Genomic DNA, 53,052 nt, shown 5'->3' on the forward strand with positions numbered 1-53,052 from the left:
TTTTTCACCCCCCCCCCCCCCCCGGTCGGGGCCCGCGCCCGCGCCCCCCCCCCCCCGGGGCGCCGGGGGGGGGGGGGGGGGTGGGTTTCTGTTCCCCCCCCCCCCCCGGGGGGGGGGGGGGGGGGGGGGGGGGCCCCCCCCCCCCCCGCGGCGGGAAATTTTGTCAGTGCGGCCGCGAATCGTAGATCTGGACCAGGCGGTCCTTGGCGGCGAGCTTCTCTCGCTTCATCTGTCCGAGGGTGATGTCATCGATCGGCAACACGCCGAGTTCGGCATCCATCACCTTCTTGTCGAGATCCTTGTGGCGCTGGTAGAGCTGTTTGAACTCCGGGTTGGACTTCATCAGCGCGTCGATCTCGGGCTGCGGACGTTCTTCGAACATGAAAGCCTCCTTCAGGACAAATGCAAACGCCCCGGCCAAGGCCGAGGCGTCGCGTGGGAAGTCATCAGGGGCGCCGAGGTCTGCAGGCCTGCTTCACGCAGGCCCGCGGCGATCCAGCGATCGGCATCGGGGTCCTGCGGAATCTGGTTCTGCGTCATCGACCTGGCTCATCGCCAAGCGGAAAACAGGCCGCTTGGGTATCCGACCCTACTCTTCCTGTTTGGGGCCGGCAAGGCCGCCACCTGACGCGGCGACGAGCGGCAGCGGCGCAGGCGCAAGCGCGGCGGCGCCTGCAGCGGACCGCCGCCAAATGTCAGATTTTATTGACTATTTTGAAGTGACGATCGCTTCGACGCGATCGCTCTTGCCACTGCGCCCTGCCACCTGAATGCGCGAACGAGCGACGCCGGCAGCAACCATCGCGTCGCGTACGGCTTCGGCCCGGCGCTGGGCGAGCTTGGCGTCGCCGGCTTGAGCTTCGACTTTGACCGTTCCGGTCTGCGACGCCTGCACATAGGCGGCGAGCGTGTTCACCGTAGTGGTGGCGCCGCTGCTGAGACCGGCCTTGCCTGCGGCAAAGCTGTCCTTGGCGAGCGTGAACACTTCACCGCGGCTGTCGCGCTTGGACGCAGGCAACTTGCCGCCCGTCATCAGCTCGGCTTCCTGCCGCGCCAAGGCGGCTTCGCGCTCACGGGCGGCGTTCAGACGCGCACTCTGCGCACCGGCCACACCCTTCAGTGCTGTTTCGACGTCGGCCATGGCCGCGGCATCGGCTTCGGCCTGCACGCGCAGGCGCTCGGCTTCCTCGGCCTGCATCTGCGCCTGCAGGCGCAGGCGTTCGTTCTCGGCCCGTGCCAGCTCCGCGTCGCGACGGCTGGCCTCGATCAGCAGTTCGCTGCGCTCGCGATCGAGCCGGTCCACTTCGCGTTGCGCGGCCTGGCTGCGCGTACTGATCTCGGCGATCTGCACGCGACGCTCGGCCAGGTACAGCGCCGGGCCGCGGTTACGGTTGCTGGCTTCCGCCAGCGCCGTGATCGCCTGGTGCGCCTGCAGGCGTTCGTAGGCGGCGAAGGTGTTGAACTGCGGGTCCGTCTCGACGGCCGCCAGCCGCTGCGTCAGCCGGGTCACGTCGACATCGTCGGCGGCGGGAGCCGAGAACGCGGTGGCCAGCAGCAGCGCCGGCAGGATCTTGCGGAAGCTCATCGGCCGTCTCCGGTCTGCAGGCGCTGGCGCAGCTCGGCAACCTCACTGCGGCGCTGGTTGAGTTCGGCACTGACCAGCGCGTCCCGGCTCTTGGCATAGGCCAGGTCGGCATCCGCGGCCGCAGCCAGCGCCAGGCGGCGGGCATCGTCCTCGCGGCCGTCCGACATGGCCGCCTGCGCCTGCTCAAGTTCGCTGCGGGCGGCGCCGATGTCCTGGGCAGCATACTGGTCCGCATCGGCGCCCTCGGCGCGAATGACGGCCTGTCTTGCCCCCGAAAGTTCGTTGGTAGGGGGAGGCAGGGAGGAACAACCTGTCGAGGCCAAAGCGAGAACCAGGGCCAGCAGCGGCAAACGGAATTGTGCGAAGCTTGTACGCATAGGGGTGCCGTGACGTTCGGGTAGCGCGCGGCCATTGTCGGAAGCCGGCGGCAAGCTTGCAATGGCAAGCCGCCGCCAAAGAGGGGACGGAAGCATGGACATCGGCTATTTCTTGAAGCTGATGACGGAAAAGAACGCCTCGGACATGTTCCTGACCACCGGCGCGCCGGTCTACATCAAGGTCGAAGGCAAGCTTTACCCGCTCGGCAATACCGGCCTGCCACCCGGCATGGTCAAGAAGATCGCCTACTCGCTGATGGATGAGGGCCAGGTCCCGATCTTCGAGCGCGAGCTGGAATTGAACATGGCACTCGCGCTGCAGGACGCCGGCCGGTTCCGCATCAACGTCTTCAAGCAGCGCGGCGAGGTCGGCATGGTGATCCGTGCGATCCGCAGCGTCATTCCTTCGATCGAGGAACTGCAGCTGCCGCAGGTGCTGAAGGACATCATCATGGCCCCGCGCGGCCTGGTGCTGATCGTCGGCTCGACCGGTTCGGGCAAGTCGACGACCCTGGCGTCGATGATCGACCACCGCAACAGCAACACGTCGGGTCACATCCTCACCATCGAGGACCCGATCGAATACCTGCACAAGCACAAGAAGTCGATCGTCAACCAGCGCGAGGTCGGCCTCGACACGCATGCCTTCCATAACGCGTTGAAGAACGCGATGCGAGAAGCGCCGGACGTCATCCTGATCGGCGAGATCCTCGACGCGACGACGATGGAAGCGGCGATCGCCTTCGCCGAAACCGGCCACCTGTGCCTGGCGACGCTGCACTCCAACAATGCCGACCAGACGCTGGAGCGCATCCTCAACTTCTTCAACGAGTCCGCGCACAAGAACGTGCTGATGAACCTCGCGCTGAACCTGCGCGCCGTGGTGTCGCAGCGCCTCGTCGTGGGCACGGATGGCCGTCGCTTGCCGGCGACGGAAGTGCTGATCAATACGCCGATGATGCGCGACCTGATGCGCCGCGGTCAGGTGCACGAGATGAAGCAGGCGATGGAGGAGTCGCTCGAAGAAGGCATGGAGAGCTTCGACCAGTGCCTGTTCCGCCTGCACAAGACCGGCAAGATCGAGATGGAGGAGGCGCTGCGCGCCGCCGACTCGCGCGATGGCCTGGCCTTGAAGTTCCGCCTGTCGGAAGGCAGCAGCGGCGCGCACGATCCCTACGCCGACGTCTTCACCGAAGACGCGCACGCGCACTGACCGCGCACCACTGGCGCTACCGGCTTATGCCGGTGGCGCGTCGGGCTGGCGCTCCGGGCGCGCCGCTTCGAAGGCCGGAAGCGCCTGGCAGGCCTCGTCGATGCGAAGCAGCGTCGGGTACGGCGCCATGTCCACATGGAAGCGGCGCGCGTTGTAGACCTGCGGCACCAGGCAGCAATCGGCCAGGCCCGGCGTGTCGCCGATGCAGAAGCGCCCCGTCATCGGGTCATCCGCCAGCATGGACTCCAGTGCGGCAAACCCCTGTTCGATCCAGTGGCGCACCCAGGCCTCGCGCCGCGGCTGCGGCACCTCCCAGGTGTGCTCGAAGTACTGCAGGACGCGCAGGTTGTTCAACGGATGGATGTCGCAGGCGATCGCCAGGGCGATGGAACGTGCGCGGCCGCGCTCATCGGCTGACTTCGGCAGCAGCGGCTGCTCCGGCCAGACTTCGTCGACGTATTCGAGGATGGCCAGCGACTGGCTCAGCACACGGTCTCCGTGACGCAGCGCCGGCACCAGCCCCTGCGGATTGGCCTTGCGGAACGCTTCGCCGTGCTGCTCGCCGCCATCGCGCAGCAGATGGATCGGCAAGGTCTCGTAGGCCAGCCCCTTGAGGCCGAGGCCGATGCGCACGCGATATGCCGCGCTTGAGCGCCAGTACGAATACAGCTGCAGTTGCTCGCCCATGCCCGCACTCCCTGTCCGCGATGGATCGCGGGCAGCAGGCGCTGCCCGCGCAGGCAGCCGTCAGGCCGCCGGATTGCGCTCGATGCGCTGCTCGATGGCACCGAAGACGCTGCGACCCTCGCGATCCAGCATCTCGATGCGCACGGTGTCGCCGAACTTCATGAAGGGCGTCAGCGGCTTGCCGTGTTCCAGCGTCTCGACCGTGCGCTTCTCGGCGAAGCAGGACGCGCCGAGGGACGTGTCCTCGTTGGCCACGGTGCCCGACCCCACGATCGTGCCGGCCGACAGCGGCCGCGTCTTGGCGGCATGCGCGACCAGTTGCGCGAAGCTGAAATGCATGTCGACACCCGCTTCCGGCGCACCGAACCATTCACCGTTGATGTGCGTCAGCAGCGGCAGGTGCACCTTGCTGTCGCGCCACACGTCGCCGAGTTCGTCCGGCGTGACGAACACCGGGCTCAGCGCCGAATGCGGCTTGGACTGCAGGAAGCCAAAGCCCTTGGCCAGTTCGTTCGGAATCAGGTTGCGCAGCGAGACGTCGTTGACCAGGCCCACCAGCTGGATGTGCGAAGCCGCCTGTTCCGGCGTGGCGGCCATCGGCACGTCGTCGGTCACGATCACGACCTCAGCTTCCAGGTCGATGCCGTATTCCTCGCTCGGAACGCGCACTGCATCGCGCGGACCGTAGAAGCCGGCGCTGACCGCCTGGTACATCAGCGGGTCGACGTAGAAACTCTCCGGCACTTCCGCACCGCGTGCACGGCGCACGCGTTCCACATGCGGCAGGTAGGCCGAACCATCGACGAACTCGTAGGCGCGCGGAAGCGGTGCGGCCAGCGCTGTGACCTCCAGGTCGAACGCGCCCTCGGCCGTACCGGCATTGAGCGCATCGGACAGCGAGTTCAGGCGCGGCGCGATGTTCGACCAGTCTTCCAGCGCACGCTGCAGGGTGTCGGCGATGCCGGTGGCGCGCACGGCGCGGGAGAGGTCGCGCGAGACGACGATCAGCGTGCCGTCGCGGCCGCCTTCCTTCAACGATCCAAGCTTCATCGGTGATCCGTGGCTCTAGCCGGGTTAGATGGTTGCAATTGTAACTGCTTGCGCGGCAGCCTTGCCCGCGCTCCGTGCGCGCCTAGCGGACACGCGCCGGTGTGCACGATATAGCGGCCGACGTGGTTGCGTGATGGTGACGGCTGCAACGAGCCATGCTGGGCTCAGCAACGCTCGCTGAGCGACCGGCGAGCATGCTGTCCCTGCAACTCGTTGCGTCCTTCCAGCCGCGGGCGCGGCATCGACCAGACCGGCTCTTCTGTGCTGCGGCGGGCCCAACAAAAAACCCGCCTTGCGGCGGGTTTTTTGTTTGGATCTGGCAGCCCCGGATGGATTCGAACCACCGAATGCCTGAGTCAGAGTCAGGTGCCTTACCGCTTGGCGACGGGGCTATGAAGCTGATTGTAACCCGAAATCGAGAAAATCGATTAGCGCTTCGAGAACTGCGTAGCGCGACGGGCCTTGTGCAGACCGACCTTCTTACGCTCGACTTCACGTGCGTCGCGGGTCATGAAGCCGGCCTTGCGCAGGTCGGACTTCAGCGACTCGTCGTACTCGACCAGCGCGCGGGCGATGCCGAGGCGGATCGCACCGGCCTGACCGGTGATGCCGCCACCGGCGACGGTGACGACGACGTCGAACTTGTCGGTCGACTGCGTCAGTTCGAGCGGCTGGCGCACGATCATGCGCGCAGTCTCGCGACCGAAGAAGTCTTCGATCGAACGCTGGTTGATGGTGATCTTGCCCTCGCCCTTGCGCAGGAACACGCGGGCGGTGGAGGACTTGCGGCGGCCGGTGCCGTAATTCTGCTGGATAGCCATGTTCTTACCTTAGAGGTCCAGGGGCTGCGGCTGCTGGGCGGCGTGCGGATGCTCCGAGCCCTTGTAGACCTTCAGCTTGCGGTACATGGCACGGCCGAGCGTGTTCTTCGGCAACATGCCCTTCACAGCGATCTCGATCACGCGCTCCGGGTGGCGCTCGAGTGCCTGGGCGAGGTTCTCGCTCTTCAGGTTGCCGACGTAACCGGTGAACCGGTGGTACATCTTGTCCTGGAGCTTGTTGCCCGTGACGACGATCTTCTCGGCGTTGATCACCACGAGGTAATCGCCGGTATCGACGTGGGGGGTGTAGACGGGCTTGTGCTTGCCGCGCAGGCGACGCGCGAGTTCGGAGCACAAACGGCCGAGCGTCTTGCCAGACGCATCGACGAGGTACCAGTCGCGCTGGACGGTCTCGTTCTTGGCGGTAAAGGTCTTCATGACGGTTCTGCTATGGGGTGACTGGTCGGACTGATTCCGCGTGGGCTTGAGCCCTCGTGGAACTTCGCCTCGCGTTGTTGGAACGAAAGAGGCGGAATGATAGCGGGCCAGCAGGGGCGCCGCAAGTCGCCTGGACACGCATGCTAGCATCCGGCCCATGCCCGCCGCCCCTCCGCCCTCCGCCGACCCGTTGGTGGCGCTGGCCGATCGCTGCGTGCAATGCGGGCTCTGCCTGCCCGCGTGCCCGACCTATGGCCTCGACCGGCTCGAAGCTGAATCGCCTCGTGGCCGCATTGCCCTGGCCCGGGCCTGGGCGCTGGATACCGTCGAAGTGACGGAAGCCGGCGAAACCCACCTTGACCAATGCCTGGGTTGCCGGAGCTGCGAGGCGGTATGCCCGGCCGGCGTCCAGTACGGGCAGTTACTGGTTGCGGCCCGGGAGCGGCAGCAGGGCCGTCGGACTGACAGCTGGCGCGCTCGCGCGATCCGGCACCTGGTCACCCGCACGCGTCTGCTTTCTTTCGGGCTGGCCCTGTATCGCCAATGGTACGACTGGCTGCCTCCTGGCTGGCGCCCCCTTCCCCGCCCCGCTGACCGGCGCTTTCCAGCACCCGCAACCCAGTCCGGCAAGCGCACGCAGGTATCGGTCTTCGTTGGCTGTGTCGCTGAGGCCTATGAGACCGGACTGCGCGCCGCCCTCGCCCGCCTTTGCGATGCGATTGGCTTCCAGGTCATCGAGACGCCGGGGCAGTCCTGCTGTGGAAGTCTGCACGCGCATGCCGGCGATGTCGCCCGGGCGCAGCAACTGGCCAGCCGGAATCGCGCTGCGTTCGCCGGAGCCCGCACGGTGCTGACATTGGCCAGCGGTTGCCACGAATCCGTGGCCCAGGCGCTGGACACCCGAACCGTCGACGCGATCGCCTTCCTCGCGCAACACGCCGCGTCATTGCCGCTGCGTCGCTGCGACGAGCGCATCGCGCTGCACCTGCCCTGCACCCAGCGCAATGTGGTCAGGTCGGTGCCGGCACTGCGGCAGTTGCTCGCGCAGGTGCCCGGTCTGAGCGTGATCGAACTCGATGCGGGCTACGGCTGCTGCGGTGCGGCCGGAGTCCAGATGCTCGAGGATCCGGCGCGCGCGGCGCGATTCCGAGAACCGCTGCTGCAGCAATTGATCCAGAGCAAGGCGACGCGGCTGCTCAGTGCCAATATCGGCTGCCGCCTGCACCTGGCCCAGGGTACTTCGGTGCCTGTACAGCACCCACTCGAGTTCCTCGCCGGGCTGCTGGAACCTTCACCGGCCAACCGCGACCCCAACATTTAAACTGCCGACCATGACGACAGCCCGCGAACTGACTCCGCTGGACCGATTCCTCGCCGACACACAGCGCGCGCTCGATACCGTGTTCGGCGCTCCGGCCGCGGAGCGGGGCAACCCTGCCGCTGGCATCGCCCAGATCGAGTTGGATGAGAACGAACGCCGCCACGCCGCCGGCCTGATGCGCATCAACCACGTCGGCGAGGTCTGCGCGCAGGCGCTTTACTGCGGCCAGGCAGCGGTCGCCCGCGACGAGGCGACTCGCGCGCACCTGCTCGAAGCGGCACAGGAGGAAACCGACCACCTCGCATGGTGCGCCGACCGCCTGCGCGAACTCGACAGCCGCCCCAGCCTGCTCAACCCGCTGTGGTATGCCGGCAGCTTCGCGATCGGCGCGCTGGCCGGGCTGCGCGGCGATGGCTGGAACCTCGGCTTCGTGGTCGAGACCGAGCGCCAGGTCGAGGCGCACATCGACGAACACCTGGACTCGCTGCCCAATGCCGATGCACGCAGCCGCGCGATCCTGGAAGTGATGAAAGCCGACGAATCCCGTCATGCCGACAACGCCGAAGCCGCGGGCGCACGCATCCTGCCGCCGCCGGTGCCGAGCCTGATGGCGGCCGCGTCGAAACTGATGAAGACCGTGGCTTACAGGATCTAGGGCTCCCTTCCCCGGCCTGGGCTCACACGAGCGGGACGGGGAAGATGAGCAACAAAAAAGGCCGGCGATTGCCGGCCTTTTTCATGACGCCAGGACTACTCAGTCGGCCAGGTTGCGGCCGTGGTAGAGCTCCTCGATCTCGCGCTTCAGGCGCGCTTCGATCTTCATGCGCTCCTTGAACGACAGGTTCTTGGCCTTTTCCTCGAACAGGTAGGTGTCGAGCTCGAACTCCTTCAGGTGCATCTTCGTGTGGAAGATGTTTTCCTGATAGACGTTCACGTCGAGCATCTCGTAGCGCGACTTGATGTTCTTGGCCAGGTAATCCTGGATCGAGTTGATCTTGTGGTCGATGTAGTGCTTCTTGCCCTTGATGTCGCGGGTGAAGCCGCGCACGCGGTAGTCCATCACCACGATGTCGGACTCGAAGCTCTCGATCAGGTAGTTCAGGGCCTTCAGCGGCGAGATCACGCCGCAGGTCGCCACGTCGATGTCGGCACGGAACGTCGCGATGCCACTGTCCGGATGGGTTTCCGGATAGGTGTGGACGGTGATGTGCGACTTGTCCATGTGCGCGACCACGGCGTCGGAGATGATCTCCTTGCCGGCGGCCTTCTTGTCGATGACCGGTTCCTCGGAAATGAGGATGGTCACCGACGCGCCCTGCGGATCGTAATCCTGGCGCGCGATGTTCAGGATGTTGGCGCCGATGATCTCCGCCACATCGGTCAGGATCTGGGTCAGGCGGTCGGCGTTGTAAGCCTCGTCGATGTATTCGATATAACGACGACGCTCGTCCTCCGACGCGGCGAAGCAGACGTCGTAGATATTGAACGAGAGGGCCTTGGTGAGGTTGTTGAAACCTTGCAACCTCAGGCGAGGCAACGGCTTGACCACGGCAGTGAGATCCCGGTAGGGCGGCGAGGGACGCGATTATGAGGCAATTGTCCCCCCGGGGGAACGCAGCCCGTCGCGAGGCCGGCAGGCGCCTTCGGACTGAACAGGAACGGGCACTCCGTCACAGCCCGGCACCTGCCATGTGACGCTGAGGGTCGGGTATTTGCCCAATACGTTAGTTCGCCCTAAGCTCCACGAATCACACATTCTTCACGCCCATGTCCGTCAATCCGGTTAATCCCCTGCCTGCAATGCGCCGTGCCGCCAGCCCGCTGATGCCGGATGGCGCCACCATTGAGCGCTTCCTCGCCCACTGCCATCGCCGTCGCTACCCGTCGCGCACCGACGTGTTCCGCCCGGGCGACCCGGCCAGCACGCTCTACTACGTGATCTCCGGCTCGGTCAGCATCATTGCCGAGGAGGAAGACGGACGGGAGCTGGTGCTGGGCTACTTCGGCCCCGGCGAGTTCGTCGGTGAACTCGGCCTGTTCATCAATAGCGACCACCGCGAGGTGATCCTGCGTACGCGCAGCGCATGCGAGCTGGCCGAGATCGGCCATGAGCGCCTCTACGACCTGCTGCTGACCCGCCTGTCGCTGGACGCGCCGAAGCTCCTGTACGCCATCGGCGCACAGATCTCGCGCCGCCTGCTCGACACCAGCCGCAAGGCGGGCCGCCTGGCCTTCCTCGACGTTACCGACCGCATCGTCCGTGCCCTGCATGACCTGTCGAAGGAGCCCGAGGCGATGAGCCATCCCCAGGGCACCCAACTGCGCGTGTCGCGCCAGGAACTGTCGCGACTGGTCGGCTGCTCGCGCGAGATGGCCGGCCGCGTGCTCAAGAAGCTCCAGGCCGACGGCAAGCTGCACGCCCGCGGCAAGACCGTCGTCCTGTACGGCACCCGCGGCTGATCGGCTGATGGGAAGCGCCGCCGGCTCCGTCGACACCACGCTGCGCGTGCGGACGGCGGAGCTGGGGGACGCCAGCGACGTCGCCCGCCTGCTCTGCGACCTGGGCTATCCGAGCAACCGCGAGGAAGCCTCCGAACGCATCTCCATCGTCCGCCACGATCCGCGCCAGCAACTGCTGCTGGCCGAGATCGGCGGCGCGGTCTGCGGCCTGATCGCGACCTACACCCGCTACGCCTTCAGCCGTGGCGCGGAAGTGACTCAGATCACCGCGCTCGTGGTCTCGTCCGGAAACCAGCGCCAGGGCGTTGGCCGCCGCCTGCTGCGCGAGGTCGAAAGCCGCGCCCGGCGCTCGGGCGTGACCTGCCTGGACGTCACCAGCAACGCGCGTCGCACCGACGCCCACGAGTTCTATCGTCATTGCGGCTATGACGACAGCTCGCTGCGATTTGTCAAAATGCTCGGCGACTGAACACCGCCCGAGGATTCGCATGGACTGCCCCAAGTGTCACGCCCCGATGGAACGCATCGACCACCTGGTCTCGCACGCGCACCGCTGCACGCAGTGCCGGGGTCTGTGGATGGGCATGGGCGAACACCGCCTGCTCGAGGATGCCGCCGAGCTGATCGATACCGGTGACGCCGCGATCGGCGAGCACTACAACCGCATCGACCGCATCAAGTGCCCGAGCTGCTTCGACAGCCAGCTGGTGCGCATGGTCGACCCTCAGCAGACCCACATCTGGTTCGAAAGCTGCAAGCTCTGCTACGGCCGCTTCTACGATGCCGGCGAGTTCCGCGACCTCGCCGACCACAGCCTGTCCGACTTCTTCCGCGACCTGGAAACGCCCGAGCGCGTCTGACCGCGCCGGACGCCGGCATCAGGTGTCGGCGAGCACCGGTTCGCCGCCACGCCCCTTCACGCCCCAGTTGAGGATCGGCGTGCCTTCGGGCAGCACTCTCTCGAACATCGCCACGCGGCTGCGCTTGGGATTGACCACCACCGGATGACGCGCCGCTTTCAATAGCGGCAGGTCGGCGCTGCTGTCGGAGTACGCCACCTCGATCTGGTCGTAGCCGGCGTCCCAGATCATCCGCATCTTGTTCTGGTGGTGGCAGTGCTCGGTCGTGATCATGCCCCCCAGGAACGGCCCGCCCAGGCTGCCGATGACCGGCAGGTCCTGGTGCGCGACGAAGTCGAGGATGGCGCGGGCCAGTTCGGGCGAAGCACCGGTGGCGATGATCACGCGGTCGCCGGCATCGCGGTGGCGCTGCAGCACCTTCAGGGCCACCGGCAACAGGCGCCTGCGGATCTGGTCGGCATGCAGCTGCACGTACCGGTCGATGAGCCGGTCCATGTCGCGGCGCCGGTGCGTGCCGACCGTGCCGATCCACAGATAGCCAGAAATCGCGTACCTGCGCGTCGGCAGCCACGCGATCATCGGCAGCAGCAGCGGCGACAGCAGCAACGCGGCCGCCTGGCGCGCCCAGTGGCGCTGGATCAGCCACAGCACCAGATGACTGCCCGAGTCGCCGTTGTAGAGCGTGTGGTCGAAGTCGAAGACCACCAGCGGCCTGTAGGGCCTGGAGCCGTCGAGAGGCGCCACCCAGGTCCTCTTGCTCATGCAGAAAACATCCGTCGCAGCGCCGCGCCGGGATCGGCCTCGCGCATGAAGGACTCGCCGATCAGGAAGGTCTCGACGCCGGCGGCACGCATCGTCGCGACGTCTGCGCGTGTGGCGATGCCGCTTTCGGTGACCAGGGTGCGATCGCGCGGCACCGCATCCTTCAGTGTCAACGTAGTGTCCAGCGACACCTCGAAACTGCGCAGGTTGCGGTTATTGACGCCGATCAGCTCGCAGTCGGTCTGCAGCGCCCGTTCCAGTTCGTCGATGTCGTGCACCTCGACCAGCACGTCCATGCCCAACTCCATCGCCAGGTTGGCCATCTCCACCAGCGGGCCGTCCTCCAGCGCGGCGACGATCAGCAGGATGCAGTCGGCGCCGATCACGCGCGCCTCGTAGACCTGGTAAGGATCGATCGTGAAGTCCTTGCGCAGCACCGGCAACGAGCAGGCACCACGCGCCTCGCCCAGGTACAGGTTGCTGCCCTGGAAAAAGTCGACGTCGGTCAGTACCGACAGGCAGGCGGCGCCGCCGGCTTCGTAGCTGCGGGCGATCTCCGCGGGATTGAAGTCCTTGCGGATCAGGCCCTTCGACGGGCTCGCCTTCTTCACTTCCGCGATGACGGCAGGGCCTCCTTCGGCGTGCTTGCGGCGGATCGCTTCGACGAAGCCGCGCGCTGGCGGCTGCTGCGTCGCGCGGGAGCGCAGGTCGGCCAGCGTTCGTACGCGGCTGCGCTGTTCGATCTCCTCGGCCTTGCGGGCGAGGATGCGGTTGAGGATGTCGCTCATGCTCAGGTGCTGGTTTGTTTGCTGTTCGCGGGCTTGCCATAAGCCCGTTCGACCTTGGCTACGCGCAATTCGTAGTGCTGGTACCAATGGGCGCGCCCGTAGGCGCGGGTGGCGGCATGCTCGGCATGCTGGCGCCAGGCGGCGATCGCCTCCTCGCTTTCCCAGTACGACACGGTGATGCCGAAGCCATCCGCGCCGCGCGTGGATTCCACGCCGAGGAAGCCCGGCTGTTGCGACGCAAGTTCGACCATGTGATCGGCGGCCTGCGCGTAACCGGCATCGTCCTCGCCATTGCGCTGCGAAGCGAAGATCACCGCGTAGTAGGGAGGCTGCGGCGTGCGGGCGAAGGCATCGTTCACTTCATGCCTCCACCACGGCCAGCTGGCGCGTCATCGCGACGAACTCTTCCAGCTTCGCCAGGGCGGCACCGGACGCCAGCGCGGCACGCGCGCGGTCGATGCCCTCGGCAATGCTGTCAGCGACGCCTGCCACGTAGATCGCCGCGCCGGCGTTCATCGCCACGATCTCGCGCGGCAGGCCGGGCTCGTTGCGCAGCGCCTGCAACACCAGCGCCTTCGACTCGATCGCGTCGTTGACGCGCAGGTTGCGGCTGGCGGCCATGGCGATGCCGAAATCCTCCGGGTGCACTTCGTACTCGCGCACCGTGCCATCTCGCAATTCGCCCACCAGGCTGCCGGCACCGAGCGACAGCTCGTCCATGCCATCGCGGCCCCACACGACCAGCGCGCGTTCGGCGCCGAGCTCCTGCAGCACGCGCACCTGGATGCCGACCAGGTCGGGATGGAACACGCCCATCAGGATGCTCGATGCGCCCGCGGGGTTGGTCAGCGGGCCGAGGATGTTGAAGATCGTGCGCACGGCCATCTCGCGGCGCACCGGTGCGACCACCTTCATCGCCGGGTGATGCACCGGCGCGAACATGAAGCCGATGCCGCAGCCGTCGATGCAGCGTGCGACCTGCTCCGGCGCCAGGTCGATCTGCGCGCCGAGCGCCTCGAGCACGTCGGCGCTGCCGGACTTCGACGACACGCTGCGGTTGCCATGCTTGGCGACTTTGGCGCCCGCAGCGGCCACCACGAACATGCTGGCGGTGGAGATGTTGAACGTATGCGCGCCGTCGCCACCGGTGCCGACGATATCGACCAGGTGCGTGCGGTCGGCAACCTCGACCGGGCGCGCGAACTCGCGCAGCACCGTCGCCGCGCCGGCGATCTCGCCGACGGTCTCCTTCTTCACACGCAGGCCGGTGAGGATCGCCGCGGTCATCGTCGGCGACACCTCGCCGCGCATCACCATGCGCATCAGGTCGACCATTTCGTCGTGGAATATCTCGCGATGCTCGATCGTGCGCTGCAACGCTTCTTGCGGAGTGATGGGCATGGCCGTGTCAACGCTCCAGGAAGTTCTTCAACAGCGCGTGGCCGTGCTCGGTGAGGATCGATTCGGGATGGAACTGCACGCCCTCGACCGGGTGCTCGCGGTGGCGCAGGCCCATGATCTCATCGAACGAACCATCCTCGTGGTCGGTCCACGCGGTGATCTCCAGGCATTCCGGCAGTGTCTCGCGCGAGACCACCAGCGAGTGGTAGCGGGTGGCCTCGTAGCCGTCGGGCAATCCGGCGAACACGCCTTTGCCTTCATGGCGGATGCGCGAGGTCTTGCCGTGCATGATGGTCTTCGCGCGCACGACGTCGCCGCCGTAGGCCTGTCCCAGGCTCTGGTGGCCCAGGCACACGCCGAACATCGGAATGCGCTGGCCCAGTTGCCGGATCGCCTCGACCGAAACGCCGGCCTCGTTCGGCGTACACGGCCCCGGCGAGATGACGATGCGCTCCGGCGCCAGCGCTTCGATCTGCGCCAGCGTCAGTTCGTCGTTGCGCACGACCTTCACTTCCGCGCCCAGTGCCTGCAGGTACTGCACGAGGTTGTAGGTGAAGGAGTCGTAGTTGTCGATCATCAACAGCATGGGAGCGGACTCGCTGGATGGCGCCGGACGGCTGCGCGCGGCACGGGCGGCATCGTGGAGGCGTGATTATCCCGCCTCGGACCGTGCCGGGGGGAGGATGGAGATCGTGTTTCGAGGATCAGGTGCCGCGGGATGCGGCCGTGGACGGCCGGAACGGGACCAGGACGAGCGGGATCAGTGGGGCACGCAGGGTTCACGCAGGGATTCCTTGGAGGACGACGAGGCAGGACGGACGGCGGCCAGCGGCCACCATCGCCAACCCAGGTCGGCTGCAAGGAATTGCGGGGTCGTACGCACGATCATGGCCCTACTTTAGCGGCTCGGCGGCGGCGGCGCGACCGTTGCGGACGCAACGGGGCGGAGCGATCGTTCACGCCAACGGAAGGATCACCCGCACGCGCAGGCCCGGCGCGCGGTCCAGCAGCAGCACGCGCCCGCCGTGGCGATGGACGATGGCGCGCACCAGGCTCAGCCCGAGGCCGATGCCGGGCGAACCGCGGTGGCGCTCCAGTCGCTGGAAGCGATCGAACACGCGTTCCCGGTCCTCCTCCGGAATCCCGGGACCGCTGTCGTCGATCTGCAGGACCGCGCCGTCGGCCGTGGCATGCAGGGCGACGGCGACCTCGCCCCGCTCCGGCGAGTACTTGAGCGCGTTGTCGAGCAGATTGACCAGCATCTGGAACAGCTGGTCGCGATCACCGCGTACGTGCGCCGGGTTGAGGTCGCTTCGCAGGACGATGCCCCGCTCGGCACCGATCGGGGTGTAGAGCTCGATCGCATCACCCGCCAAGGCCGCCAGGTCCATCGCCGGCTCGTCGTGCGCCGCCGGTTGCGCCTCGATCCGCGCCAGGCGCAGCAACGCGCCGAACGACTGCAGCAGCTGGTCGGTCTCGGCGACGGCGGCGTCGAGCGCATCGCCGCGCACCGCCATGGCGGGCTGCCGGCGCAGATCCTCCAGGCGGTTGCGCAGGCGCGTGAGTGGCGTGCGCAGGTCGTGGGCGATGTGGTCGGTGGCATGGCGCACCCCGCCCAGCAGTTCTTCGATGCGGTCGAGCATGCCATTGAAACGCCGGGCGAGCCGGTCGAAGGCGTCGTCGCTGCCATCGAGCGGCACGCGCAGGCCCAGCTCGCCCCCGCCGACGCGCTCGGCCGTGGCGTCGAGGCTGCGCAGGCGCCGGGAAACCCAGCGCGAGGTCAGCCAGCCGACCAGGGCGCCCAGCGTCGCCGCCACCAGCAATGCGACCAGCGCGGTGCGCAGCATCAGACCCAGGAAGCGGTCCTGCGAACGCAGGCGCAGGCCGGTCAGCAGCGTGCCGCCATCGGGCAGCGCCTGCAGGTGCGCGACCACGTGGCGGTGGCCATCGTCTTCGCCGCGCGCGGGCGCCCGTTCGGTGAACTCGATCCAGCGTGCACCGGGGCGATGCTGCGGCAGCGCGGGATAGGTGCCGACCGTGACGGCGCCGTCCATTGCCGTCAGCGCATACACCGCGTCAGGATCCTCGGGCGCATCGATGCGTCGGTGCAGTTCATCGGCCAGCGCCGCGCGGCCATCCTCGCGGTAGAGGTCGAGCAATCCGGCCGAGTCGGTGCGCACCAGTTCGCGCGCGTCCTGCATCAGCAACGCCGACACCGCGAGGTAGATGCCCGCACCGAGCAGCACGAACGCCAGCAGGAACGAGGCCATCACCGCCAGGGCCAGCCGCGTGCTGGTCGAGCGCGGCGCGATGCTCATTCGCCCAGCCGGTACCCGGCGCCGCGCACGGTATGCAGCAGCGGGCGGGCGAAGCCGTGGTCGATCTTCTGCCGCAGCCGGCTGACGTGCACGTCGATGACGTTGGTCTGCGGATCGAAGTGGTAGTCCCACACGGCCTCGAGCAGCATGGTCCGCGTCACCACGCGTTCGGCCTGGCGCATCAGGTACTCGAGCAGGCGGAACTCGCGCGGCTGCAGTTCGATGCGCTTGCCGGCGCGGCGAGCCTCGCGGCTGAGCAGGTCCAGTTCGAGGTCGGCCACGCGCAGCCGCGTGGGCTCGCGCTCGTCGCCGCCGCTCGCACGGCGCACGATGCTGTCCACTCGCGCGCTCAGTTCGGAATAGGCAAATGGCTTGACCAGATAGTCGTCGGCGCCGGCACGCAGGCCTTCGACGCGATGGTCGACCTCGCCCAGTGCCGTGAGCAGCAGCAACGGCGTGCGGTTGCCGGCACCGCGCAGGGTCTGCAGCACGGTCATGCCATCCAGGCCGGGCAGCATGCGATCGAGCACGATCGCGTCGTAGCCCTCGGTGGTCGCCAGGAACAGGCCCTGCTTGCCGTCGCCGGCATGATCCACGGCATGGCCGTCCTCACGCAGGCCCTTCACGATGAAGGCCGCGGTGTGGGGATCGTCTTCGACCAGCAGGACGCGCATGTATGGGCCTGTCCACCCCAATGCTCAAAAAAGGATACCCCGCCGGGGGTCGTCGACGGGGTATCCACCCGCTCCTCAAGCGGGCCCGGGGGAGCGGATCACTTCTTGATTTCGTTGTTCATGGCCTTGCTGTCGGCCTTCTTGGCTTCCGCCTTCTTGGTCTTGGCTTCGTGCTTGTGCTTGGCGACCGTGGTCTTGGCGGGAGCCTGCTCAGCCGGCGCGGCAGCGGGCGGTGCGGCCAGCGCCGAACCGGCCAGGGCCGTCAGGGCAACGGCGAACAGGGACTTGCGGACGTTCATGGTGGGCTCCTGGTGACGAGGGAACTTCGATTGCCGGTGGGGAGCATCCCCATCGCCAGGACAGATTGGGCTCCCGCGCCTCACCAGGGTCTTTCCTGCGCATGAACGATCCGTAATGTTTCGCGGCCCACGAAAAAGGGCTGCCCGCGGGCAGCCCTTCTGGTCGATGCGTCGTTCGCCGGGACTCAGGCCACGCCCGAGCCTCCGCGGCGAAGCGGCACCGGCGCGGTGGCGATGCGGGCCTTGAGATCGGCCATCGTGCCGGGCAGCACCACCAGGTAGGTGATCAGCTGCTCCGCGAGCTCCAGCATCAGCTCGGCGGTGACCTTGTCGATCGCCGCCTCGTCCTCGAACTGCCGCCCGAACGTGCCGCCCGGCGACAACAGCTGCGCGAGGTCCTGCAACGGCTTGGCGAGGTCGACGTCCTGGCCCAATGCCTCGAGCCGGCGCGGCAGCGGCATGTCGCGCTTGTCGTCGCCGAGCATGCGGTTGGCCAGTCCCGCGATCACGTGGCGTACCGTCAGTGCGGCGGCGCCCCACTCGGCCCGGTTGTAGAGCTTCAGCGCCGAGTCGTAGCTGCGCGCCAGCGGCGCGGACAGCGGCGACAGGTATTCGATCCCGGGCATCGCCTCGCGACCGCCCGATTTCGGGTAGCAGTACAGCCCGCCTTCCTTGCGGGTGCCGTCGGCCTGCAGCAGTTGCATGAACAACACATCGCCTTCGCAGCGTGCGCAGGTCAGCTCGCTGGCGGCGACCTGGCGCCCGTGCTCCTGCCAGGTGCCGGTCTCGAACACCGCCTCCTTCAGGCAGTACGGACACACCATTTCCACCGTGCGCGGAAAGGTGTTCGAGAAGCGCGACTGGACGTAGTCGTCGTGGACGAGTTGCATCGCCGTTTCCTCCCCAAAGAGCTGGTTACTGCATTCCCACCTTGGATCCCACGTGACCAGTGGAACCTCTGACTTGTGAATAAAACGTTGTGGCCCTCAAGCCCAGGACAACCAGCATCGCCGGTCGGCAAGGCGACCGTGCTGATGCACGCACGAAATCGTGACGCCCTTCACCGTTCGTCGATGATGGCGTTCGCTGGTCGGCCCTGATGGCACGCCGGTCGGCCATTCCGGCCCGGCGCGTCCGTTCGAACCAGGCCTCAGAGGCCCTTCGCCGCTTCCGCGACGGCGCGGAACAGCGCGCGGCCCTTGTTCATCGTTTCGTCCCATTCCTTGACCGGATCGGAGTCGTAGACCACGCCGGCGCCGGCCTGGACGTACAGCCGGCCGTCCTGGATGACAGCAGTGCGGATGGCGATGGCGGTGTCCGCGTCCCCGTTCCAGCCCAGGTAGCCGATGCTGCCGGCGTAGACGTTGCGGCGGATCGGTTCGAGTTCGCGGATCACTTCCAGCGCGCGGATCTTCGGTGCGCCACTGACGGTACCTGCGGGGAACGTGGCGCGCAGCACGTCGGCATAGCTCAGCCCGGGCTTCAGCGTGCCGGTGACCTCGCTGACGATGTGCATGACGTGGCTGTAGCGCTCGATGACGAACTGCTCGCCGACTTCGACCGTGCCAGGCTCGGACACGCGGCCGACGTCGTTGCGCCCGAGGTCGATCAGCATCAGGTGCTCGGCGCGCTCCTTGGGATCGGCCAGCAGTTCGGCTTCCAGCGCGGCGTCCTCTTCGGGCGTGGCGCCGCGTGGACGGGTGCCGGCGATCGGGCGCACGGTGACGTGGCCGTCCTCCAGTCGCACCAGGATTTCCGGCGAACTGCCGACCACCTGCGTATCGCCGACGTCGAGGAAGTACATGTAGGGCGACGGATTCAACGCGCGCAATGCGCGGTAGACGTCGACCGGCCGCGCCTTGAACGGCACCGACAGGCGCTGGCTCAGCACCACCTGGAAGATGTCGCCGGCGCGGATGTAGTCCTTCGACTTCTCCACCGCAGCGATGAAGCCCTCGCGGGTGAAGCCGGAAACGAAGTCGGTTTCGTCCAGCACGCGCCCTTCCAGCGTCTCCGGATAGCCCGGCCCGCCCTGGCGCAGGCGGTGCACCAGTTCGTCGAGGCGGCGGTTGGCGCGGGCCAGGGCGCGCGGCTCGCTCGGGTCGGCATGGACGATCAGGTACAGGCGGCCCTTGAGGTTGTCGAACACCGCCAGCTCGTCGCTCTGCATCAGCAGGATGTCGGGCGTGCCCAGTTCGTCGGGCTTGTGCGTGCCGTCCGGCTGCGGACCGGCCAGGCGCGGCTCGATGTACTGGATGCATTCGAAGCCGAACCAGCCGACCAGGCCACCGGTGAACCCCGGCAGGCCGGGGATCTTCGGCACGCTGTGCTCGGCGCGCAGGCGCTCGACCTCGGCGAACGGATCCTCGACCGTGCGGGTCTCGACCAGTTCGCCTTCCTCGGCAACGAACAGCGTGTGCCCGGCGAAGGCGTACACGCGCCGCGCCGGCAGGCCGATGATCGAGTAACGGCCGAAACGCTCGCCGCCTTCGACCGATTCGAACAGATAGGTGTGCGGGCCGTCGGCAAGCTTCAGGTAAACCGACAGCGGCGTGTCGAGATCGGACAGCACCTCGCGTACGACGGGAATGCGGGTGTGGCCGTCAGCGGCCTGCTGCTGGAACTGTTCGGGAGAGGTCACGCAAAGATTCCTTGGAAGACGGATGGGAACGGACGATGGCGGCCGAGGGTCGCCATCGCCGGTTCGTGCCAGCAGCAAGGAAGCGCGGATGTGCGGGGCGTGTCATGGGCCTACTTTAGCGGCTGCCGCGCAGCGGGCGAAGCCAGGCGTCACACGGGCGTCATGATCGGTCCGGATCATGGAAGGCCATTGCAGGGACGATTGGCGGAGGCGGGATTGCCTCCAATATTCCGCGGCAAGCCAGCGATGGCTTGCCGCTTCGCTTTCCGGCCGCAGCCTCCAGCCGGTGGCGCCGTTAGCGCAGATCGGTATCCGCCAACACCACGCCATCCTCGTCGGCGCACAGCCAGTCTCCGGGGCGGATGCGCACGCCCCCGAACTCGACATCGACGTCGCGCTCGCCCAGGCCGAGCTTGTCGGTCTTGCGCGGGCATGTGCCCAGCGCCTTGACGCCGAAGTCGAGCGCGCCGATCGCGCCGCAGTCGCGGATCGCGCCGAACACCACCACGCCGCACCAGCCGTTCTCCACGGCCTGCGCGGCGAGCATGTCGCCGAGCATCGCGCGCCGCATCGAGCCGCCGCCGTCGATCACCAGCACGCGGCCCTGGCCGGGTTCGGCCACCGCTTCGCGCACCAGCGAGTTGTCCTCGAACGCGCGGATCGTGCTGACCATGCCGTTGAACGCCAGGCGCCCGCCGAAGTCGACCAGCGGCAGGTCGAGCACACGGACCTGTGCATCATGCAGATCGCACAGGTCGCAGGTCCTCATCCCCGCACCGCGCTCACGGCCGCCTTCATGCTGCCGATGACTTCGGCGTAGTCGGAGGCGTTGAAGATCGCCGAACCGGCGACGAAGGTGTCGGCGCCCGCGGCGGCGATCTCGGCGATGTTGTCGGCCTTGACGCCGCCGTCGATCTCCAGCCGGATCGGCTTGCCGCTGCGGTCGATCATCTGGCGCACGCGGCGCAGCTTCTCCAGCGTCGACGGGATGAAACTCTGCCCGCCGAAGCCGGGGTTGACCGACATCAGCAGCACCATGTCGAGGTCTTCCAGCACCCAGTCCAGCACCTCGATCGGCGTGGCGGGGTTGAGCACGAGACCGGCCTGGCAGCCATGCGACTTGATCAGCTGCACGGTGCGGTGCACATGGGCGCTGGCCTCGGGATGGAAGCTGATCAGGCTGGCGCCGGCCTTGGCGAAGTCGGGAACGATGCGGTCGACCGGCTCGACCATCAGGTGCACGTCGATCGGCGCGGTGACGCCGTGCTTGCGCAGCGCCTCGCAGACCATCGGACCGATGGTCAGGTTGGGCACGTAGTGGTTGTCCATGACGTCGAAGTGCACCCAGTCGGCACCGGCCTTGAGGACGTTGTCGACCTCCTCGCCGAGACGGGCGAAGTTGGCTGAGAGGATGGACGGGGCGATGACGGTCGATTGCATGGGGCTCACTTGTTGCGCAGGGCTTTGATGCGGTCGTAGGCCTGGTTGATCTCGCGCGCCTTGGCCTCGGCACGCTGGCGCAGCTCGGCGGCCGCGCCGGCCATCTTGTCGGGGTGGTACTGCGAGATCAGCCGGCGGTAGGCCTGGTCGACCTCGGCATCGGTGGCGTCGGAGGTCAGGCCCAGCGTCGCGTACGGGTTGTCGCGCCGCAGCTTGAACCAGTCGATGTCGAAAGCATGGCCGATCAGCAGCCCGACCAGGGCGCCGAACAGCGGGTTACCCCGCATCAGCGCCGCACCCGCGAAGAATCCGAGCAGCTTGCCGTACCAGCGTTTCATCGTCCTCCCACTTCCCAGCGGCCACGTTCACGGTTCAGGCGACAGTTTACCTGCACGTCGCGTCCGGCCGGCGTACACTGGCCGGCCCTGTCGCGGAGACGCGCCAGCCAGGCGCGCCACGGCGGCGAGCGCGCCAATGCAGGCGCGCCAGACGGGGAGTTTCCGTGCACACCTCGAGGGTTCTGCGTTGTCCACGACACTGCTTCAGTCCGACCTGCCCGGCCTGTCCCTGCGCCATCGCGGCAAGGTCCGCGACGTCTTCGACCTGCCCGCCGACCGCCTGCCCGCGGGTGCCGGCGACTGCCTGCTGATGGTGGCCACCGATCGCCTCTCCGCGTTCGACGTGGTCCTGCCCGACCCCATCCCGGGCAAGGGCGAGATGCTGTGCCAGATCAGCAATTTCTGGTTCGGCAAGACCGAACACATCGTACGCAACCACCTCACCGGCATCGATGTCGCCTCGGTATTGCCGGATGGCGTCGACACCGCCCTGTACGCCAAGCGCGCGGTCGTGACCAAGCGCCTGAAGCCGGTGCCGATCGAATGCATCGCCCGCGGCTACGTCATCGGCAGCGGCTGGAAGGATTACCAGCGCACCGGCCGGGTCAGCGGCATCGCCCTGCCCGACGGCCTGCGCCAGGCCGAGCAGCTGCCGGAACCGATCTTCACGCCCTCGACCAAGGCCGCCGTCGGCGACCACGACGAGAACATCGACTTCGACACCGCCGTGCGCACTGTCGGCGCCGACCTCGCCGAGCAGGTGCGCGACGCCACGCTGCGCCTGTACAAGTTCGCCCGCGACTACGCGGCCGAGCGCGGCATCATCCTGGCCGACACCAAGTTCGAGTTCGGCCTGGACGCCGACGGCCGCCTGTACGTGATGGACGAGATGCTGACGCCGGACTCCTCGCGTTACTGGCCGGCCGACCAGTACGAAGCCGGCACCAGCCCGCCGAGCTACGACAAGCAGTTCGTGCGCGACTACCTGGAGACGCTGGACTGGGACAAGACCCCACCCGGCCCGAAGCTGCCCGCCGACGTGATCGCGCGCACCCGCGCCAAGTACGCCGAGGCGCTGCAGAAGCTGGCGGGGATTTCGGTCGACTGACCGTTCTTTCGCGCGGCGCGGCAAGGACCGCGTCGCGTGCATATTGCGCACAACTCCGCAGGTGCATGCCACCCACCCGCCTGCGCCATGATGTGCTCCCCTCACGGAAGGAGCCTTCATGAAACCCGGCTACCTCTACCTCGCCATCGCGATCGCCGCTGAGGTGATCGCCACCAGCGCGCTGAAGGCCTCGGAAGGTTTCACCAGGACCGGGCCGTCGCTGGTCGTCGCGATCGGCTACGGCGTGGCGTTCTACTTCCTGTCGCTGGTGCTCAAGTCCGTCCCGGTCGGCGTGGCCTACGCGATCTGGTCGGGCGTGGGCATCGTGCTGATCGCGCTGATCGGCTGGTGGTTCCTGAAGCAGCCGCTGGATGCGGCGGCGATGGTCGGCATCGGCCTGATCGTCGCCGGCGTGCTGGTGATCCAGCTGTTCTCGAAGACCTCGGCGCATTGAGCGCATCACGCCGGGACGCCCCCGGCCCCCGTTCGTCCTGAGCGTAGGCGCGCAGCGCCGGAGTCGAAGGATGAGCGGGTGGAACTCCAGTCACGCCCTTCGACTCCGCGCCTGCGGCGCTACGCTCAGGACGAACGGGACCAGACGCGAAGGTTGGTTCGCAACAGCGCTACCAGCCAGCTCGAACAGCGATAAAGTAGGCGCAAGCCAGCATTCCGCTTACCGGAGCCCGCCATGAATACCGTCGCCGATTCGCCGCAGCGTCCGATCGACCGCTGGTTCGCCCACTACTCCGGCGACCACCGCAATGCCACCAACCAGCTGATCCATGTGATCTGCGTGCCAGCGATCCTGTGGAGCGTGATCGCGCTGCTGTGGTGCATCCCGGCGCCGGGCACGATGTTCCGGCCGGGCTTCTGGGCCGGCCTGGCGATGCTGGCATCGGCGCTGTTCTACTACCGCGCCTCGCGCGCGCTCGGACTGGGCATGGTCGTCCTGTTCGTGCTGATGGGATTCTCGGTGCGCTGGCTGCACGACCACTACGGCACCAGCGTGACACTGTGGTCCGGCATCGCCGTGTTCGTCGTGGCGTGGATCGGCCAGTTCGTCGGCCACAGCAAGATGTTCGAAGGCAAGCGGCCGAGCTTCTTCACCGACCTCACCTACCTGCTGATCGGCCCCGTCTGGGTGCTGGCCAAGCTGTACCGCAAGTTCGGCTGGTCGTACTGATCCCAACGCGGGCGGGCGAGGCCTGCCTGAAAAACCCAGCACCATGCCCACCCGCGACCTGTTGCTCGTCCTGCTCATCGTCGTCGCGTGGGCAGGCAACTTCCTGACCTCCGCGCTCGCGATGCGCGAGATCCCGCCGTTCCTGTTCACCGCCTTGCGTTTCATCCTGCTGGCATTGCCGCTGGCGTTCGTCGTGAAGCGCCCGGCGCCCGGGCAATGGCCGCGCCTGGTGACGGTTTGCCTGTGCATCGGCGTGCTGCATTTCGGATTGAGCTTCACGGCGTTGAAGCTGGCCGGCGACCTGTCCTCGCCGGCGATCGTGATGCAGAGCTACGTGCCGATGACCGCGCTGCTCGCCTGGTGGGTATTGGGCGAACGTTTCGGCTGGCGCACCGGCGTGGCCATCGGCCTGAGCTTCGCAGGCGTGCTGGTGCTCGGCTTCGACCCGCTGGTGCTCGACCGGCCGCTGGCGCTGGTGCTGATGCTGATCTCGGCCGCGTTTCTCGCCATCGCCACGGTGCTGATGAAAGGCCTGCGCGGCCTCGACGCCTTCAGCCAGCAGGGCTGGACGGCGTTGTTCAGCATCCTGCCGCTGCTCGCGATCAGTACGGTCATGGAGCCCGGCGCGATCGCGCAGCTGCCTTTGGTCAGCGCGATCGCCTGGGGTGGCGCGATCTATGCCGCGTTCGTGTCGTCGCTGCTCGGCCACGGGCTCTACTACGTGCTGATGCAACGCCACCCGGTGGCGCAGGTGACGCCGTGGCTGCTGCTTGTACCGGTGCTCGCGATCGCCCTGGGCGTCGCCTTCTGGGGTGACCGCCCCGGTCCGCGCCTGCTGCTGGGCGGTGCGATGGTGCTGGGCGGCGTGCTGGTGATCGCGCTGCGCGCACTGAGCAAGTCGCGCGCGACGCCGCCTGCAGAGGAAATCTAGGCCGACGCGTCCAGCGTTTCGCGCGGCTCGAACATGTCGGCGGTCGGCCGGAACATGCGTGGCGCATAGCCGAAGTCGCGCTGCGCCGGCGTGGTGTCGAACACCAGGTCGCTGCGCATGCGCCGCACCGCGGCTTCGCCCAGGCCGGTGCCGCGACCGGCAAGCTGCGCACTGAACAGAGCCAGGTTGAACAGCGGCGACGGCAGTTCGACCAGTTGCGGCGGAGGCGTCAGCGTCGACAACACGCGCGCGACCATGTCGCGATACGGGAGCCTCTCGCCACCCGGCAACGCGTACACCTGGCCGTGAGCGGCAGCGCGGTCGACACAGGCGAACGCGGCCCCGGCGAGATCGTCCACGTGTACCGGCTGGCGCAGCCCGGCCGCATTGCGCGGCAAGGGAAAGCGCCCCCATTGCCGTGCGAGCTGCGCGATGCGCGTCAGCGTCGCATCGCGTCCGGCGCCGTAGACCAGCGTGGGGCGCAGGATCGTCGCGGCAGCACCGCGCGCAGCGCCTGTACCGAACACTCCTTCCTCGCCCTCGCGCAGGCGCCTGGCGACGTCACGCTCGCCGGCATCGGCCGAGCCGCGTTTGGTATCGACGCTGGTGGAACCGAAGGCGATGACGCGACGCGCTTCGATGTCCGATTGCTCGTACCACTGCGCGAACGCATCCAGCGGCCCGCAGCTGAAGATCGCGTCGACGCGCGCGGGCAAGCCTTGCGCATGGCCCAGGTCGCCATGCAACCAGTGCAGGCCCGGCAGGTCGGACTGCGCACGACGCGACACGGCGGTGACACGCCAGCCATGGCCGCGCAACAACCCGAGCAGCGGATAACCGATCTGCCCGCTGCCGCCGAAAACCAGTGCATGCTTCATGCAGTCGCCCTGGCCGGCAGCGTCGCGCGCAGCCACAGGTAACCGGCGACGGCCGACAGCAACGACGCGGCCAGCACACCCAGCACCGCCTCCTCGTAATGCGCGGGCACCTGGTAGGCCAGCGAGGCGATGAACAGGCTCATCGTAAAGCCGATGCCGCACATCAGGCCCAGGCCGAGCATGGCGCGCACGTCCATGCCCTGCGGGAAGCGCACCCAGCCCAGCGCACGCATCAGGAAGGCCGCGCCGAGGATGCCGATCGGCTTGCCGAGCACCAGGCCGAGCACCACGCCCATCGGCAGAGGCTCGAGCATGTCTCCCAGGCTCAACCCCGCGAGCGCGAGCCCGGCGTTGGCGAACGCGAACAGCGGCAGGATCGCGTAGGCGACCCACGGATGCAGCGCGTGCTCGAGCGACTCCAGCGGCGAATGCTCGTGCTCGTCGGGAATCGCGTTGCCGCGGTCGACGTGCGGAATCATCAATCCCGTGACCACGCCGGCCAGCGTCGCATGCACCCCCGACTTCAGCACGCACACCCATAGCACCACGCCGAGCACGAGGTAAGGCCCCAGCTTTTTCACGCCGCTGCGATTGAGCAGCAGCATGCCGGCGATCGCCGCGCCGGCCCAGGCCAGTGCCGTCACCGACAGGCCGTGCGAATAGAAGATGGCGATGATCAGGATCGCGATCAGATCGTCGACGACCGCGATCGTCGACAGCAGCAGCTTCATGCCGGCCGGCACGCGGGACCCCAACAGCGCCAGCACACCCAGTGCGAACGCGATGTCGGTGGCAGTCGGCACCGCCCAGCCGCGCATGGCGTCGGCGTCACCGCGGTTGAGCGCGGCGAACAACAGCGCCGGCACGACGACGCCGGCGCAGGCACAGACCATCGGCAGCATCAGCTGGTCGCGGCTGGCAAGCTGGCCACTCAGGGTCTCGCGTTTGATCTCCAGCGCGACCAGCAGGAAGAACACCGCCATCAGGCCGTCGTTGATCCACAGCAGCAACGGCTTGGCGATATCGAGATCGCCGAAGCGCACCTGCACCGGCAGTTCGCGGAACGCCTCGTAGGCCGGCGCTAGCGGTGAGTTGGCCGCGATCATCGCCAGCGCAGCGGCGACGATCAGCACGATGCCGCCCGCGGCTTCGAGCCGGAAGAACTCGCTCAGCGCATGCAGCGCGCGCCGCGATGGCACGGGCGACGTCGTGGATGTCCGGTTCGCTTCGTTCATCGAGCCAGTATATCGGGGGCCACCGGCGGCCCCGGCATTACCTGCGCAGCATCAGCAGCTCGAAGACGATCCACAGCAGCAGCGCGACCAGCATCACCGTGCCCTCCTTCCTGGTGACGCGCAGGTCGCCGCGCAGCATCGGAATGGTCATCAGTGCGAACACGCCCGCCGCCGGCAACTCGTAGTGCACGAACGAGGCCGGCACCGGCAGTGCGCCGTCGATCACGGCCATGCCACCGACGATGACCAGCAGGTTGAACAGGCTCGACCCGATCACGTGGCCGACCACCAGATCGCCCTGGCCACGCCGCGCCGCCGCCACTGCCGCCGCGACCTCGGGCAACGCCGTGCCGATCGCGACCGGAAGCAGGCCGGTGACCAGCGGCGTCATGCCGAGCGCCTCGCCGATGGGCAGCGCGCCGCGCACCACGAGCTTGGACCCGTAGTACAGCAGCACCGCGGCGATCACGAAGCGCAGCACGTTGAGCGTGAGGTCGGTGCGGGTCTGCGAGAACGCGGCGATCGCTTCCTGCAGTTCCGGTGCTTCGTGGCGGCTGCGTGCCATCGCGTAGGCGACGACGGCGACGAACGCCACCAGCAGGGCCATGCCCTCCAGGCGCGACAGCGTCCCGTCCAGCCCCAGCAGGACCAGCGCCAGCGTGCCGGCCAGCAGCACCAGCAGAAGTGGCGACAGCGCGCGCCACCGCACCAGCAGCGGAGCCGCCACCGCGGCCGCGCCCAGCGTCAGGCCGAAATTGACGACGTTGCTGCCGACCGCGTTGCCCAGCGCCAATGCACCTTGGCCTCGGAAGATCGCCTGCAGGTTGACCGCCAGCTCCGGCAGCGAGGTGCCGAAAGCGACCAGCAGCAGGCCGGCGACGAACGGCGAGGCACCCATCCGCAGCGCAAGGCCGGACGCGCCCTTGACGATGGAGTCGCCGCCCAGCGCAAGCAGCACCAGTCCGAAGACAAACAAGCCGACGGCTTCGAGCATCGCGATCCCTCCCTGACAGTGCGCCGATTCTATGGGCCGATTCTAAGCGGCAGCCGCCGCAGCCTGACCATCCGGGCGTTACGTGCATGTCATCACGCTTTCATCCCGCTGCGGCATCGTGCCCTCCTCCCAGGGGAAACATCGGCCCATGCACCTCGCCAAAACCGACAAGGCACGGGATGCCCTGCAGCGACGGGATCCGGATCTGAGTGCCCAGGACCGTCGCATCCTGATCGTCAGCGACGGCCGGCGCAGCATCGACGATCTGGCCTCCCTGCTGGGCGACGGGGTCGCCGCGCCGGTCGAGCGCCTGTTGCACGCGGGCTACCTGACGGCCGCCGCGAACTCGGCGGAACGTCCGGGTGCCCTGCCGGCGGCGGGGCATGCGGTATCGACGCTGCTGCGCCGCTCGATGGCCTCGATGGAGAAGGTGCAGGAGCTGGCCCAGTCGGTGCGCTCCGCGGCCCAAGCGCCGACTGACGTACCGGCGCCCGCCGCCACGCCGGCCCATGTCGCGTCGTCACCCGCTGCGGCTTCGCCGCCCTCGCCCCGCCGCTCGCTGGTGGCCGCGCGGATGTACATGCTCGACATGCTGCAACTGCTCCGCCACGACGAAGCCGGCACACACGCGGCAGCGATCCGCAGCGCCCAGGGCGGCGACGCGCTGGTCGACGCGTTGTGGGCGTCCCTGCAGCACATCCAGGCCACGACGTCCGCCAGCTACTCGCAACGCGTCAGCGAGCGACTGGGCGAAGTGCTGCCGGACGAATACCTGCCACGACTCGCCGGCTCCGCCCACTGACGCCGGTGCGTCGCGTCACGAGCACGGTGAACGCACGGATACAAAAGACGAACGGGCCGCGAGGGCCCGTTCGGTACTGCGGAATGAAGCGTGGCGATCAGCCCTGCGGCACGGCGTAGTGCTTCTTAAGGCCGGCCCAGCAGGCCTGGTAATCGCGCTGGCGATGCGCAGCGTCGATGGCCTGTTGCGTCGGCCGTATGACGGCACGCGCTTCGAACATGAAGGCCATCGTGTCCTTGATCACGTCGGCCTGGCTCAGATCGGCTGCACTGGCTTTCTCGAACGTGGCCGCATCCGGACCGTGGCCGGTCATTGAATTGTGCAGCGACGCACCGCCCGGCGCGAAGCCTTCGGCCTTGGCGTCGTACACGCCCTCGATCAGGCCCATGAACTCGCTGGCGATGTTGCGATGGAACCACGGCGGCCGGAACGTGTCCTGCGCCACCAGCCAGCGCGGCGGGAAGATCACGAAGTCCAAGTTGCTGGTGCCCGGCGTGTCGCTGGGCGAATGCAGCACCAGGAAGATGCTCGGATCGGGATGGTCGTAGCTGATCGAACCGATCGTGTTGAAGCGGCGCAGGTCGTACTGGTACGGCGCATAGTTGCCGTGCCAGCCGACGACGTCGAGCGGCGAATGGCCGATGTCGGCGCGCCACAGGTGGCCCTGGAACTTGGCGACCAGCTCGAAGTCGCCTTCGACATCCTCGTAGGCCGCGTTCGGCGTCAGGAAGTCGCGCGGATTGGCCAGGCCGTTGCTGCCGATCGGACCGAGGTCGGGCAACTGCAGCATCGCGCCGAAGTTCTCGCAGACGTAGCCGCGCGCCTCGCCGTCGGGCAACGACACGGAGAAGCGGACGCCACGCGGGATCACCGCGATCTGCTGCGGCTCGACCTCGAGCACGCCCATCTCGGTGGCGATGTGCAGGCGTCCCTGCTGCGGCACGATCAGCAGTTCGCCGTCGGCGTCGTAGAAGTAGCGGCCCTGCATGTCGCGGTTGGCGGCATAGAGGTGGATGCCGATGCCATGCTGGCCGGCCGGTGATCCGTTGCCAGCCATCGTGAAGAGGCCATCGATGAAATCGACCGGCGCCGACGGCATCGGCAGCGGGCTCCAGCGCAGCTGGTCCGGCGTGACCGGGCCATCGCCGAAGTCGTTGTGGAAATACTGTTTTGAAGCGGGTGGCTGTTTTGAAGCCGGTGCCTGTGCGTAGGGCGCGAACGTCCCGTGCATCGCCGCCGGGCGGATGCGGTACAGCCAGCTGCGGCGGTTGGCGTGGCGCGGCGCGGTGAACGCCGTGCCCGACAACTGCTCGGCGTACAGGCCGTGGGCGACCCGCTGCGGCGAGTTGCGCCCGACCGGCAACGTGCCGGGCACGGCCTCGCTGGCGAACTCGTTGCCGAAGCCGGATTGGTAGCCGTTGCTGCGGATGCTCATGGAATCGTTGCTCTCCCTCGCCCGCCCCTCCCGCAGGGAGAGGGGCCCAATGGATTCTTACAGCACGCCGCGGCGCATCTGGTCGCGCTCGATGCTCTCGAACAGGGCCTGGAAATTGCCCTCGCCGAACCCTTCATTGCCCTTGCGCTGGATGATCTCGAAGAAGATCGGACCGATCGCGTTCTGGGTGAAGATCTGCAGCAGCTTGCGCTTGTGCGTTTCCGGATCGGCGTCGATCAGGATCCTGTTCTTCGCCAGGCGCGGCACGTCCTCGCCGTGATCCGGCACGCGCTGGTCGATCACATCGAAGTAGGTGTCCGGGGTATCCAGGAACTGCACACCCTGCGCGCGCATCGCCTCGACGGTCTCGTAGATGTTGTCGGTGAAGCAGGCGATGTGCTGGATGCCCTCGCCCTTGTAGGCGTCGAGGTATTCGTTGATCTGCGACTTCGGATCGCTCGACTCGTTCAGCGGAATGCGGACGATGCCGTCCGGCGCGGTCATCGCCTTGGACACCAGGCCGGTCTTGGCGCCCTTGATGTCGAAGTAGCGGATCTCGCGGAAGTTGAAGAGACGCTCGTAATAGTCCGACCACTTCTGCATGTTGCCGAAGTAGAGGTTGTGCGTGAGGTGGTCGATGAAGGTCAGACCGAAACCCACCGCAGCCTGGTCGGCGCCCTGGACCGGCAGGTAGTCGTCGTACATCGAACCCACATCGCCATAGCGGTCGACCAGGTACAGCATGCAGTCGCCGATGCCCTTGACCACCGGCGCATCGACCGCGCGCGTATCTGCCTTGTCGGTGATCGCCTCGCCGCCGTTGTTGACGACGGCGTCGAACACGACGTTGGCCGGCTTCTTGAAGCGGATCGCGAAGCCACACGCGCTCGGGCCGTGCTTGGCGGCAAAATCGGCAGCGAAGCTGTCCGGGTCCTCGTTGACCAGGAAGTTCACGCCGCCCTGGCGATACACCGTGATCGGACGGGTCTTGTGGCGCAGGACGGCGGTGAAGCCCATCTTGCGGAAGTAGTCGTGCAGGAGCTCGCCCTGGCCCGCCGGTGCGGCGAACTCGACGAACTCGAAGCCGTCGATCCCGAGCGGGTTCTCGAACGTGGTGACCTGCATGCCGAGGTTGGGCTGCGCATTCATGGCATTGTTTCTCAGGTGGCGGCAGCGTCCGCTGGGGACGGCCTTGGATCGGAAGAGGTCGTTATAGTTTCAATTGAAACCATAATCAAGGGTCTTAGTGATGAATCAGCTCCGCCCAGGCCATGCCGAACTCGACCTGGAGCATTTCCTGCCCTACCGGCTCTCGGTGCTGAGCAACCGGGTCAGCGGCATGATCGCGCGCATCTACACCGAGCGGTTCGCCCTGAGCATCACCGAATGGCGGGTCATGGCGGTGTTGGGCCGGTATCCGGACCTGTCGGCGAACGAAGTCTCGCTGCGCACGGCCATGGACAAGGTGGCCGTCAGCCGCGCGGTGGCGCGCCTGCTCGACGCCGGCCGCCTGCAGCGCGAGATCCACGGCGACGACCGTCGCCGCTCGGTGCTGCGCCTGTCCGAAGGCGGCTATCGCATCTACGACGAAGTGGCGCCGCTGGCGCTTGCGCTGGAGCGGCGCCTGCTGGATGGCATCGACGAGAACGAACGCGCCCTGCTGTTCCGCCTGCTCGACCGCCTGGACGAGCTGGAACTGAAGGTCGAAGCCGAGACGGGCGAACCGATCCGTCCTGACTGATCCGGACCGGTGATCCAAAGAAAAACGGCGGCCCGGAGGCCGCCGTTCTTTTTTGCATGCGGCCGCGCGAACGCGGACCGCGGATGGCATCACTTCACGCCGTGCATCAGGCGCTGGATCAGCGGCGCGATCAGGAACAGCAGCACGCCCGGGATCACCAAAGCCCAGAAGCCGAAGGTGTAGCCCGACAGCGCGGACTGCACGTTCATGCCCGACTCGCCACTGACGTGGCTGGCGAAGATGCCCGACAGGTTGTTGCCGATGCCGGTGGACAGGAACCAGCCGCCCATGCCGAAGCCGACCAGGCGCAGCGGCGCCAGCTTGGTCACCATCGACAGGCCGATCGGCGACAGGCACAGCTCGCCGATGGACTGGATCCAATACACCGCGAACAGGGTCCAGAACGGGATCTTCAGCGTCTGCGGATCGACCAGGCTCGACAGCGCCAACATCAGCAGTGCGAACGCCAGGCCGTTGAAGATCAGGCCCAGGCCGAACTTGCGCGGGATCGACGGATTGGCCTTGCCCATCTTCACCCACAGCCACGCGATGATCGGCGCGAGGGTAATGATCGCGACCGAGTTCACCGACTGGAACCAGGCCACCGGGAACGTCCAGCCGCCGAAGTCGCGGTTGACGATCTTGTCAGCGAGGAACGTGAAGGAGCTGCCGGCCTGCTCGAAGAAGCACCAGAACAGCACGTTGAAGGCGAAGATGATCAGCATCGCGATCACCTTGTCGCGCTGCATCGGACCTTCGCGGACGCCTTCCACCAGCAGCAGGATGCCCAGGGCGATGAACATCGCCGTCAGGACCCACTGCAGCACGCTCGCGCCCAGCGCGAGCAGGAAGTAGATCAGCGGGATCGCGACCAGCGCGCCGATCGCGGTGTAGAGCACCTTGTGCTTGCCGCCATCGCCTTCCGGCGGCCGGCCGATGCCCTGCAGCTGGCGGCGACCGAACCAGAACCACACCAGGCTGACCAGCATGCCGATGCCGGAGGTGATGAACACCACCTTGTAGGCCGGCATGCCGGAGCTTCCGCCGAACATGCGCTCGGCCAGCCAGCCGGTCAGCAACGGCGCGATCATCGCGCCGAGGTTGATGCCCATGTAGAACAGCGTGAAGCCCGAGTCGCGACGCCCGTCGCCGACCGAGTAGAGCTTGCCGACCATCGTCGAGATATTCGGCTTGAACAGGCCGTTGCCCGCGATGATCGTCGCCAGACCGAGCTTGAAGATCTGCTCGCTCGGCATCGCGATCATGAACAAGCCGGCCGCCATGATGACGGCGCCCAGCAGGATCGAGCGCTGATAGCCGATGATCCGGTCGGCGACGTAACCGCCGAAGATCGCAGCCGCGTAGACCAGGGCCAGGTAGGCGCCGTAGGTCTGGTTGGCGGACGCTTCACCGGTCGCGCTGCCGGCATGGAACTGCGCCACGATGTAGAGCACCAGCGCCCAGCGGATTCCGTAGAACGCGAAGCGCTCCCAGAACTCCGTCATGAAGAGCATCCACAGCGGCTGCGGATGCCCCATGAGCTGTTTGAATTCCGGAATCGCCGCGGGCTGGCCGGGCGTAGGTGTCGCGGTTCCGCTCATGCGGTGTTCCCCGTGTGGTTCGAATACTGAATGGATGAAGCCCACGCCGGTGGCACGGGACCGGGGAGATTTACCGGCGAATGACGACCACGTCAAACTTATGTGAAGACGGCGGGCGCCTGCTGCACCGCAGCAAATGAGGCCGAATCGGCGCGCTCTCCTGTTCAGGAACCGCGGGCCGCACGCTCGAAGGCCGTCTTCAGCAAAGGGGCGAATCGCGCATGCGCCCCCGCGAGGCGCTGCTGCGCCTCATCGAGCGTGCACCAGCGCAGTTCGGCGTGTTCCTGGCGATTGCGCGGCTCGCCCCGCCACTGCGTCACCAGATAGAGACGCAGCTTCCACGGCTCGGGGGCGTCGCCTTCGATGCAGTCCAGGTACTCGATGCGCACCGCCTCGATGCCGAGCTCCTCGTCGAGTTCCCGCGCCAACGCCTGCGGCCCGCTCTCGCCGGCCTCGACATGACCGCCGAACACATCCCAGGCACCGGCCAGCCAGTCGCAGTCGTCGCGGCGCCGGCCCAGCAACACGGCGCCGGCCTGTACCAGGAATGCGCCGACGCAATCGTGCTGGCGCGCGGCCATGGCCTTATGCGGGCGATCCGCCGTAGCTGCCGCCGGCGCCGATGCTGGTGCGCACTTCGAACAGTTCCGGGAAGAAGGTCAGCTCCAGCGCCTGCTTGAGGAAGCCCACGCCGCTGGAACCGCCGGTGCCGCGCTTGAAGCCGATGATGCGCATCACCGTGCGCATGTGGCGGAACCGCCAAAGCTGGAACTGGCTCTCCAGGTCGACCAGGTCCTCCAGCAGGTGGTAGGCCTCCCAGTTCGACTTGGTGTCTTCGTAGATTCGCTCGAACACCGGCAGCAGCGCCGGATCGGACACATGCGCGTGCGACCAGTCGCGGTCCAGGTGCTGCGCCGGCACCGCATGGCCGTGGCGCGCGAGGTAGCGCAGCACTTCGTCGTACAGGCTTGGCGCCTCCAGCACTTCGCGCAGGTTCGCCTCGGCCTTCGCATCGTGCGAGAACACCTTCAGCATCGCCGCGTTCTTGTTGCCGAGCAGGAACTCGATCGTGCGGTACTGCAGCGACTGGAAACCCGACGAAGGTCCGAGGATGGCGCGGAACTCCATGTACTCCGACGGCGTCAGCGTCTCCAGCACCGACCACATCTCGGTGAGCTGGCGCAGGATGTTCTTGCAGCGCGCGAAGATCTTCTGGCTCTCGTCGAGGCGGTCCTCGCGCAGGTGCGCGACCGCCGCCTTGAGCTCGTGGATCATCAGCTTCATCCACAGTTCCGCGACCTGGTGCTGGACGATGAAGAGCAGCTCGTCGTGGTGCGGAGGGTTCGACAGGCGCTGCTGTGCGGACAGCAGCGTGTCCAGCTGCAGGTAACCGGAGTAGCTCATCCGGCCGGACAGGTCGGTATGGATACCGGTTTCGAGCTCGCGCTCGTTCTTCTCGACGGTCATCGGGGTTTCTTGCGCGACGGGCGCGGGCGGGTACTGCGGGAGCAAGAGATTACCGCATCGCCCCCCGATACCGGGACCGGCGTCACCCGGCTGTCACGCACGGGAGACAGGATTCCGGCACCATCCTGCCCGCGCCCGGCCCGGCCGGCGCTGTCAGGAACGACCATCCAGGGGAAAGGGAAATCATGAAGCCAGTCCTACGTCACGCGGCGTTGGCCGCGTTTTTGTTGTCCGGCACGGAGGCCGCGCACGCGCAGGCCTGCATAAGTCTCAACGCCGTGGATACCGGCGCCGTCGAGAACTTCGACACGCTCGCGATCAGCGGCACGGCCAACGCGCTGGCGCTGCCCGGCTGGCAGCTCATCGAAAGCGGCGGCGGCACGCGCGACAACGAGCTCTACGCCGCCGATACCGGCAGCGGCAACACCGGCGACACCATCAGCTACGGCAGCAGCGGCAGCAGCGAGCGCGCACTCGGCGCACTGCGCAGCGGCACGCTGGTTCCGATCTTCGGCGCCTGCTACGTCAACAACACCGGCGCGCCGATCAGCGCGCTCGACATCGCCTTTGCCGGCGAGCAGTGGCGCACCGGCACGATCTCACGCAGCGACCGCCTCGACTTCCAGTACAGCGTCGATGCGATCAGCCTGGTGTCCGGCACGTGGATCGACGCCGACGCGCTCGACTTCGCCTCCACGCCGCGCGCCGTGACCGGCGCGCTCAATGGCAACGCCGCGGAGAACCGCACCGCGCTGGCGGCGAGCATCGGCCAGCTCTCGATTCCGGCCGGCGGTACGGTCTGGATCCGCTGGACCGATCTCGATGCCAGCGGCGCAGACGATGGCCTGGCCATCGACGACGTCCAGCTGACCGCGCGCGGCGCCGGCGGCGGCCTGCCGGTGCTCACCATCGACGACGCCAGCGTCGCGGAAGGCGACGACGGCGTCACGTCGCTGCACTACACGCTCAGCCTGTCGCGGCCCGCGGGCACCGGCGGTGTCAGCGTCCGCGTGATCACCGCCGACGGCACCGCGTCGTCGGGCAGCGATTTCGACGCGCTCGACACCACCGTGTTCATCGCCGAAGGCCAGAGTCAGGCAGACCTGTTCGTCGTCGTTCGCGGCGACACCACGCCGGAGAGCGACGAGACGCTGACCGTGCAGCTCGGCGAAGCCAGCGGCGCGACCGTGGCCGACGCGCTCGGTGCCGGTACGATCCTCAACGACGACTTCGTCCTCACCGCGATCCACGAGATCCAGGGTGCCGGCGCCACTTCGCCGCTTTCGGGCGAACTCGTCACCACCACCGGCATCGTCACCGGGCGCAAGAGCAACGGCTTCTTTCTGCAGACGGGCGACGGCGAGGCTGACGCTGATCCGGCGACCTCGGAAGGCGTCTTCGTCTTCACCGGTTCCACGCCGTCCGCCGCAGCCGCTGTCGGCAATCGCGTGCGCGTGCGCGGCCTGGTGGTCGAGTTCGTGCCGACGCAGGATCCTGGCCAGGCGCCGCTCACCGAAATCGGCGGGGCACCCTCGGTGGCAGCGCTATCGACCGGGCATGCCCTGCCCGCTGCGGTCCCGCTGGATGCGACGTTCCCGTCCCCGACGGGTTCGCTCGAGCAGCTCGAACGGCTGGAAGGCATGCGCGTCACCGTGCCGAGCTTCACGGTCACCGCCGCGACCGGCGGCACCAAGAGCGGCAACCTCGAAGTGAATGCGAGCGCGACCAGCAATGGCGTCTTCCATGGCGTGGTCACCGGGATCGCCCGGCCGTTCCGCGAGCCGGGCATTCAGGCGCCCGACGCGCCTCCGGGTGGCATCGGAACGCCGCCGATCCCGCGCTGGGACTTCAATCCGGAACTGATCAGCGTGGACAGCGACGCCCTCGGTGGCTCGGCTTACACGCTCAACGTGTCGGCCGGCACCGTGATCACTGGCCTGACCGGCCCGCTCGACTTCGGCTTCCGCCGCTACACGCTGCTGCGTGATCCAGCGGCGGCAATCGAGGTGTCGGCGCTGCCCCTGCCGCGCGCGGCACGGCTGCCGGCGAACGATGAGTTCACCGTCGCCGGTTACAACCTCGAGCGCTTCTTCGACACCGTCAACGATCCGTCCGTCAGCGAAACCGTGCTGGCACCGGCTGCGTTCGAGCGCCGCCTGACCAAGGCCTCGCTCGGGATCCGCGAGTACCTGCACACGCCGGACATCGTCGCCGTGGTCGAGATGGAGAACCTCTCGACCCTGCAGACGCTCGCCGCGCGCGTCGGCAGCGATGCCGTCGCCGCCGGCCAGCCGGATCCGCAGTACGCGGCCTACCTGCAGGAAGGCAACGACATCGGCGGCATCGATGTCGGCTTCCTCGTCAAGAACGCGCAGGTCGCCGCCGGTGTGGCGCGCGTGGAGGTCGTTTCGGTCACGCAGATCGGCAAGGACCTGCAGTGGCAGCAGCCTGATGGCTCGCCGGCGCTGCTCAACGATCGTCCGCCGCTGCTGCTGGAAGCGGTGGTGCACTACGCCGACGGACGCCGCTATCCGATCAGCGTGATGGCCGTGCACCAGCGCTCGCTCAACGATGCCGAACTCGACGATGCCACCGGGCAGCGCGTGCGCCTCAAGCGCCAGCGCCAGGCCGAATACCTGGCCACGGTCATCGACGGAATGCAGAAGAGCTCACCGCAGACGCGCCTGGTCGTGCTCGGCGACTTCAACGCCTTCGCGTTCAACGACGGCCTGGTCGACGCGATGAACGTCGTCACCGGCACGCCGACGCCGGACGAGCAGACCGTGGTGCCGGGCGACGGCGCCGACCTGCTCGAAACCGACCTGGTCAACCTCGGCGAGCTCGCATCGCCGCAGGAGCGCTACTCGTTCGTCTTCGACGGCAACGCGCAGACGCTCGACCACGTGCTGGTCAACGAGGAGCTGGTGCTCAACACCACCGTCGCGGAGATCGACCACGCCCGCATCAATGCCGACTTCCCGGAGTCCGATCGCAACGGTGCACTGGCGCGCCTGGCCGACCACGATCCGGTGGTGGCCTATTTCGCCCCGCGCGCCCGTGCCGACCTGGCGGTTACTGCCAGCGCGGCCTCGGAGACGGTGCGGATCGGGCAGCCACTGCGCTTCGCCGGGGCCGTGGCCAATCGCGGGCCCGATGCCGCCACCCATCCGGGCATCGGCTTCGCGCTCGACGCGGCACTCCCGTCGATGACGGTGACCGCACCGGCCGGGTGGAGTTGCGATGCGCCCCAGATCGCCGATGGCACCACCTCGGTCGCCTGTAATGCCGATTCGCTGGCCAACGATGCAACGTCCGGCTTCACGATCGAGGCGATCGCACCCGCCGCGCTCGTCAACCGCACGGTGAACTTCGCCGTGGCGGCGCAGGCGCAGTCGCTGGATCCGGAGGCCGGCAACAACCAGGCCAGCACCTCGCTCGGCATCACCGGCCAGGCCGACCTCGCGCTGTCGATCGCGGGACCGTCCAAGAAGCTGCACTACGGGAGCATCGAGCAGTTCCCGGTGTCGCTGCGCAACGACGGCCCCGATGCCGCCTGGCAGCCGGTGCTGACGCTGCGCGGCGATGCGCCGGCGGCCAACACGGTCATCGATGCCCCGAACGGATGGACCTGCACGGTGAACGGGGACAGCGCGCGATTCGAGGCGGCCTGCCGGCTCGACGGCACGCTGGCCAGCGGAGTGACCGCAGGCTTTTCCGCCAGCATCCGCATACCCGCCCGCCCCAACAGCACCCAGTACCTGACCCTGCAGGCGACGGCCACGTCGGCGACGCCGGATAGCGATGCCGGCGACAATTCCGCCGGATACGCGAACCGGATCGTCGGCGTGCCCTGACCGGCTCGAGGCAACAGGTCCATCGAAAGCGCGGCTTCGGCCGCGCTTTCTTTTTTCGACCGTACGCCGCCGCTTTGCCGCAGCGCGCAACGGGACATTGACGGCCCGCGGGTATCATCTTTGGCTCGACTGATGGCCAGGATTTCCACGCGATGACCGTCGCTGCAACGTTCGAAATCGAATACCTGCAATACCTCGGCCCCGACGGCAAGCCGGTCGTCGAACTGCCGCCGGCCTTCCGCGATCCGAAGGCGCTGCTGCCGCTGTTCAAGCAGATGCTGTTCGTGCGCACCTTCGACACCAAGGCCATCGCCCTGCAGCGCACCGGCAAGCTCGGCACCTACGCCAGCTGCCTGGGCCACGAGGCGACCCACGTCGGCATCGGTGCTTCGATGCAGCCCGATGACGTGTTCGCACCGAGTTACCGCGAGTACGGCGCACAGTTCATGCGCGGCGTGAAGGCGCGCGAAGTGCTGCTCTACTGGGGCGGCGACGAACGCGGCAACGACTTCTCGGGTCCGAAGCACGACTATTCCTGGTGCGTGCCGATTTCGACGCAGTGCCTGCACGCCGCCGGTGCGGCGCTGAAGTTCAAGCTCAACAAGCAGAAGCAGCTGGCGGTGGCGTGCTGCGGCGACGGCGGTTCGTCCAAGACCGATTTCTACGCCGCCCTCAACTCCGCAGGCGCCTACCAGTTGCCGCTGGTGCTGTGCGTGGTCAACAACGGCTGGGCGATCTCGGTGCCGCGCTCGGCGCAGACCGGCGCGAAGACGCTGGCGCAGAAGGGTTTGGCCGGTGGCCTGCATTGCCTGCAGGTCGACGGCAACGACCTGATCGCCGTGCTGGAAGGCATGCGCCGCGCCTCGGAGCGCGCGCGCAATGGCGAAGGCGGGACCGTCATCGAGTTCATGACCTACCGCCTGCATGACCACACCACCGCCGACGACGCACGCCGCTACCGCAACGAGGACGAAGTGAAGGCGGCTTGGACGCGCGAGCCGATCATGCGCCTGCGCAACTACCTGACCGCGCAGGGCGTGTGGAGCGAGGCGGAAGAAAAGGCGTGGGCCGAAGAGTGCGGCAAGGTCGTCGACGTTGAGATCAACGCCTACCTCGAGACGCCGGTGCAGCCGGTGGAAGCGATGTTCGACTACCTGTACGCCGATCCGCCGCCGGACCTGCTGGCGCAACGGGCCTTTGCTCTCGCACAGGAGGGCCGCTGATGAACGCCGAGAATGCCGCCAAGGGCGAAGCTGGCAAGAACACCGCCGCACCGGCCGCGATCACGCTGATCGAGGCCATCACCCAGGCCCTCGCCTACGAAATGCGAGCGGACGACAAGGTGCTGGTGCTCGGTGAGGACGTCGGTGTCAACGGCGGCGTGTTCCGCGCCACCGCCGGCCTGCAGCAGCAGTTCGGCCCGGAACGCGTGCTCGACACGCCGCTGGACGAAACCACCATCGCCGGCCTCACCGTCGGCCTGGCCTCTCAGGGCATGAAGCCGGTCGCCGAGTCGCAGTTCGACGGCTTCGTCTACCCGATGGTCGACCACATCATCTGCCACGCCGCGCGCTTCCGTTACCGCACGCGCGGCCGCCTGACCTGCCCGATGGTGCTGCGCGTGCCGTGGGGCGGCGGCATCCGCGCGCCGGAACACCATAGCGAAGCCAACGAAGCAATCTTCACCAACGTGCCCGGCCTGCGCGTGGTCATGCCGTCCTCGCCGGCGCGCGCCTATGGCCTGCTGCTCGCCGCGATCCGCGACCCGGACCCGGTGATCTTCATGGAGCCCAAGCGCATCTATCGCCAGTACAAGGAAGTCGTGCCCGACGACGGCGAAGCGCTGCCGCTGGACGTGTGCTACGTGCTGCGCGACGGCACCGACGTGACGCTGGTGACCTGGGGCGCGCAGGTGAAGGAGACGCTGGAAGCCGCCGAGAAGCTGGCCGCGGAAGGCATCAGCGCCGAGGTCATCGACGTCGCCACGCTGCGCCCGCTCGACTTCGCCACGATCGCCGAATCGGTCAGCCGGACCGGCCGCTGCGTGATCGTGCACGAGGCACCGAAAACCGCTGGTTTCGGCGCCGAGATCGCCGCACGCCTGGCCGAGGAGTCGATGTTCGACCTGCTCGCTCCGGTCGAACGAGTCACCGGCTACGACACGCACATCCCGCTGTTCCGCCTCGAGATGAAGTACCTGCCCAGCGTCGACCGCATCGTCGCAGCGGCCAGGCGCGCGCTGGCGGCCGGCTGAGGAAGCCAGCGCATGCGTCGCGCCCGCGTCGTCGTCTCGCACCACGCCCCGGATCGCCCGGCGATCCAGGTGGCGCGTGGCGACCAGGTAACGCTGGGCGATCGCGACCGGGACTGGCCGCAGTTCGTGTGGGCCACGCTGGCCGAAGGACATGGCGGCTGGATTCCGGCCGCGCTGTTCGATGGCGAGCACGGCCCTGCGACGGCGTTGTCGGATTACGACACGCGTGAACTCGATGCCGAGGCGGACGAGATCCTGACACTGCACTACGAACTGGCGCAGTGGTGGTGGGCCGAGAACGCGCGGGGGCTGAAGGGCTGGATTCCCGACCGGGCATTGCAGATGCTCGACGAAGACGGCAAGTGATACCGACGATCGCAGGCCGTTGTTCTTCCGGCCTGCTTCCATGGCAAGACATTCCAGGCAACACGCACTCCAACGAGACCACTTCGCTATGACCGCAAAGAAGACCTTCCTGCTTCCCGACCTCGGCGAGGGCCTGCCCGACGCGACCATCGTCGAGTGGTTCGTGAAGGAGGGCGACACGATCCGCCTGGACGACAACCTGGTGTCGATGGAAACGGCCAAGGCCGTGGTGGAAGTGCCGTCGCCCGTGTCGGGCAAGGTTATCCGGCTCGCCGGCGGTCCGGGCGACGTGATCGTCACCGGCAAGATGCTGGCCGAGTTCGAGATCGATCCCTCACTGCCGCAGCGCGCGGAGGGCCAGGACACCGGTCATCACCACGGCGCTGGCAGCCATGCACCCGAAAACGGCGACCAGGTCGTCGCCTCCGATGACGGCGGCACGATCAGCGCCGCCGGCACCCCGGCACCGCAGGCCGAGAAGCGCGACGACGCCGGCACCGTGGTCGGCGCGATGCAGACGTCCGATGCGGTGCGGAGCGAACAGGCCGTGGCGGTCGGCGGCGTCAAGGCGATGCCGGCCGTGCGCGCGCTCGCGCGCAAGCTCGGCGTCGACCTGTCCCGCGTGCGCGCCACCGGCGGCGACGGCGTGGTGACGATGGACGACGTCAAGCGTGCCGCGGCCGACGGCTCGGCCAAGGCCGGTGCGGCGCCGGTGGCACGCGCGGCCGACCGCGCCGTGGCCGTGGCCGCACCCGCTCCTGCCTCCACGCCGTCCGCGCGCAGCACGCTGTCGCAGGCCGGCAAGCCGATGCGCACGCAGCCGCCTGGCGCTACCGCCAGTGGCCAGCCGGAACAGCTCAAGGGCGTGCGCCGCAACATGGCGCGCGTGATGGCCGATGCGCACAGCAAGGTCGTGCCGACCACGCTGGTCGACGACGCCGACCTGCATGCCTGGATCGGCAAGCAGGACATCACCGCGCGCCTGGTGCGCGCGATCGTGACGGCGTGCAAAACCGTGCCTGCGCTCAACGCGTGGTTCGACGGCGACAACCTCAGCCGCACGCTGCATCCGCAGGTCGACATCGGCATTGCCGTCGACACCGAGGACGGCCTGTTCGTGCCGGCGCTGCGCAACGCCGACATGCTCGACGGCACCGGCATCCGCACCGCGATCCAGCGCCTTCGCACGCAGGTCGAAGACCGTTCGATCCCGGCCAGCGAACTGTCCGGCTACACGATCTCGCTGTCGAACTTCGGCATGTTCGCCGGCCGCTACGCGACGCCGGTCGTCGTGCCGCCGTGCGTCGCCATCGTCGGCGCCGGCAAGCTCAGCCACGATGTCGTTGCGGTGATCGGCGGCATCGAAGTGCATCGCCGCATGCCGATCTCGCTCACGTTCGACCATCGCGCCTGCACCGGCGGCGAGGCCGCACGCTTCCTGAAGGCGCTGCTGGACGACATGTCGCTTCCGTCGTGACCATGCTGCGCATGCTCACCCCAAGGTTTGCTCGCAAACCTTGGGCCCCGCTATGTGCTTCCAGACCCCCGATTCGCGCTGAAGCGCGAATCGCCCCCTGACTCAGGGGCCAGGCCGGCAGTTCGGTAACGCCACTCCAAGTCTTATTGCAGGAGTCCGCCATGTCCCACCGCAGCCGCTTTGCCGGTTTCATCATCGACTGCAATACCGACGATCTCGACGCCGCGGCCGACTTCTGGAGCCAGGCGCTGGGCATGACGATCGCTGACCGCGATGCCGGCGACGACACCGCGCAGTACCAGCTGTTCGGCAATACGCCTGCCGATCTGCAGATCGAAGTGCAGAAGGTGGACCATCCTTCGCGCGTACACCTGGACATCGAAGCCGACGACATCGATGCGGAAGCCGCGCGCCTCGAGAAGCTGGGCGCGAAGAAGATCGCCTTCGTGAAGCGCTGGTGGGTGATGGAAGCGCCGACCGGCCAGCGCTTCTGCGTGGTGCTCATGAGGCACCCAGAGCGCGGCGTACCGCCCCATCGCTGGGACTGACGGGCGGCACAGGCCGGGCGCGTGGTGCGCCCGCGCACTCAGTGCATCACGGGTTCGGCGGTCGACGGGTCGATGATGCCGCGCACCTGCGAAATGCGGTTGGCGGGAAACCCGCCCATCTCGGCGTGCTTGCGTATCGTCTCCTCGTCCGGTGCCAGGTAGACGCAATAGACCTTGTCGTCGGTGACGTACGACTCGCGCCACTGGATCTGCGGCCCCAGCGCACTCAGCACGCTGCAGGACTTCAGCGAGATCGCCTGCAGTTCTTCCTGGCTGAGCGATCCTGCGCCCGGGATCTCGCGTTCGATGATGAACTTGGGCATGGCGATGTCCTCGCTTGAATGCGGCGCCCGCGGCGCGGACGCCCGGTCTGCCCGGCAGCCGCGCATGCGGCACAGACAGTCTGCGCCGGGGATTCCCGGTTGCCTATTACACGCGATGGGTGCCGCGAATCGGACGCAGCAGGTCAGCCGCGCCAGGTATCGTCGGCGACGATGCGGTCGCGCCCGGTCGCCTTGGCGCGGTACAGCGCCTGGTCGGCCCGGTCGAACACGCGCTCGGACCAGTCGCGCGTGGGCTCACCCGCAGCCAGGCCGATCGATACGGTCAGCCGGAACGGAAGCGCGGCGCGTGCGATGTGCTGGCGGATGCGCTCGGCCACCTGGGTCGCGGTGGCCAGGCGGGTGTCGGGCAGCACGATGAGGAACTCCTCGCCACCGTACCGCACCGCCACGTCGTCGCGCCGGATCGACGTGGCGACGGCATCGGCCACGGCGCGCAGCGCGCGATCACCGAGCAGATGTCCGTGACGATCGTTGACATCCTTGAAATGGTCGACGTCGAGCAGCATCAGCGTGTACGGCGCATGCTGCAGCTTGGCCATCGCAGCCGGGTTCTCGCGCAGTTGCGACAGCGCGGCGCGGTTGAGCAGGCCGGTCAGGGCGTCGTGCGTGGCGTTGTGTTCGAGCAGGTCGTTGCGGCGCTGCAGGTCGGCGCGTGCATCCTCCAGCCGCTGCGCGAATGCCTCGCGCTCGGACAGCAGGCGGCGCTGCTCCAGCGCGTAGCGGCGAAGTTCGAGCAGGTGCTGGGTCTGGCGCGCCAGCACTTCCAGGCCTTCGCGCTGGGCCGGGCGCAACTGGCGCGGGCGCACGTCCATGACGCACACCGAGCCGAGCGCATGTCCGTCCGGGCTGAGCAGCGGCATGCCGGCATAGAAACGCAGCGGCTTGCCGTCGATGCGCATCTTGGTCTTCGGGTACTGCGTCTGTGCCGTCAGGTCGCCGATGACGAGCATCTTCCCGGGCTGTCGGATGGCGCGATCGCAGATGGCCTCGCTGCGCGGGGTCTGGCGCACGTCCAGACCGAACTGTGCCTTGAACCACTGCCGGTCGTGGTCGACCAGCGAAATGGCCGCGGCTGGCGCTTCGCACAGGCTCATCGCCAGCCGGACGATATCGTCGTAGGCCTGCTCCGGCACCGTGTCGACCACGGCGTACGCGTCGAGCGCGGCCTGGCGGCGCGCTTCTTCGGGCAGGGGCAAGCTCAGCACAGCGGACATCGGACGGGGGGCTTCGAGGGGGCGTCAGGCTACCGCTCCCGGCAACCTGAACCTGTGACCCCACGCACAGGGGGACCATACGCCCGAAGGCGGCAACGCATTTCCGGGCGACGGTTCAGCCTCCGGCGAACGAAGGCCCCCAATTCAGGCTGTTTTCGGGGCTGGCCCGTGCCTCAGGCGTCTTCGGCGAACAGCTCCAGCGCCTGCACCACTTCGGCCAGTTCGACGCCCTCGTGCAGGTGTCCGACCAGGTCGTGTCCCATATGCACGGCGGCGGCTTCGGCACGGTGCAGGGCGCCGCCGCCTTCCTGCTTGAGGCGGCCGATCAGCTGGCCGGCCGTGCGCGCGGACTCGTGCCCGGTGCTCTGCAGCAGCACGCGGTCGCCGTCGACCAGCTTGAAATAGAAGCGCCCGTCGGCCTCGCGGTACTGCTTGAACACCGGCTGCGCCGCCTTCGATGCTTTCTTCGCGACGCCCGTCGACACCTGCGACAAATCGCGCAGACCCACCGCGGCACGCAGCGCCTGCAGCGTCGGAATGGCATAGCGCTCGCGCAGGCGCGCCGCACCGTCGCGCAGCACTGCTTCGATGTCGGCGGGGCGCGCGATCAGCGTTTCGTACTTCTCGCGTTGCGGCGCGACCTCGGCATCGATGCGTTCGAACAGCGCCTGCTTGGCCTCGCCCCAGGCGATGCCGTCGGCGAAGGCGCGGCGCATCGCATCGGTTTCTTCCTTCGATGCAAAGGCCTGGTAGAGCTGGAACACGTTGGAGTTCCCGGCGTCCTTCGGTTCGCCCGGCGCGCGCGAGTCGGTGACGATCGAGTAGATCAGCTTCTTCAACGTATCTCGCGGCGCGAACAGCGGGATCGTGTTGTCGTAGCTCTTGCTCATCTTGCGGCCGTCGAGACCGGGGAGCGTCGCCACGCTCTCTTCGATCACGGCTTCGGGCAACGAGAAGAACTCCTTGCCGGCGGGCTCGCCATAGAGATGGTTGAAGCGCTGGCCGAAGTCGCGCGCCATCTCGATGTGCTGGATCTGGTCGCGGCCGACCGGTACCTGATTGGCGTTGAACAGCAGGATGTCGGCGGCCATCAGCACCGGGTACATGAAGAGACCCGCGGTGATGCCGGCGTCGTCGTCCTCGCCTTCGGTGCGGTTCTTGTCGACCGCGGCCTTGTAGGCATGGGCGCGGTTGAGGATGCCCTTGCCGGCGACGCAGGTCAGCAGCCAGGTCAGTTCGTTGGTTTCGGGAATGTCGCTCTGGCGGTAGAACCACACCTTGTCCGGCTCCAGCCCGCAGGCCAGCCAGGTCGCGGCGATCTCCAGCGTCGAACGCTGCACGCGCGCCGGGTCCTGGACCTTGATCAGCGCGTGGTAGTCGGCGAGGAAATAGAAGCTCTCCACGCCGGGCGCGCGGCTGGCTGCCACCGCCGGGCGGATCGCGCCGACGTAGTTGCCCAGATGCGGGGTACCCGAAGTGGTGATGCCGGTGAGGACGCGGGTGAGGCTCATCGAACGCTGACGCCAGGGAAAACGGCCCCACAGTGTACCCAACCCCGCGGCGGGCCCCGGCACGTTGAGATCGGCGACCCACCCGGAGACACCCCTCATGTTGCGCACCCTGCCGACTCTGTTGACCCTGTTCGCCGCGCTGGCTGCCGCGGCGTGCGTTCCACTCCAGGCCCGCCCACTGGTCGACGTCGCGGTGATCGACCGCGACAACGGACAGTGGCTGCAGCCGGTGCGGCATCGTGGCCAGGCCTGGATCGCCGGCACGCCCGGACATCGCTATTCGCTGCGCCTGACCAACACGACCGGCCGCCGCGTGCTGGTCGTGCTGTCGGTGGACGGCGTCAACGCGGTCACCGGCGAGACCGCACACCCGTCGCAGACCGGTTACGTACTCGGCCCGTGGCAAAGCAGCGAGATCCAGGGCTGGCGCAAGTCGCTGGACGAAGTGGCACAGTTCGTCTTCACCGACCTGCCCGACAGCTATGCGGCGCGCACCGGGCGGCCGGACAACGTCGGCGTGATCGGCGTGGCGGTGTTCGAGGAGTCGCGTCGCTGGTATGGCGACGTACCGGTGCCCATCGCGCGCGGCGAACGCGAGCGCGGCGACGCCGCCAAGGCCACGGCACCTGCGGCCGAATCGCGTGACTCGGCTGCACAATCGATCGGCACCGGGCATGGTGCGCGCGAATGGTCGCAGGCAACACGCACCGGATTCGAACGCGCCACACGCCATCCCGCGCAGATCAGCGAGCTGCGTTACGACGACCCCGCCTCGCTCGTCGCTCGCGGCGTACCGCTGCCCTACCCCTGGCGCGAGCCTCCTTATCGCGGGTACGACGCACCACGCGCGTTTCCGGAAGGTTTCGTCGCAGATCCGCCGGGCCACTACTAAGGCCCATAAACGGCGACGGACCAGTCTTTCGGCTGGTCCGTCGCTGTCGTTTCAATGCCGGGGAAGCGCGTCCTGGCCGGCCCCTGCCGGCCTCATGCCGGCGCGCTTCGCCGGCCAATCGATCTCAGTGCAGGCTCTTCTCGAACTCGCGCACTTCGCGCTCGGCGCGATCGCGTTCCCATCCATAGCGTTCCTGCAGACGACCAGCGAGGTACTCGGCATTGCCCTCGGCCACGTCGATGTCGTCGTTGGTCAGGTCGCCCCATTTCGCATGGATCTGACCCTTCAGCTGCATCCACCTGCCCGCGATCATGTCTTTGTTCATGCTGCATCCTCACTGGGTGTCGCGACTGTCGACGTCGCAGGGGAATGATCCCGTGCAGCGCATTCGAAAAAGGTCAGCGACACGTTATTCGGACTTTGACCAGCATGAATCGACGATGCAGACCATGAACAATTCATCGATCGGGCGAACACGTCGCATGCACCACGCTGTCTTCGTGCTGAACATACAATCGAACGCCATAGACAACGCAACACGCAAAAAAGAAAAAGCCGGAGTGGCCTCCGGCTTTTTCCGATCACATGCTGGCGACAGGATCACTTGTCCTTGTCCGCCGCATCCTCGACTTTCTCGCCAGCCTTCTGCACGTCTTTGCCGGCGCCAGCGACGGTATTGCAGGCAGTCAGGATGCCCAGCGAGAACAGCACCAACAGCATCAGAGCAATCGAACGCTTCATGGATCGTCTCCTTGGACGGTAAGCGGGGACTCGGACCATACCGGTCCGTTCCGCCCTGCCATCAGACCGCCAGCGACGTGAAATCGGCGTGCATCGCCTGGCGTCAGTTCTTGGCGCCGCGCTCCATCTTCTCGCCGACCTTCTGCACATCCTTGCCGAAGCCCTCGACGGTGTTGCAGGCGGACAGGACGCCGGCCGAGAGTACGGCCAGCAGCATCAGGGCAATGGTTCGCTTCATGTGTTCTTGTCTCCGGAGTGGTATCGGGCGGCCGGTGGAGCGCGTCGGCTCCGGGTCCCCTGCCGCCGCCCGGGCAAAAGGGTGGCCGATCGCGGGCAGCCGCGCCAGTCTCGGCCCGGCTGCCGCGGGGCCCGGCGTCAGCATCGATTCAGTGGCCGGTTGGGGCTTGTGCCGGCCCGCACGGATGCGCAGGCAAATCTAGTCGCGCATCAGCGTGGACTTGCCGAACAGGCTCTCGACCAGGTCCACGGCCAGCTTGGCGGTGTGGTTGCGCTTGTCCAGCAGCGGGTTGAGTTCGACGATGTCCAGCGAGCCCATGCGGCCGGAGTCGGCGATCATCTCCATCACCAGCTGGGCCTCGCGGTAATTCGGCCCCCCCGGCACGGTGGTGCCGACGCCCGGGGCGATGCTCGGGTCGAGGAAGTCGACGTCGAAGCTGACATGCAGATGCGTGTTCTCGTCGACGCCTTCCAGCGCCTCCTCCATCGCGCGCTTCATGCCGACCTCGTCGATGTAGCGCATGTCGTATACATCGAGTCCGTATTCCTTGACCAGCCGCTTCTCGCCTTCATCGACCGAACGGATGCCGATCTGACGGATGACGTCGGGACGAATGGCAGGCGCCTCGCCAGCAAGATGGGTCAGTGCCTGCGGCCCCAGGCCACAGAGACACGCGACCGGCATGCCATGCACATTGCCGGACGGGGTCACCTGGCTGGTGTTGAAGTCTGCATGGGCGTCCAGCCACAACACGCGCAGCTGCTTGCCGGTCTCGCGGCAATGGCGTGCCACTGCGGTGATCGAGCCCAGGCCCAGGCAGTGGTCGCCACCCAACAGGATCGGCATGCGGCCATCGCGCAGCTCGGTGGCGACGGCGTCCATGACCAGACGATTCCATTCGACCACTTCCGGCAGGTGGCGATAGCCCTCAACAGGCTTCTGCCACGGATTGCGCGGGCCATCGAGGTTGCCGCGATCGGCCACGTCGACGCCGCGCTTTACCAGGGCTTCGCCCAGGCCGGCAATGCGCAGCGCCTCCGGACCGAGCCGGGCGCCGCGGTGGCCGGCGCCGATGTCGGTCGGCGCCCCGATCAGCGAAACCGGGGGATAAGTGCGTGCCATTGATGACGTCCTCGACTGGTGCCGGCAGTCAGAATCGAACTGACGACCTACCGCTTACAAGGCGGTTGCTCTACCAACTGAGCTATGCCGGCGAGAAGGACATTCTAACTTGCGCGCGTGCCCTGGCGGCTACGGCACCGTGGCGCACGCGACGTCGTGGCGTTGCGCGGCCGCGGCAGCCTTCTGCGCAACGGCCGCATCGAAGCCGGGACCGGCGGCGACATCGAGCCAATGCACCGTGCGCGCCTCACCCAGGGGTTCGGCTTGCGCGGCGAAACCCGCGGCGATCAGCGCCTCGGCGCGGCGCCGGGCGGTGTCTTCGGATCGGTAACGGCCCAACGCGATCGAATTGGCTTCAGCGCCATCGCGCACCACGAACAGGTCGCTGAATCCCGCCGCGGTGATGCGCTGTGCCAGCGCCTGTGCATCGGAAGGCGACGGCTGCGCCGGCAGGTACACGCGCCAGCCGCGGCCGCTGTCCGCTGTCTTCTGTTCGCGCACGGCACTGCGGGAAACCTGGGCTTGCAGTTTGGCGCGCGCGGCAGTTGCGGCCGCGCCGTCGGCGAAAGGCCCCAGGCTGAAGCATTGCATCGGTGCGCTGGAAGCCGCCTCCGTCGACGCCGGCATCTCCGGTGCGGCGGGAGCGCTCGCCACGACCGCCCGTGGACGAGGCCCGGCCTCGCTCAACAGTTGCAACTTCGCCACCCCCAGCGGCAACGCTTCAGGCGCCGGTGCCGGCCTGGGCGAATGCAGTGCCCACCAGGCGGCGACGCCGAGATTCAGGACCAGCAGCAGGATGACGAGGGCACGGACGAACATTCGCGGATTCTATGTCGCCGATTCGGTGCCGGCCCAGATCGCCAGGCCATCCAGCACCAGCGTTGCGACCTGGGTCGCATCCGGCAGTCGCGTCGCCAGCGTTTCCGAGCCTCCGCCGTGCAGCACCAGCCGCGGCGTCCGCCCCAGCCTGGCCTTCGCGGCATCGAGACTGCGCTCGATCAGGGCGATCGCGGCGCCATCGCAGCCCGACGCCAGCGCATCTTCGGTGTCGGCGGCGAAGTCGACATAGTCCCCTCCCGTTACCGGCAACTGCGGCGCGCGCGCATGCAGCACCTCGCGCATCAGCGTGGGCGATGGCGCGATGCGGCCGCCGAGGTGTTGTCCATCGCGGTCGATCAGATCGATGGTCAATGCCGTACCGACGCCACAGACCAGCGCGTCGTCCCCGGCCTGCGCATGCACGGCCAGCAGCGCGAGGAAACGATCGACACCCAGCTTGTTCGGTTGCGCATATGCGATGCGCACCGGACCGAAGCGGGACTGGGTGCGGGCAATGGAAATGCGGCTGCAGCGCGCGGTGAGCGCGTCGAGCACCGCCACGCGAAGTCCCGGACTGGCGACACTGGCGAGGTAGCCCACGTCCACCCGTTCCGGCAGCGCCTGCGCCAACGCCTGCGCCACGTCTTCCTCGCGGTGCGGCAGGGCGATGGCCAGACCCGCGCGACCATCGTGGCCGAGCGGTGCGCATTTCAGGCGCGTATTGCCGAGATCGAACAGCCAGGCGCTCATTCGCGCTCCCCGGATGAAGTGGTCCCCAGACGAACACTGACTTCGCCGGAATGGAAGTTGCGCTCGCCGCCTCCGGCCAGGCGCACGCGCAAGGCGCCGTCATCGGCCAGTCCCAAGGCGACGCCTTCGTCGCGGCTCAGGGCGCCTTCGATGCGGACCGCCTGGCCGGCGAGCGCATCGAGTGCTGCGTAGCGGGGCAGGAACGGCGCCAGCCCTTCGCCATCGAACTCGTCCAGCGCCATCAGCAGGTGCTCAAGCACTGCCGCCGCGACGACGTTTCGCGATGGCGCCGTGCCGGACAGCGAAGCCAGATCGCACCAGGGCTGGCCGATGTCCGGCGCGGCGCTGGCGGGCATGCATACATTGAGGCCGAGCCCGATCACGGCGCGCACCGGGCCGGCATGTTCGCCGCCACCCTCCACGAGCAGGCCGCCCAGCTTGCGCAGGCCCTCCGGTCCGGACACGACCACGTCGTTCGGCCACTTCAGGGAGGCACCGGCAACGCCCAGGCCACGGAGCGCCTCGACGGTGGCGATGCCCGCGACCAGGCTGAGCCCCCCCAGTCGCGCCAGCCCGCCACCAAACTGGCGCGACAGCGACACATAAAGGTGTGCGGCCAGCGGCGAGGTCCAGACCCGTCCCCGGCGCCCGCGTCCGCCGGTCTGGCGCTCGGCCATCAGCACATCGGCGCCTCTCGCGGGCGGATCCCGGCGAAGCAGTTCGCTGTTGGTCGAATCGATGGTCCAGGCCACTTCGAGCGTCGACAGCCTCGAGCGCGCCCCGACGGTCAGCGCACCCTGGATGGTCGCGGCGTCGAGCAGTTCCAGTGGTTGGGCCAGCGCGTAGCCGCGGCCGGGCTTGGCTTCGATCGCGACACCCGCCTCGCGCAGGTGCTCGATCCGCTTCCAGATCGCCGCCCGGGTCTGGCCGTAATCCCGGGCCAGGGCGTCGCCGGTAGCCGGACCGGCCATGAGCCGTTCCAGCAAGGCCCGCTCCAGGGCCGCCCGCTCCGGTGAAACATGTTCCACGACGGCGCGGTCAGTCATGCCACGAGCCTGTTAAGTGCCGGGGACGAAACGATCCCTGCCGCCCGTCTCCGAAGAGCCGTGGCGGCGCGGGCGCATTGCAACGTTCTGGGCTCGGCACGCATCCATGGAATTATGCGTGAGCCACGTTCCCAGGCGGATCTCCAGATTGCGGCAGAACGTGCCCGCGGCGCGGCGAGCAGTGGCGCCGGCCGGGCAGCCGCCATCGATTCGCGTTATAGTCAAGACCTGCCCGAGGCCGATCGGCCCGAGGATGCCCCCATGCTCAGGACCTGCATTTGCCTACTGATCGCATTTGCCAGTGCGACGGTTGCTGCGCGTGAAATCAAGCTGAGCGATGCCAACAGCGGCAGCTGCCCCGAGAACATGGCCGTCGCGGCCAGCAAGAGCGAAGCGCGGCCTGCCCGCTCGGTGGCTCCGGTGCGCGCCAACAAGCCCAAGCCGGGCCTTCCCGCCGATGTGAATGGTCGCCAGCAATCACCCCGCTGGCACAGCTATCTGCCGGGCATGTTCCGCTGACCTAGGCCGTTTCGCGATTGTTCGGCCTGTTCAGGCGCCTGGGGCGAAAACCCGAACCGATTACTGCCGACCTGTGGTGCACGGTGCGCACGCGTGTGCCGTGGGTGACCGCGCTCGACGAGGTCCGTGACGCCCGCCTGCGCGAGCTCGCGTCGCGGTTCCTGCACGAAAAGACCATCAGCCCGGTCGGCGGCCTCGTGCTCGACGACGGCCAGCGCTGCATGCTCGCGGCACTGTGCTGCCTGCCGCTGCTGGAGTTCGGCGCGGAAGGCCTGCACGGCTGGTCGCAACTGATCGTCTATCCCGATGCCTTCCGCGTGAACCGCAACCATGTCGATGCGGCCGGCGTGCTGCACGAATGGGAAGACGAGTTGATCGGCGAATCGTGGGAGCTCGGGCCCCTGATCCTTTCCTGGGCCGACGTGCTGGCCGACTGCGAGGATCCGCGCGCAGGCTTCTGCGTAGCGACCCACGAGATCGCGCACAAACTGGACGTGCTCGATGGCGCG

Annotated in this window: 60 protein-coding genes, 2 tRNA genes and 1 pseudogene (1 of these 63 only partly in view); 21 read left to right on the top strand and 42 right to left on the bottom strand. The window is 67.6% G+C overall.

The window, feature by feature from the left end; all coding sequences use genetic code 11:
• Positions 1–163: 163 nt before the first annotated feature.
• The 4 genes from IU514_RS12905 to IU514_RS12920 all read right to left on the bottom strand — a co-directional run bounded on the left by IU514_RS12905 (position 164) and on the right by IU514_RS12920 (position 2,064).
• Entirely contained in the window at positions 164–382 is a 219-nt protein-coding gene (locus IU514_RS12905) for an HP1242/YdcH family protein (protein WP_194931543.1), read from the bottom strand.
• An 11-nt stretch (positions 383–393) separates the two neighbouring features.
• Positions 394–540: a hypothetical protein gene (locus IU514_RS12910; protein WP_194931544.1), complete on the bottom strand. Its 147-nt coding sequence runs from the start codon at positions 538–540 to the stop codon at positions 394–396.
• A gap of 169 nt (positions 541–709) precedes the next feature.
• A complete protein-coding gene (locus tag IU514_RS12915; protein WP_194931545.1) occupies positions 710–1,585 on the bottom strand; it encodes an OmpA family protein in 876 nt (291 codons plus the stop codon).
• Complete coding sequence (locus tag IU514_RS12920; protein WP_228760720.1) at positions 1,582–2,064, bottom strand: DUF4398 domain-containing protein; 483 nt, start codon at positions 2,062–2,064, stop codon at positions 1,582–1,584. Before IU514_RS12920 ends, IU514_RS12915 begins: the two co-directional genes overlap by 4 nt.
• Between IU514_RS12920 and IU514_RS12925 the strand changes: the two genes are divergently transcribed.
• Complete coding sequence (locus IU514_RS12925) at positions 2,057–3,175, top strand: PilT/PilU family type 4a pilus ATPase (protein WP_194931546.1); 1,119 nt, start codon at positions 2,057–2,059, stop codon at positions 3,173–3,175. The genes IU514_RS12920 and IU514_RS12925 overlap by 8 nt on opposite strands.
• Before the next feature lie 24 nt (positions 3,176–3,199).
• Here the strand turns inward: IU514_RS12925 and maiA are convergent, their stop codons facing one another.
• From maiA to rplM, 5 genes are all read right to left on the bottom strand, one after another.
• The gene (maiA, locus tag IU514_RS12930) at positions 3,200–3,862 is read right to left on the bottom strand and encodes a maleylacetoacetate isomerase (RefSeq protein WP_194931547.1); all 663 of its coding nucleotides are present in this window, start codon (positions 3,860–3,862) and stop codon (positions 3,200–3,202) included.
• Positions 3,863–3,922: 60 nt separating this feature from the next.
• Positions 3,923–4,912, bottom strand: a complete 990-nt coding sequence (locus tag IU514_RS12935) for a fumarylacetoacetate hydrolase family protein (protein WP_194931548.1) — start codon at positions 4,910–4,912, stop codon at positions 3,923–3,925.
• A 317-nt stretch (positions 4,913–5,229) separates the two neighbouring features.
• Positions 5,230–5,304: transfer RNA gene (locus IU514_RS12940), tRNA-Gln, on the bottom strand.
• Between the two features lie 36 nt (positions 5,305–5,340).
• Entirely contained in the window at positions 5,341–5,733 is a 393-nt protein-coding gene (rpsI, locus tag IU514_RS12945) for a 30S ribosomal protein S9 (RefSeq protein ID WP_194931549.1), read from the bottom strand.
• A 9-nt stretch (positions 5,734–5,742) separates the two neighbouring features.
• Entirely contained in the window at positions 5,743–6,171 is a 429-nt protein-coding gene (gene rplM / locus IU514_RS12950; protein ID WP_194931550.1) for a 50S ribosomal protein L13, read from the bottom strand.
• Positions 6,172–6,328: 157 nt separating this feature from the next.
• Between rplM and IU514_RS12955 the strand changes: the two genes are divergently transcribed.
• Together IU514_RS12955 and coq7 are read left to right on the top strand one after the other, a co-directional pair.
• Positions 6,329–7,492 carry a (Fe-S)-binding protein gene (locus IU514_RS12955; RefSeq protein WP_194931551.1) on the top strand — a complete coding sequence of 388 codons (1,164 nt, stop codon included), beginning with the start codon at positions 6,329–6,331 and terminating at the stop codon, positions 7,490–7,492.
• Between the two features lie 10 nt (positions 7,493–7,502).
• Positions 7,503–8,147, top strand: a complete 645-nt coding sequence (gene coq7 / locus IU514_RS12960; RefSeq protein WP_194931552.1) for a 2-polyprenyl-3-methyl-6-methoxy-1,4-benzoquinone monooxygenase — start codon at positions 7,503–7,505, stop codon at positions 8,145–8,147.
• Between the two features lie 99 nt (positions 8,148–8,246).
• On the opposite strand, the gene speD is transcribed toward coq7, so the two are convergent.
• Positions 8,247–9,041 carry an adenosylmethionine decarboxylase gene (gene speD, locus IU514_RS12965; RefSeq protein ID WP_194931553.1) on the bottom strand — a complete coding sequence of 265 codons (795 nt, stop codon included), beginning with the start codon at positions 9,039–9,041 and terminating at the stop codon, positions 8,247–8,249.
• A gap of 251 nt (positions 9,042–9,292) precedes the next feature.
• Here speD and crp point away from each other — a divergent pair, with 251 nt between their 5' ends.
• Genes crp through IU514_RS12980 form a run of 3 tightly spaced genes read left to right on the top strand, consistent with a single transcriptional unit; the run spans position 9,293 to position 10,812 of the window.
• Positions 9,293–9,952, top strand: a complete 660-nt coding sequence (crp, locus tag IU514_RS12970) for a cAMP-activated global transcriptional regulator CRP (RefSeq protein WP_228760721.1) — start codon at positions 9,293–9,295, stop codon at positions 9,950–9,952.
• 7 nt (positions 9,953–9,959) lie between these two features.
• Positions 9,960–10,421, top strand: a complete 462-nt coding sequence (locus tag IU514_RS12975) for a GNAT family N-acetyltransferase (RefSeq protein WP_194931555.1) — start codon at positions 9,960–9,962, stop codon at positions 10,419–10,421.
• Positions 10,422–10,440: 19 nt separating this feature from the next.
• The gene (locus IU514_RS12980; RefSeq protein ID WP_194931556.1) at positions 10,441–10,812 is read left to right on the top strand and encodes a zf-TFIIB domain-containing protein; all 372 of its coding nucleotides are present in this window, start codon (positions 10,441–10,443) and stop codon (positions 10,810–10,812) included.
• An 18-nt stretch (positions 10,813–10,830) separates the two neighbouring features.
• Here IU514_RS12980 and IU514_RS12985 read toward each other — a convergent pair whose 3' ends face one another.
• From IU514_RS12985 to IU514_RS13045, 13 genes are all read right to left on the bottom strand, one after another.
• Positions 10,831–11,574, bottom strand: a complete 744-nt coding sequence (locus IU514_RS12985) for a haloacid dehalogenase-like hydrolase (protein ID WP_194931557.1) — start codon at positions 11,572–11,574, stop codon at positions 10,831–10,833.
• Positions 11,571–12,362 (bottom strand): indole-3-glycerol phosphate synthase TrpC, encoded by a 792-nt coding sequence (trpC, locus tag IU514_RS12990; protein ID WP_194931558.1) that lies wholly within the window; start codon positions 12,360–12,362, stop codon positions 11,571–11,573. Before trpC ends, IU514_RS12985 begins: the two co-directional genes overlap by 4 nt.
• 2 nt (positions 12,363–12,364) lie before the next feature.
• Entirely contained in the window at positions 12,365–12,721 is a 357-nt protein-coding gene (locus tag IU514_RS12995; protein WP_194931559.1) for an antibiotic biosynthesis monooxygenase family protein, read from the bottom strand.
• Between the two features lies 1 nt (position 12,722).
• The gene (gene trpD, locus IU514_RS13000) at positions 12,723–13,763 is read right to left on the bottom strand and encodes an anthranilate phosphoribosyltransferase (RefSeq protein WP_194931560.1); all 1,041 of its coding nucleotides are present in this window, start codon (positions 13,761–13,763) and stop codon (positions 12,723–12,725) included.
• 7 nt (positions 13,764–13,770) lie between these two features.
• On the bottom strand, positions 13,771–14,349 hold the full coding sequence (locus IU514_RS13005) for an anthranilate synthase component II (RefSeq protein WP_194931561.1): 579 nt from the start codon (positions 14,347–14,349) through the stop codon (positions 13,771–13,773).
• Positions 14,350–14,719: 370 nt separating this feature from the next.
• Complete coding sequence (locus IU514_RS13010) at positions 14,720–16,081, bottom strand: sensor histidine kinase (RefSeq protein ID WP_194931562.1); 1,362 nt, start codon at positions 16,079–16,081, stop codon at positions 14,720–14,722.
• Entirely contained in the window at positions 16,078–16,755 is a 678-nt protein-coding gene (locus tag IU514_RS13015) for a winged helix-turn-helix domain-containing protein (RefSeq protein ID WP_194931563.1), read from the bottom strand. Before IU514_RS13015 ends, IU514_RS13010 begins: the two co-directional genes overlap by 4 nt.
• 98 nt (positions 16,756–16,853) lie before the next feature.
• A complete protein-coding gene (locus tag IU514_RS13020) occupies positions 16,854–17,054 on the bottom strand; it encodes a hypothetical protein (RefSeq protein WP_194931564.1) in 201 nt (66 codons plus the stop codon).
• 185 nt (positions 17,055–17,239) lie between these two features.
• Positions 17,240–17,944 (bottom strand): zinc ribbon domain-containing protein, encoded by a 705-nt coding sequence (locus tag IU514_RS13025; protein WP_194931565.1) that lies wholly within the window; start codon positions 17,942–17,944, stop codon positions 17,240–17,242.
• 260 nt (positions 17,945–18,204) lie between these two features.
• Positions 18,205–19,695 carry an anthranilate synthase component I gene (trpE, locus tag IU514_RS13030; RefSeq protein WP_194931566.1) on the bottom strand — a complete coding sequence of 497 codons (1,491 nt, stop codon included), beginning with the start codon at positions 19,693–19,695 and terminating at the stop codon, positions 18,205–18,207.
• Between the two features lie 295 nt (positions 19,696–19,990).
• Positions 19,991–20,464 (bottom strand): ribonuclease E activity regulator RraA, encoded by a 474-nt coding sequence (gene rraA / locus IU514_RS13035; RefSeq protein WP_194931567.1) that lies wholly within the window; start codon positions 20,462–20,464, stop codon positions 19,991–19,993.
• Positions 20,461–21,135, bottom strand: a complete 675-nt coding sequence (gene rpe / locus IU514_RS13040) for a ribulose-phosphate 3-epimerase (protein ID WP_194931568.1) — start codon at positions 21,133–21,135, stop codon at positions 20,461–20,463. Before rpe ends, rraA begins: the two co-directional genes overlap by 4 nt.
• A 5-nt stretch (positions 21,136–21,140) precedes the next feature.
• Complete coding sequence (locus IU514_RS13045; protein ID WP_194931569.1) at positions 21,141–21,473, bottom strand: J domain-containing protein; 333 nt, start codon at positions 21,471–21,473, stop codon at positions 21,141–21,143.
• Between the two features lie 187 nt (positions 21,474–21,660).
• Here IU514_RS13045 and IU514_RS13050 point away from each other — a divergent pair, with 187 nt between their 5' ends.
• From IU514_RS13050 to IU514_RS13065, 4 genes are all read left to right on the top strand, one after another.
• Positions 21,661–22,581 carry a phosphoribosylaminoimidazolesuccinocarboxamide synthase gene (locus tag IU514_RS13050; protein ID WP_194931570.1) on the top strand — a complete coding sequence of 307 codons (921 nt, stop codon included), beginning with the start codon at positions 21,661–21,663 and terminating at the stop codon, positions 22,579–22,581.
• Positions 22,582–22,699: 118 nt separating this feature from the next.
• A complete protein-coding gene (locus tag IU514_RS13055) occupies positions 22,700–23,035 on the top strand; it encodes a DMT family transporter (protein WP_194931571.1) in 336 nt (111 codons plus the stop codon).
• 234 nt (positions 23,036–23,269) lie between these two features.
• Positions 23,270–23,764, top strand: coding sequence for an Mpo1 family 2-hydroxy fatty acid dioxygenase (locus tag IU514_RS13060; RefSeq protein WP_194931572.1), 495 nt, complete (start codon positions 23,270–23,272; stop codon positions 23,762–23,764).
• A gap of 43 nt (positions 23,765–23,807) precedes the next feature.
• On the top strand, positions 23,808–24,695 hold the full coding sequence (locus tag IU514_RS13065) for a DMT family transporter (RefSeq protein ID WP_194931573.1): 888 nt from the start codon (positions 23,808–23,810) through the stop codon (positions 24,693–24,695).
• On the opposite strand, the gene IU514_RS13070 is transcribed toward IU514_RS13065, so the two are convergent.
• The 3 genes from IU514_RS13070 to IU514_RS13080 are packed head-to-tail and all read right to left on the bottom strand — an operon-like array spanning position 24,692 to position 27,802.
• Positions 24,692–25,573, bottom strand: a complete 882-nt coding sequence (locus tag IU514_RS13070) for an NAD-dependent epimerase/dehydratase family protein (RefSeq protein WP_194931574.1) — start codon at positions 25,571–25,573, stop codon at positions 24,692–24,694. The genes IU514_RS13065 and IU514_RS13070 overlap by 4 nt on opposite strands.
• Complete coding sequence (nhaA, locus tag IU514_RS13075) at positions 25,570–26,808, bottom strand: Na+/H+ antiporter NhaA (protein ID WP_194931575.1); 1,239 nt, start codon at positions 26,806–26,808, stop codon at positions 25,570–25,572. Before nhaA ends, IU514_RS13070 begins: the two co-directional genes overlap by 4 nt.
• Positions 26,809–26,845: 37 nt before the next feature.
• A complete protein-coding gene (locus IU514_RS13080) occupies positions 26,846–27,802 on the bottom strand; it encodes a sodium:calcium antiporter (RefSeq protein ID WP_194931576.1) in 957 nt (318 codons plus the stop codon).
• Between the two features lie 148 nt (positions 27,803–27,950).
• Between IU514_RS13080 and IU514_RS13085 the strand changes: the two genes are divergently transcribed.
• A complete protein-coding gene (locus IU514_RS13085; protein WP_194931577.1) occupies positions 27,951–28,604 on the top strand; it encodes a hypothetical protein in 654 nt (217 codons plus the stop codon).
• Between the two features lie 97 nt (positions 28,605–28,701).
• Here the strand turns inward: IU514_RS13085 and hmgA are convergent, their stop codons facing one another.
• A complete protein-coding gene (gene hmgA / locus IU514_RS13090) occupies positions 28,702–30,039 on the bottom strand; it encodes a homogentisate 1,2-dioxygenase (protein WP_194931578.1) in 1,338 nt (445 codons plus the stop codon).
• Positions 30,040–30,096: 57 nt separating this feature from the next.
• Positions 30,097–31,188, bottom strand: a complete 1,092-nt coding sequence (hppD, locus tag IU514_RS13095) for a 4-hydroxyphenylpyruvate dioxygenase (RefSeq protein ID WP_194931579.1) — start codon at positions 31,186–31,188, stop codon at positions 30,097–30,099.
• A 100-nt stretch (positions 31,189–31,288) separates the two neighbouring features.
• On the opposite strand from hppD, the gene IU514_RS13100 reads away from it, so the two are divergent.
• A complete protein-coding gene (locus IU514_RS13100) occupies positions 31,289–31,780 on the top strand; it encodes a MarR family winged helix-turn-helix transcriptional regulator (protein ID WP_194931580.1) in 492 nt (163 codons plus the stop codon).
• Positions 31,781–31,869: 89 nt separating this feature from the next.
• Here IU514_RS13100 and IU514_RS13105 read toward each other — a convergent pair whose 3' ends face one another.
• The 3 genes from IU514_RS13105 to IU514_RS13115 all read right to left on the bottom strand — a co-directional run bounded on the left by IU514_RS13105 (position 31,870) and on the right by IU514_RS13115 (position 34,848).
• Positions 31,870–33,381: a peptide MFS transporter gene (locus tag IU514_RS13105; RefSeq protein WP_194931581.1), complete on the bottom strand. Its 1,512-nt coding sequence runs from the start codon at positions 33,379–33,381 to the stop codon at positions 31,870–31,872.
• A gap of 164 nt (positions 33,382–33,545) precedes the next feature.
• Complete coding sequence (locus IU514_RS13110) at positions 33,546–33,962, bottom strand: NUDIX domain-containing protein (protein WP_194931582.1); 417 nt, start codon at positions 33,960–33,962, stop codon at positions 33,546–33,548.
• Positions 33,963–33,966: 4 nt separating this feature from the next.
• A complete protein-coding gene (locus IU514_RS13115) occupies positions 33,967–34,848 on the bottom strand; it encodes a tryptophan 2,3-dioxygenase (protein WP_194931583.1) in 882 nt (293 codons plus the stop codon).
• A gap of 185 nt (positions 34,849–35,033) precedes the next feature.
• Between IU514_RS13115 and IU514_RS13120 the strand changes: the two genes are divergently transcribed.
• From IU514_RS13120 to IU514_RS13145, 6 genes are all read left to right on the top strand, one after another.
• Positions 35,034–38,702 carry a Calx-beta domain-containing protein gene (locus IU514_RS13120; protein ID WP_194931584.1) on the top strand — a complete coding sequence of 1,223 codons (3,669 nt, stop codon included), beginning with the start codon at positions 35,034–35,036 and terminating at the stop codon, positions 38,700–38,702.
• 152 nt (positions 38,703–38,854) lie between these two features.
• Positions 38,855–39,925, top strand: a complete 1,071-nt coding sequence (pdhA, locus tag IU514_RS13125; protein ID WP_194931585.1) for a pyruvate dehydrogenase (acetyl-transferring) E1 component subunit alpha — start codon at positions 38,855–38,857, stop codon at positions 39,923–39,925.
• Complete coding sequence (locus IU514_RS13130) at positions 39,925–40,956, top strand: alpha-ketoacid dehydrogenase subunit beta (protein ID WP_194931586.1); 1,032 nt, start codon at positions 39,925–39,927, stop codon at positions 40,954–40,956. Before pdhA ends, IU514_RS13130 begins: the two co-directional genes overlap by 1 nt.
• A 12-nt stretch (positions 40,957–40,968) precedes the next feature.
• Complete coding sequence (locus tag IU514_RS13135; RefSeq protein WP_194931587.1) at positions 40,969–41,322, top strand: SH3 domain-containing protein; 354 nt, start codon at positions 40,969–40,971, stop codon at positions 41,320–41,322.
• Positions 41,323–41,410: 88 nt separating this feature from the next.
• Positions 41,411–42,799: a dihydrolipoamide acetyltransferase family protein gene (locus IU514_RS13140; RefSeq protein ID WP_194931588.1), complete on the top strand. Its 1,389-nt coding sequence runs from the start codon at positions 41,411–41,413 to the stop codon at positions 42,797–42,799.
• A 161-nt stretch (positions 42,800–42,960) separates the two neighbouring features.
• A complete protein-coding gene (locus IU514_RS13145; protein WP_194931589.1) occupies positions 42,961–43,347 on the top strand; it encodes a VOC family protein in 387 nt (128 codons plus the stop codon).
• Positions 43,348–43,385: 38 nt separating this feature from the next.
• On the opposite strand, the gene IU514_RS13150 is transcribed toward IU514_RS13145, so the two are convergent.
• The 3 genes and pseudogenes from IU514_RS13150 to IU514_RS13160 all read right to left on the bottom strand — a co-directional run.
• Positions 43,386–43,670 (bottom strand): DUF4242 domain-containing protein, encoded by a 285-nt coding sequence (locus IU514_RS13150; RefSeq protein WP_194931590.1) that lies wholly within the window; start codon positions 43,668–43,670, stop codon positions 43,386–43,388.
• A gap of 143 nt (positions 43,671–43,813) precedes the next feature.
• Entirely contained in the window at positions 43,814–44,905 is a 1,092-nt protein-coding gene (locus IU514_RS13155; RefSeq protein ID WP_194931591.1) for a sensor domain-containing diguanylate cyclase, read from the bottom strand.
• Positions 44,906–45,183: 278 nt separating this feature from the next.
• Positions 45,184–46,416: pseudogene (locus tag IU514_RS13160) on the bottom strand (tryptophan--tRNA ligase); the annotation flags it as partial.
• A 97-nt stretch (positions 46,417–46,513) separates the two neighbouring features.
• Between IU514_RS13160 and IU514_RS13165 the strand changes: the two are divergent.
• Positions 46,514–47,308: a hypothetical protein gene (locus IU514_RS13165; protein WP_194931593.1), complete on the top strand. Its 795-nt coding sequence runs from the start codon at positions 46,514–46,516 to the stop codon at positions 47,306–47,308.
• 124 nt (positions 47,309–47,432) lie between these two features.
• On the opposite strand, the gene IU514_RS13170 is transcribed toward IU514_RS13165, so the two are convergent.
• From IU514_RS13170 to birA, 8 genes are all read right to left on the bottom strand, one after another.
• Positions 47,433–47,633 carry a CsbD family protein gene (locus tag IU514_RS13170; RefSeq protein ID WP_194931594.1) on the bottom strand — a complete coding sequence of 67 codons (201 nt, stop codon included), beginning with the start codon at positions 47,631–47,633 and terminating at the stop codon, positions 47,433–47,435.
• Positions 47,634–47,908: 275 nt separating this feature from the next.
• A complete protein-coding gene (locus IU514_RS13175; protein ID WP_194931595.1) occupies positions 47,909–48,049 on the bottom strand; it encodes an entericidin A/B family lipoprotein in 141 nt (46 codons plus the stop codon).
• 103 nt (positions 48,050–48,152) lie between these two features.
• Positions 48,153–48,287, bottom strand: a complete 135-nt coding sequence (locus IU514_RS13180) for an entericidin A/B family lipoprotein (protein ID WP_194931596.1) — start codon at positions 48,285–48,287, stop codon at positions 48,153–48,155.
• Between the two features lie 198 nt (positions 48,288–48,485).
• Positions 48,486–49,409 (bottom strand): arginase, encoded by a 924-nt coding sequence (rocF, locus tag IU514_RS13185; protein WP_194931597.1) that lies wholly within the window; start codon positions 49,407–49,409, stop codon positions 48,486–48,488.
• Positions 49,410–49,425: 16 nt separating this feature from the next.
• Positions 49,426–49,501 (bottom strand) — tRNA-Thr (locus IU514_RS13190).
• 37 nt (positions 49,502–49,538) lie between these two features.
• The gene (locus tag IU514_RS13195; RefSeq protein ID WP_194931598.1) at positions 49,539–50,228 is read right to left on the bottom strand and encodes an SPOR domain-containing protein; all 690 of its coding nucleotides are present in this window, start codon (positions 50,226–50,228) and stop codon (positions 49,539–49,541) included.
• A 9-nt stretch (positions 50,229–50,237) separates the two neighbouring features.
• Entirely contained in the window at positions 50,238–50,978 is a 741-nt protein-coding gene (locus IU514_RS13200; protein WP_194931599.1) for a type III pantothenate kinase, read from the bottom strand.
• Positions 50,975–52,024, bottom strand: coding sequence for a bifunctional biotin--[acetyl-CoA-carboxylase] ligase/biotin operon repressor BirA (gene birA, locus IU514_RS13205; protein WP_194931600.1), 1,050 nt, complete (start codon positions 52,022–52,024; stop codon positions 50,975–50,977). Before birA ends, IU514_RS13200 begins: the two co-directional genes overlap by 4 nt.
• On the opposite strand from birA, the gene IU514_RS13210 reads away from it, so the two are divergent.
• Positions 51,998–52,543, top strand: coding sequence for a hypothetical protein (locus IU514_RS13210; protein WP_194931601.1), 546 nt, complete (start codon positions 51,998–52,000; stop codon positions 52,541–52,543). The two genes, birA and IU514_RS13210, sit on opposite strands and share 27 nt — an antisense overlap.
• A gap of 26 nt (positions 52,544–52,569) precedes the next feature.
• Positions 52,570–53,052: the 5' portion of a M90 family metallopeptidase gene (locus IU514_RS13215; RefSeq protein WP_386761123.1), read on the top strand. Its footprint extends 258 nt past the window's final position; the window shows 483 of its 741 coding nt (coding positions 1–483); it begins with the start codon at positions 52,570–52,572; its stop codon lies beyond the right edge, outside the window.

This window comes from Lysobacter niastensis (assembly GCF_015453285.1).
Taxonomy (GTDB): domain Bacteria; phylum Pseudomonadota; class Gammaproteobacteria; order Xanthomonadales; family Xanthomonadaceae; genus Lysobacter_J; species Lysobacter_J niastensis.

Excerpts from the sequence above, each read along its gene's own strand:
- rplM (WP_194931550.1), bottom strand. The coding sequence starts at position 6,171 with ATGAAGACCTTTACCGCCAAGAACGAGACCGTCCAGCGCGACTGGTAC.
- IU514_RS12935 (WP_194931548.1), bottom strand. The coding sequence starts at position 4,912 with ATGAAGCTTGGATCGTTGAAGGAAGGCGGCCGCGACGGCACGCTGATC.
- IU514_RS12925 (WP_194931546.1), top strand. The coding sequence starts at position 2,057 with ATGGACATCGGCTATTTCTTGAAGCTGATGACGGAAAAGAACGCCTCG.
- IU514_RS13180 (WP_194931596.1), bottom strand. The coding sequence starts at position 48,287 with ATGAAGCGAACCATTGCCCTGATGCTGCTGGCCGTACTCTCGGCCGGC.
- crp (WP_228760721.1), top strand. The coding sequence starts at position 9,293 with ATGCGCCGTGCCGCCAGCCCGCTGATGCCGGATGGCGCCACCATTGAG.
- IU514_RS13170 (WP_194931594.1), bottom strand. The coding sequence starts at position 47,633 with ATGAACAAAGACATGATCGCGGGCAGGTGGATGCAGCTGAAGGGTCAG.
- trpD (WP_194931560.1), bottom strand. The coding sequence starts at position 13,763 with ATGCCCATCACTCCGCAAGAAGCGTTGCAGCGCACGATCGAGCATCGC.
- IU514_RS12985 (WP_194931557.1), bottom strand. The coding sequence starts at position 11,574 with ATGAGCAAGAGGACCTGGGTGGCGCCTCTCGACGGCTCCAGGCCCTAC.
- IU514_RS12980 (WP_194931556.1), top strand. The coding sequence starts at position 10,441 with ATGGACTGCCCCAAGTGTCACGCCCCGATGGAACGCATCGACCACCTG.
- IU514_RS13045 (WP_194931569.1), bottom strand. The coding sequence starts at position 21,473 with ATGAAACGCTGGTACGGCAAGCTGCTCGGATTCTTCGCGGGTGCGGCG.
- pdhA (WP_194931585.1), top strand. The coding sequence starts at position 38,855 with ATGACCGTCGCTGCAACGTTCGAAATCGAATACCTGCAATACCTCGGC.
- IU514_RS13135 (WP_194931587.1), top strand. The coding sequence starts at position 40,969 with ATGCGTCGCGCCCGCGTCGTCGTCTCGCACCACGCCCCGGATCGCCCG.
- IU514_RS12915 (WP_194931545.1), bottom strand. The coding sequence starts at position 1,585 with ATGAGCTTCCGCAAGATCCTGCCGGCGCTGCTGCTGGCCACCGCGTTC.
- IU514_RS13140 (WP_194931588.1), top strand. The coding sequence starts at position 41,411 with ATGACCGCAAAGAAGACCTTCCTGCTTCCCGACCTCGGCGAGGGCCTG.
- IU514_RS13145 (WP_194931589.1), top strand. The coding sequence starts at position 42,961 with ATGTCCCACCGCAGCCGCTTTGCCGGTTTCATCATCGACTGCAATACC.
- IU514_RS13200 (WP_194931599.1), bottom strand. The coding sequence starts at position 50,978 with ATGAGCGCCTGGCTGTTCGATCTCGGCAATACGCGCCTGAAATGCGCA.
- IU514_RS13115 (WP_194931583.1), bottom strand. The coding sequence starts at position 34,848 with ATGACCGTCGAGAAGAACGAGCGCGAGCTCGAAACCGGTATCCATACC.
- IU514_RS13165 (WP_194931593.1), top strand. The coding sequence starts at position 46,514 with ATGTTGCGCACCCTGCCGACTCTGTTGACCCTGTTCGCCGCGCTGGCT.
- rpe (WP_194931568.1), bottom strand. The coding sequence starts at position 21,135 with ATGCAATCGACCGTCATCGCCCCGTCCATCCTCTCAGCCAACTTCGCC.
- IU514_RS12955 (WP_194931551.1), top strand. The coding sequence starts at position 6,329 with ATGCCCGCCGCCCCTCCGCCCTCCGCCGACCCGTTGGTGGCGCTGGCC.
- IU514_RS13120 (WP_194931584.1), top strand. The coding sequence starts at position 35,034 with ATGAAGCCAGTCCTACGTCACGCGGCGTTGGCCGCGTTTTTGTTGTCC.
- IU514_RS13105 (WP_194931581.1), bottom strand. The coding sequence starts at position 33,381 with ATGAGCGGAACCGCGACACCTACGCCCGGCCAGCCCGCGGCGATTCCG.
- birA (WP_194931600.1), bottom strand. The coding sequence starts at position 52,024 with ATGACTGACCGCGCCGTCGTGGAACATGTTTCACCGGAGCGGGCGGCC.
- IU514_RS13055 (WP_194931571.1), top strand. The coding sequence starts at position 22,700 with ATGAAACCCGGCTACCTCTACCTCGCCATCGCGATCGCCGCTGAGGTG.
- hmgA (WP_194931578.1), bottom strand. The coding sequence starts at position 30,039 with ATGAGCATCCGCAGCAACGGCTACCAATCCGGCTTCGGCAACGAGTTC.
- IU514_RS12905 (WP_194931543.1), bottom strand. The coding sequence starts at position 382 with ATGTTCGAAGAACGTCCGCAGCCCGAGATCGACGCGCTGATGAAGTCC.
- hppD (WP_194931579.1), bottom strand. The coding sequence starts at position 31,188 with ATGAATGCGCAGCCCAACCTCGGCATGCAGGTCACCACGTTCGAGAAC.
- rpsI (WP_194931549.1), bottom strand. The coding sequence starts at position 5,733 with ATGGCTATCCAGCAGAATTACGGCACCGGCCGCCGCAAGTCCTCCACC.
- IU514_RS13005 (WP_194931561.1), bottom strand. The coding sequence starts at position 14,349 with ATGCTGTTGATGATCGACAACTACGACTCCTTCACCTACAACCTCGTG.
- nhaA (WP_194931575.1), bottom strand. The coding sequence starts at position 26,808 with ATGAACGAAGCGAACCGGACATCCACGACGTCGCCCGTGCCATCGCGG.
- IU514_RS13065 (WP_194931573.1), top strand. The coding sequence starts at position 23,808 with ATGCCCACCCGCGACCTGTTGCTCGTCCTGCTCATCGTCGTCGCGTGG.
- IU514_RS12920 (WP_228760720.1), bottom strand. The coding sequence starts at position 2,064 with ATGTCCATGCTTCCGTCCCCTCTTTGGCGGCGGCTTGCCATTGCAAGC.
- IU514_RS13060 (WP_194931572.1), top strand. The coding sequence starts at position 23,270 with ATGAATACCGTCGCCGATTCGCCGCAGCGTCCGATCGACCGCTGGTTC.
- IU514_RS13175 (WP_194931595.1), bottom strand. The coding sequence starts at position 48,049 with ATGAAGCGTTCGATTGCTCTGATGCTGTTGGTGCTGTTCTCGCTGGGC.
- IU514_RS13110 (WP_194931582.1), bottom strand. The coding sequence starts at position 33,962 with ATGGCCGCGCGCCAGCACGATTGCGTCGGCGCATTCCTGGTACAGGCC.
- IU514_RS13020 (WP_194931564.1), bottom strand. The coding sequence starts at position 17,054 with ATGAACGTCCGCAAGTCCCTGTTCGCCGTTGCCCTGACGGCCCTGGCC.
- IU514_RS13150 (WP_194931590.1), bottom strand. The coding sequence starts at position 43,670 with ATGCCCAAGTTCATCATCGAACGCGAGATCCCGGGCGCAGGATCGCTC.
- IU514_RS13025 (WP_194931565.1), bottom strand. The coding sequence starts at position 17,944 with ATGCAACTCGTCCACGACGACTACGTCCAGTCGCGCTTCTCGAACACC.
- IU514_RS12910 (WP_194931544.1), bottom strand. The coding sequence starts at position 540 with ATGACGCAGAACCAGATTCCGCAGGACCCCGATGCCGATCGCTGGATC.
- coq7 (WP_194931552.1), top strand. The coding sequence starts at position 7,503 with ATGACGACAGCCCGCGAACTGACTCCGCTGGACCGATTCCTCGCCGAC.
- IU514_RS13100 (WP_194931580.1), top strand. The coding sequence starts at position 31,289 with ATGAATCAGCTCCGCCCAGGCCATGCCGAACTCGACCTGGAGCATTTC.
- IU514_RS13080 (WP_194931576.1), bottom strand. The coding sequence starts at position 27,802 with ATGCTCGAAGCCGTCGGCTTGTTTGTCTTCGGACTGGTGCTGCTTGCG.
- IU514_RS13130 (WP_194931586.1), top strand. The coding sequence starts at position 39,925 with ATGAACGCCGAGAATGCCGCCAAGGGCGAAGCTGGCAAGAACACCGCC.
- IU514_RS13195 (WP_194931598.1), bottom strand. The coding sequence starts at position 50,228 with ATGTTCGTCCGTGCCCTCGTCATCCTGCTGCTGGTCCTGAATCTCGGC.
- IU514_RS12975 (WP_194931555.1), top strand. The coding sequence starts at position 9,960 with ATGGGAAGCGCCGCCGGCTCCGTCGACACCACGCTGCGCGTGCGGACG.
- IU514_RS13070 (WP_194931574.1), bottom strand. The coding sequence starts at position 25,573 with ATGAAGCATGCACTGGTTTTCGGCGGCAGCGGGCAGATCGGTTATCCG.
- IU514_RS13155 (WP_194931591.1), bottom strand. The coding sequence starts at position 44,905 with ATGTCCGCTGTGCTGAGCTTGCCCCTGCCCGAAGAAGCGCGCCGCCAG.
- rocF (WP_194931597.1), bottom strand. The coding sequence starts at position 49,409 with ATGGCACGCACTTATCCCCCGGTTTCGCTGATCGGGGCGCCGACCGAC.
- IU514_RS13210 (WP_194931601.1), top strand. The coding sequence starts at position 51,998 with ATGTTCCACGACGGCGCGGTCAGTCATGCCACGAGCCTGTTAAGTGCC.
- maiA (WP_194931547.1), bottom strand. The coding sequence starts at position 3,862 with ATGGGCGAGCAACTGCAGCTGTATTCGTACTGGCGCTCAAGCGCGGCA.
- IU514_RS13015 (WP_194931563.1), bottom strand. The coding sequence starts at position 16,755 with ATGCGCGTCCTGCTGGTCGAAGACGATCCCCACACCGCGGCCTTCATC.
- IU514_RS13010 (WP_194931562.1), bottom strand. The coding sequence starts at position 16,081 with ATGAGCATCGCGCCGCGCTCGACCAGCACGCGGCTGGCCCTGGCGGTG.
- trpC (WP_194931558.1), bottom strand. The coding sequence starts at position 12,362 with ATGAGCGACATCCTCAACCGCATCCTCGCCCGCAAGGCCGAGGAGATC.
- rraA (WP_194931567.1), bottom strand. The coding sequence starts at position 20,464 with ATGAGGACCTGCGACCTGTGCGATCTGCATGATGCACAGGTCCGTGTG.
- IU514_RS13085 (WP_194931577.1), top strand. The coding sequence starts at position 27,951 with ATGCACCTCGCCAAAACCGACAAGGCACGGGATGCCCTGCAGCGACGG.